The sequence below is a fragment of the Marinomonas sp. ef1 genome (assembly GCF_002806845.1).
In the GTDB taxonomy this organism is placed as follows: Bacteria; Pseudomonadota; Gammaproteobacteria; order Pseudomonadales; family Marinomonadaceae; genus Marinomonas; species Marinomonas polaris.
The window spans coordinates 57672-115342 of record NZ_NHTT01000002.1; the positions used below are offsets into that span (position 1 = coordinate 57672).

At 41.8% G+C, this 57671-nt stretch carries 48 protein-coding genes (2 of these 48 cut by a window edge); 19 read left to right on the forward strand and 29 right to left on the reverse strand.

What is annotated here, in order from left to right; translation table 11 throughout:
- The 3 genes from CCS02_RS02735 to CCS02_RS02745 form a co-directional block, all read left to right on the forward strand.
- Positions 1-425, forward strand: partial view of an NADPH-dependent FMN reductase gene (locus CCS02_RS02735; protein WP_100635661.1) — the 3' portion only. The gene continues 235 nt to the left of window position 1, outside the view; only the last 425 of its 660 coding nucleotides appear in the window; its start codon lies off the left edge, out of view; its stop codon occupies positions 423-425.
- Positions 426-547: 122 nt separating this feature from the next.
- Positions 548-1798 (forward strand): HD domain-containing phosphohydrolase, encoded by a 1251-nt coding sequence (locus CCS02_RS02740; protein ID WP_100635662.1) that lies wholly within the window; start codon positions 548-550, stop codon positions 1796-1798.
- A gap of 609 nt (positions 1799-2407) precedes the next feature.
- Positions 2408-3991 carry an L-lactate permease gene (locus CCS02_RS02745; RefSeq protein WP_100635663.1) on the forward strand — a complete coding sequence of 528 codons (1584 nt, stop codon included), beginning with the start codon at positions 2408-2410 and terminating at the stop codon, positions 3989-3991.
- A gap of 101 nt (positions 3992-4092) precedes the next feature.
- On the opposite strand, the gene CCS02_RS02750 is transcribed toward CCS02_RS02745, so the two are convergent.
- The 4 genes from CCS02_RS02750 to CCS02_RS02765 form a co-directional block, all read right to left on the reverse strand.
- Positions 4093-5367, reverse strand: coding sequence for a dicarboxylate/amino acid:cation symporter (locus CCS02_RS02750; protein WP_100635664.1), 1275 nt, complete (start codon positions 5365-5367; stop codon positions 4093-4095).
- Positions 5368-5402: 35 nt separating this feature from the next.
- The gene (locus CCS02_RS02755; RefSeq protein ID WP_072840895.1) at positions 5403-6830 is read right to left on the reverse strand and encodes an aspartate ammonia-lyase; all 1428 of its coding nucleotides are present in this window, start codon (positions 6828-6830) and stop codon (positions 5403-5405) included.
- A 266-nt stretch (positions 6831-7096) separates the two neighbouring features.
- Positions 7097-8515 (reverse strand): sigma-54-dependent transcriptional regulator, encoded by a 1419-nt coding sequence (locus CCS02_RS02760; protein ID WP_100635665.1) that lies wholly within the window; start codon positions 8513-8515, stop codon positions 7097-7099.
- Between the two features lie 45 nt (positions 8516-8560).
- A complete protein-coding gene (locus CCS02_RS02765; protein WP_100635667.1) occupies positions 8561-10231 on the reverse strand; it encodes a transporter substrate-binding domain-containing protein in 1671 nt (556 codons plus the stop codon).
- Between the two features lie 149 nt (positions 10232-10380).
- On the opposite strand from CCS02_RS02765, the gene CCS02_RS02770 reads away from it, so the two are divergent.
- A complete protein-coding gene (locus CCS02_RS02770) occupies positions 10381-10758 on the forward strand; it encodes a DsrE family protein (RefSeq protein WP_100635669.1) in 378 nt (125 codons plus the stop codon).
- Positions 10759-10856: 98 nt separating this feature from the next.
- Here CCS02_RS02770 and CCS02_RS02775 read toward each other — a convergent pair whose 3' ends face one another.
- The 4 genes from CCS02_RS02775 to CCS02_RS02790 all read right to left on the reverse strand — a co-directional run bounded on the left by CCS02_RS02775 (position 10857) and on the right by CCS02_RS02790 (position 16830).
- Positions 10857-12374, reverse strand: a complete 1518-nt coding sequence (locus tag CCS02_RS02775; RefSeq protein ID WP_072840898.1) for an alanine/glycine:cation symporter family protein — start codon at positions 12372-12374, stop codon at positions 10857-10859.
- A gap of 268 nt (positions 12375-12642) precedes the next feature.
- Positions 12643-14601: a tripartite tricarboxylate transporter permease gene (locus CCS02_RS02780; RefSeq protein ID WP_100635671.1), complete on the reverse strand. Its 1959-nt coding sequence runs from the start codon at positions 14599-14601 to the stop codon at positions 12643-12645.
- Positions 14602-14624: 23 nt separating this feature from the next.
- A complete protein-coding gene (locus tag CCS02_RS02785) occupies positions 14625-15707 on the reverse strand; it encodes a Bug family tripartite tricarboxylate transporter substrate binding protein (RefSeq protein ID WP_072840900.1) in 1083 nt (360 codons plus the stop codon).
- 61 nt (positions 15708-15768) lie between these two features.
- Positions 15769-16830: a 4-oxalomesaconate tautomerase gene (locus tag CCS02_RS02790; protein WP_100187769.1), complete on the reverse strand. Its 1062-nt coding sequence runs from the start codon at positions 16828-16830 to the stop codon at positions 15769-15771.
- A 117-nt stretch (positions 16831-16947) separates the two neighbouring features.
- Between CCS02_RS02790 and CCS02_RS02795 the strand changes: the two genes are divergently transcribed.
- The gene (locus tag CCS02_RS02795; protein ID WP_072840902.1) at positions 16948-17844 is read left to right on the forward strand and encodes a LysR family transcriptional regulator; all 897 of its coding nucleotides are present in this window, start codon (positions 16948-16950) and stop codon (positions 17842-17844) included.
- A gap of 129 nt (positions 17845-17973) precedes the next feature.
- On the forward strand, positions 17974-18639 hold the full coding sequence (locus CCS02_RS02800) for a class I SAM-dependent methyltransferase (protein WP_100635673.1): 666 nt from the start codon (positions 17974-17976) through the stop codon (positions 18637-18639).
- An 87-nt stretch (positions 18640-18726) separates the two neighbouring features.
- Here CCS02_RS02800 and CCS02_RS02805 read toward each other — a convergent pair whose 3' ends face one another.
- The 12 genes from CCS02_RS02805 to CCS02_RS02855 all read right to left on the reverse strand — a co-directional run bounded on the left by CCS02_RS02805 (position 18727) and on the right by CCS02_RS02855 (position 32441).
- Positions 18727-20691 carry an LTA synthase family protein gene (locus tag CCS02_RS02805; protein ID WP_100635674.1) on the reverse strand — a complete coding sequence of 655 codons (1965 nt, stop codon included), beginning with the start codon at positions 20689-20691 and terminating at the stop codon, positions 18727-18729.
- A 79-nt stretch (positions 20692-20770) separates the two neighbouring features.
- Positions 20771-22423: a phosphoethanolamine transferase gene (locus tag CCS02_RS02810; RefSeq protein WP_100635676.1), complete on the reverse strand. Its 1653-nt coding sequence runs from the start codon at positions 22421-22423 to the stop codon at positions 20771-20773.
- Between the two features lie 302 nt (positions 22424-22725).
- On the reverse strand, positions 22726-22896 hold the full coding sequence (locus CCS02_RS22220) for a hypothetical protein (RefSeq protein WP_012069620.1): 171 nt from the start codon (positions 22894-22896) through the stop codon (positions 22726-22728).
- A gap of 14 nt (positions 22897-22910) precedes the next feature.
- Entirely contained in the window at positions 22911-23867 is a 957-nt protein-coding gene (locus CCS02_RS02815) for a class I SAM-dependent methyltransferase (RefSeq protein WP_100635677.1), read from the reverse strand.
- Positions 23868-24042: 175 nt separating this feature from the next.
- Positions 24043-25437 (reverse strand): PepSY-associated TM helix domain-containing protein, encoded by a 1395-nt coding sequence (locus CCS02_RS02820; protein ID WP_100635679.1) that lies wholly within the window; start codon positions 25435-25437, stop codon positions 24043-24045.
- Positions 25438-25589: 152 nt separating this feature from the next.
- Positions 25590-26012 (reverse strand): DUF2946 domain-containing protein, encoded by a 423-nt coding sequence (locus CCS02_RS02825; RefSeq protein ID WP_157807966.1) that lies wholly within the window; start codon positions 26010-26012, stop codon positions 25590-25592.
- Between the two features lie 98 nt (positions 26013-26110).
- Positions 26111-26479, reverse strand: a complete 369-nt coding sequence (locus CCS02_RS02830; protein WP_072840909.1) for a DUF2750 domain-containing protein — start codon at positions 26477-26479, stop codon at positions 26111-26113.
- 107 nt (positions 26480-26586) lie between these two features.
- Positions 26587-27594 (reverse strand): adenosine deaminase, encoded by a 1008-nt coding sequence (locus tag CCS02_RS02835; RefSeq protein WP_100187776.1) that lies wholly within the window; start codon positions 27592-27594, stop codon positions 26587-26589.
- Positions 27595-27756: 162 nt separating this feature from the next.
- Positions 27757-28824 carry a BMP family ABC transporter substrate-binding protein gene (locus CCS02_RS02840; RefSeq protein ID WP_072840911.1) on the reverse strand — a complete coding sequence of 356 codons (1068 nt, stop codon included), beginning with the start codon at positions 28822-28824 and terminating at the stop codon, positions 27757-27759.
- A 57-nt stretch (positions 28825-28881) separates the two neighbouring features.
- Positions 28882-29814: an ABC transporter permease gene (locus CCS02_RS02845; protein ID WP_012069627.1), complete on the reverse strand. Its 933-nt coding sequence runs from the start codon at positions 29812-29814 to the stop codon at positions 28882-28884.
- Between the two features lie 9 nt (positions 29815-29823).
- Positions 29824-30891, reverse strand: a complete 1068-nt coding sequence (locus CCS02_RS02850; RefSeq protein WP_100635682.1) for an ABC transporter permease — start codon at positions 30889-30891, stop codon at positions 29824-29826.
- Positions 30888-32441, reverse strand: a complete 1554-nt coding sequence (locus tag CCS02_RS02855; protein ID WP_084122509.1) for an ABC transporter ATP-binding protein — start codon at positions 32439-32441, stop codon at positions 30888-30890. Before CCS02_RS02855 ends, CCS02_RS02850 begins: the two co-directional genes overlap by 4 nt.
- 622 nt (positions 32442-33063) lie before the next feature.
- Here CCS02_RS02855 and CCS02_RS02860 point away from each other — a divergent pair.
- The 3 genes from CCS02_RS02860 (at position 33064) to rlmM (ending at position 35903) form a co-directional block, all read left to right on the forward strand.
- Positions 33064-34029, forward strand: coding sequence for a GGDEF domain-containing protein (locus CCS02_RS02860; protein WP_232728802.1), 966 nt, complete (start codon positions 33064-33066; stop codon positions 34027-34029).
- Positions 34030-34132: 103 nt separating this feature from the next.
- Positions 34133-34804 (forward strand): TIGR01621 family pseudouridine synthase, encoded by a 672-nt coding sequence (locus CCS02_RS02865; protein ID WP_100187781.1) that lies wholly within the window; start codon positions 34133-34135, stop codon positions 34802-34804.
- 46 nt (positions 34805-34850) lie between these two features.
- Complete coding sequence (rlmM, locus tag CCS02_RS02870; protein WP_100187782.1) at positions 34851-35903, forward strand: 23S rRNA (cytidine(2498)-2'-O)-methyltransferase RlmM; 1053 nt, start codon at positions 34851-34853, stop codon at positions 35901-35903.
- Between the two features lie 117 nt (positions 35904-36020).
- Here the strand turns inward: rlmM and CCS02_RS02875 are convergent, their stop codons facing one another.
- Both CCS02_RS02875 and CCS02_RS02880 read right to left on the reverse strand, forming a co-directional pair.
- Positions 36021-37691, reverse strand: coding sequence for a L,D-transpeptidase family protein (locus CCS02_RS02875; protein WP_100635686.1), 1671 nt, complete (start codon positions 37689-37691; stop codon positions 36021-36023).
- A complete protein-coding gene (locus CCS02_RS02880) occupies positions 37688-37975 on the reverse strand; it encodes a YkgJ family cysteine cluster protein (RefSeq protein ID WP_100635687.1) in 288 nt (95 codons plus the stop codon). The genes CCS02_RS02875 and CCS02_RS02880 overlap by 4 nt, the downstream gene beginning before the upstream one ends.
- Positions 37976-38158: 183 nt before the next feature.
- On the opposite strand from CCS02_RS02880, the gene CCS02_RS02885 reads away from it, so the two are divergent.
- Entirely contained in the window at positions 38159-39397 is a 1239-nt protein-coding gene (locus tag CCS02_RS02885; RefSeq protein ID WP_232728803.1) for a GGDEF domain-containing response regulator, read from the forward strand.
- A 92-nt stretch (positions 39398-39489) separates the two neighbouring features.
- Here the strand turns inward: CCS02_RS02885 and gatB are convergent, their stop codons facing one another.
- The 3 genes from gatB to gatC are packed head-to-tail and all read right to left on the reverse strand — an operon-like array spanning position 39490 to position 42697.
- Positions 39490-40935, reverse strand: a complete 1446-nt coding sequence (gene gatB / locus CCS02_RS02890; protein WP_100635688.1) for an Asp-tRNA(Asn)/Glu-tRNA(Gln) amidotransferase subunit GatB — start codon at positions 40933-40935, stop codon at positions 39490-39492.
- A 2-nt stretch (positions 40936-40937) separates the two neighbouring features.
- Positions 40938-42398, reverse strand: coding sequence for an Asp-tRNA(Asn)/Glu-tRNA(Gln) amidotransferase subunit GatA (gene gatA / locus CCS02_RS02895; protein WP_100635690.1), 1461 nt, complete (start codon positions 42396-42398; stop codon positions 40938-40940).
- 11 nt (positions 42399-42409) lie between these two features.
- Positions 42410-42697 (reverse strand): Asp-tRNA(Asn)/Glu-tRNA(Gln) amidotransferase subunit GatC, encoded by a 288-nt coding sequence (gene gatC / locus CCS02_RS02900; RefSeq protein ID WP_072840935.1) that lies wholly within the window; start codon positions 42695-42697, stop codon positions 42410-42412.
- Between the two features lie 236 nt (positions 42698-42933).
- Between gatC and CCS02_RS02905 the strand changes: the two genes are divergently transcribed.
- From CCS02_RS02905 to CCS02_RS22450, 8 genes are all read left to right on the forward strand, one after another.
- Positions 42934-43977 carry a rod shape-determining protein gene (locus tag CCS02_RS02905; protein WP_012069640.1) on the forward strand — a complete coding sequence of 348 codons (1044 nt, stop codon included), beginning with the start codon at positions 42934-42936 and terminating at the stop codon, positions 43975-43977.
- A 46-nt stretch (positions 43978-44023) separates the two neighbouring features.
- Positions 44024-44827, forward strand: a complete 804-nt coding sequence (mreC, locus tag CCS02_RS02910) for a rod shape-determining protein MreC (protein ID WP_072840921.1) — start codon at positions 44024-44026, stop codon at positions 44825-44827.
- Entirely contained in the window at positions 44827-45300 is a 474-nt protein-coding gene (gene mreD, locus CCS02_RS02915) for a rod shape-determining protein MreD (RefSeq protein WP_072840922.1), read from the forward strand. Before mreC ends, mreD begins: the two co-directional genes overlap by 1 nt.
- A gap of 20 nt (positions 45301-45320) precedes the next feature.
- Positions 45321-45929 carry a Maf family protein gene (locus tag CCS02_RS02920; protein ID WP_100635692.1) on the forward strand — a complete coding sequence of 203 codons (609 nt, stop codon included), beginning with the start codon at positions 45321-45323 and terminating at the stop codon, positions 45927-45929.
- A complete protein-coding gene (gene rng, locus CCS02_RS02925; protein ID WP_072840924.1) occupies positions 45922-47376 on the forward strand; it encodes a ribonuclease G in 1455 nt (484 codons plus the stop codon). The genes CCS02_RS02920 and rng overlap by 8 nt, the downstream gene beginning before the upstream one ends.
- A gap of 17 nt (positions 47377-47393) precedes the next feature.
- The gene (locus CCS02_RS02930; RefSeq protein WP_100635693.1) at positions 47394-51212 is read left to right on the forward strand and encodes a YhdP family protein; all 3819 of its coding nucleotides are present in this window, start codon (positions 47394-47396) and stop codon (positions 51210-51212) included.
- A complete protein-coding gene (locus CCS02_RS02935; RefSeq protein WP_100635695.1) occupies positions 51212-52045 on the forward strand; it encodes a carbon-nitrogen hydrolase family protein in 834 nt (277 codons plus the stop codon). Before CCS02_RS02930 ends, CCS02_RS02935 begins: the two co-directional genes overlap by 1 nt.
- A gap of 231 nt (positions 52046-52276) precedes the next feature.
- Positions 52277-52411, forward strand: coding sequence for a hypothetical protein (locus CCS02_RS22450; RefSeq protein WP_269800421.1), 135 nt, complete (start codon positions 52277-52279; stop codon positions 52409-52411).
- A 168-nt stretch (positions 52412-52579) separates the two neighbouring features.
- On the opposite strand, the gene CCS02_RS02945 is transcribed toward CCS02_RS22450, so the two are convergent.
- The 3 genes from CCS02_RS02945 to CCS02_RS02955 form a co-directional block, all read right to left on the reverse strand.
- A complete protein-coding gene (locus tag CCS02_RS02945) occupies positions 52580-53119 on the reverse strand; it encodes a cyclophilin-like fold protein (RefSeq protein ID WP_100635698.1) in 540 nt (179 codons plus the stop codon).
- 42 nt (positions 53120-53161) lie between these two features.
- Positions 53162-54367, reverse strand: coding sequence for an MFS transporter (locus tag CCS02_RS02950; RefSeq protein WP_100635700.1), 1206 nt, complete (start codon positions 54365-54367; stop codon positions 53162-53164).
- 95 nt (positions 54368-54462) lie between these two features.
- Complete coding sequence (locus CCS02_RS02955) at positions 54463-55569, reverse strand: alpha/beta hydrolase (protein ID WP_100635702.1); 1107 nt, start codon at positions 55567-55569, stop codon at positions 54463-54465.
- 267 nt (positions 55570-55836) lie between these two features.
- On the opposite strand from CCS02_RS02955, the gene CCS02_RS02960 reads away from it, so the two are divergent.
- Complete coding sequence (locus tag CCS02_RS02960) at positions 55837-56748, forward strand: AraC family transcriptional regulator (RefSeq protein ID WP_100635703.1); 912 nt, start codon at positions 55837-55839, stop codon at positions 56746-56748.
- Between the two features lie 125 nt (positions 56749-56873).
- Here CCS02_RS02960 and CCS02_RS02965 read toward each other — a convergent pair whose 3' ends face one another.
- Positions 56874-57671 carry the 3' portion of an endonuclease I family protein gene (locus tag CCS02_RS02965; protein ID WP_012069651.1) on the reverse strand. The gene runs 60 nt beyond the window's last position, so the window shows 798 of its 858 coding nt (coding positions 61-858); the start codon falls outside the window, past its right edge; its stop codon occupies positions 56874-56876.

Below are 57671 nucleotides of genomic sequence, written 5' to 3' on the forward strand. Positions count from 1 at the left end.
CCTCCGCTGATGGTTATATAATGGTAAGTCCAGAATACAACCATTCAATGAGTCCTGCTTTGGCGAACTTACTGAATCATTTTGGTAGTTCTTTGTTTTCATACAAGCCAAGTGCCATAGTAACTTATTCAGCAGGCCAATGGGGTGGCATGCGAGCGGCAATCGGCATGCGAACCTTTTTGTCAGAGCTGGGCTGTTTGCCAGTGTCATCTATGATTCATGTTCCAAAAGCGCAAAATATCTTTTCTGAAGACGGAGGTTTGCTAGAGGGCGAAGATCAATCTGAATGGTTTGGTTACTTTGGGCGTACGTTTAACCAATTGATTTGGTGGGCTCAGGCAGCGGTGAATCACAAAACGCACATTGATCCTCAAGATATGATTCGAGCCTTCACAAGAGATCCTTCCCAAAGAAATGCGCCTTAGTTTGGCTTAAACAAAAACGTTAAGTCGTTTGGATGCAAGCAATTTGCTATTAATCCAGTCCTTAATAATTCCTTAATTAATAAGCGCTATTGTTTGGGTAATAAACATTGAGAGATCTCACCATGGATTTTGCCCAAAAAGCGTTAAAGCGAGTTGCCGTTTCAGGTTTGATCATCAGTATTGTTGCTGGTGCTGCAGGATGGAAAATCGCCAAAGAAAGCGCAGAGCAAGAAACGGTTAATTTGGCTTTAGAGGTCTCTCAAAGTATCGTTTCGCATTTTGATATAGTGAATGCTTCCATTGAGAATCTCGCGATAAGGGCGCAGCAAGCGACTGATAATCTAGTGTTAGATTGGTTTGATATCGCGGAGCTTTATGACAAAGATGGGATCAAGATTTCAGAGTCCATTACTGCAGCGGGTGAATTAATAGAAACAGCTTTACCTCATCATGAAAAGCCAAGTTATCAGCAAGCGTCTTATCAAAGTTTGACTTTAAATGACGGTAATTGGGCGTTAAGAACTTTCGTACCTATAAAAAATAATGGGCATATTTGGGGGTATTTGGAAGGTGTTCGAATGGTGCCGGAATGGCAACGTGCAGATATTCGCAACTTTTCATTGTTGCTTGCATTAATTTCCGCGGGAGCTGCATGGTTATGTGCTCTGGTAATTTATCCGCTAATTTTGATCTTGAACAAAGAAAATCAGCATTATATTGAAAAAATTAAACAATCCAATATAGACATGATGTATGCCATGGGGAAAGCCATTGCTTTACGAGATTCTGATACGGGTGCGCATAATTACCGTGTAGCGTGGATAGCATCAGAATTGGCTGAAGCTTATGGCCTAGATAATGAAGCTATGAAAGCGCTGATATTAGGAAGCTATCTCCATGATATAGGTAAAATTGCTATATCAGACAAGATTTTACTTAAACCTGGAAAACTGTCAGAAGATGAGATGGCAGTAATGAAAACCCATGTTCAAGAGGGGGTGGTAATGGTCGATGGTATTGCTTGGTTAAGTGATGCAAAAACTGTAATAGAGGCGCATCATGAAAAGTGGGACGGTAGTGGTTATCCTCATCGTTTAGTTGGTAAAGCCATTCCGATCAGCGCTCGTATATTTGCTATAGCGGATGTTTTTGACGCTTTGTGCTCTAAACGCCCATATAAAGAACCATTCAGTTACGATAAAGCCTTGTCGATTATTCAGGAGAGCCAAGGATCTCATTTTGATCCGTCTCTTGTTGCGCTGTTTGAAGGATTAGCAAAAGGATTTTATAGCACTATCTCTATTGCCGATGAAGCATCGTGTCGTACTTTAATGTCTAACAAAATCGATAAATATTTCTACAACACCAAATAAACCAAATAAACCAAATATTATTCCAATGCTTAGTAAGGCTAAGACTTTGACATCTATTTGTAATCTCACTGAGATATATATGTCTTTTTCAGTGATTCTCGCTTGAATATTATTTTTAAGGATTTTTTCCAATTGGAGTATTCGATTAGTTGGTAATCGAATCAAAGTCGCATCCTTTCATTTTTTCAGAATGTCTTAATTCTTGAAAGCTAAACTGAAACATAGAAATTCTTCGGCTATTCCTAAAGTGATTCGTCAGACAAATTATTCATGTTGTTAAAATTCAACTGTTTATGTGGATTATTTCGTCAGTTTTATAATATCTTTAGATTATAGCTATCATTATTTTAGTACAAAAGAGCGTAATCTATACTTGAAAGAGTATGCTCTAGCTGATGTTTATTACGCGTATTTAGGAGAGGTGGCTAGCTTGATTAACATTATATTAAGTAATGAAAACAATGATGCCGAATTTACATGTTTGTCTTAAGTGTGATTCATATCAATAACAGACTCTTCATAAAGTTTTAAAATAAAAAAGCAAGTTGAATTTTTTACTATAATTTTATAGGCAAGCAAGATAAGCATAACCATTAAGTAAGGAAAAGCATGAATACTATTTTGTCAGCGTTACCAATTGTATTATTGATTTGGGTGATGACAAAGCGTAATCCCGTGCCTTCGCATATTGCTTTGCCTACTGTTGCGGTTCTAGTTGCCTTTATTCAGCTGGTGTTTTTTCAGGCGGATACAGGTCTGTTAAGTGCTAATATAATCGCAGGGGCTTTGTCTGTATTGACACCTATTTCTATTGTCGCTGGTGCTATTTTATTAAATCGTGTGATGTTCTTTTCAGGCGCTGAAGCGGTGCTAAGTCAGTGGTTAAAAAGCATCAGCTCTAACAAAGTGGCTCAATTGATGATTATTGGTTGGGCTTTCGCTTTTATGATCGAAGGGGCATCTGGATTTGGTACTCCAGCAGCGATTGCTGCGCCTATATTGGTTGGTTTGGGGTTTCCTGCTATCCCCGTGGCTATTTTTGCCTTAGCGATGAACACTGTACCTGTGTCTTTTGGCGCGGTGGGAACACCAATCTGGTTTGGTTTGTCAGGGCTGTCGCTATCCGAAATGCAGCTTATGGAAATAGCTAAACAAACAGCGTTACTTAATAGTCTTGCTGCTTTAGTTGTCCCTTTTATCGCTCTGTCTTTTGTAGTGAAATGGCGCGATATTCGTCAAAATGTCTTATTTATTTTACTAAGTATCCTTTCCTGTACAGTTCCTTATGTTGTGTTTGCTCAATGGAATTATGAGTTTCCTTCATTAATAGGCGGTGCTGTTGGCTTGGGATTAAGTGTATTGTTGGCAAAACAGGGTGTTGGGTTAAATAAATCTGCAACTACAGAATTGTCCGATAAGGTCATAGAAGTAAAAACTATCATGAAGGTGTTTTTACCTTTTGCTTTGCTTATTGCCATTTTAGTTGTAACGCGCATTCCTCAATTGGGCGTGAAGGCATTACTTAATGATATGACGCCATGGTTCACTTGGCATGTCGGTGACGCTGGTTTTGAGGTGAGTCAGGCCTTGGTGTTTAGCATTAACAATATTTTGGGCATGGACGTAAATTGGCAATATAAAAGTCTCTATGTTCCAGCTGTGATTCCTTTTCTTATAGTCTCATTAATTTGTATCCCTTTGTTTGGTATGTCACGCGTGCTTGTTGTGAGATCTTTACGAGATACTGGTCGGCGTTTATTTTTGCCTATGTTGTCCCTAATTGGCGCATTGGTGATGGTTAATTTGATGATGCAAGGCGGAAGCCAAGCTCCAATGTTGTTATTAGCTCAAGCATTTTCAGGATTACTGGGCGATAGTTGGGGTTATGCGGCGGCGCTACTTGGGGCGCTCGGATCTTTTTTTTCAGGGTCGGCAACCGTGTCAAACTTAACTTTTGGTGGTATTCAATTAGGTATTGCAGAGAAGGTCGGTTTGCCTGTTAGCCTTGTACTTGCTTTGCAATCTGCTGGTGCAGCCATGGGCAATATGGTGTGCATTAATAATATTATTGCAGTATCAACAATCTTAGGTGTGAGTAATAAAGAAGGGTTTATCATTAAGCGAACTATTATTCCGCTGTTTGCCTACGCGCTGGTGGCGGCATTGTTTTCTATCGTCAGTTTGGCTTTATAAAAAATAGCCAGATGAGATTGATGTCATCTGGCTATTTTTTATGTTGTTACAAAGAAATTATTAAGGTTCAGCTTTGATAAGTATCGGCTACTAAATATCGACTACGCTTTTGCTGAGTCTGATGTTGGTTGGGCTGAATAAATATCTTGGTCCAGTTCATTTTCGCTTTTCGCAACGAGAGTTGAGACCATCAAGTCGCCACAAACGTTTACTGTTGTGCGAGCCATGTCTAGGATTCTGTCTATACCTGCAATGATGGCTAGGCCTTCGATTGGTAAACCAACAGTTGTTAGAACCAAAGACAGCATGATCATACCAGCACCTGGAACACCCGCTGTACCAATGGATGCTAATGTAGACGTAGCGATAATGACAATGTAGTCAGAAAATTCTAGGTCAACACCAAATGCCTGTGCGATAAACAAAGCGCAAACGCCCTGATAAAGCGCTGTACCATCCATGTTTATTGTTGCGCCCAAAGGTAAAACAAAACTAGAGATACCTTTTGATACGCCTAGTTCTTCTCGAGCCGCTTTAATGCTTGCTGGTAATGTACCTGAACTACTTGTGGTGGTGAACGCAACCGCGGCTGGTGTAGCAATACCTTTTAGATAAGGGATTGGGCTAAGGCGTCCTAATAGACTGACCAAGCCACTGTAAAAAATCACGACGTGTATAATGCTACCAAGATAAACCACCGCAACAACTTTAATCAGCGGTAGTAGAATCTCTAGGCCATATTTTCCCGCCACCCAAGCCATTAAACCGAATACGCCGTAAGGTGCCAGTTTCATTACTAGACCGGTTAGCGTGTACATAGCTTCCGCAAGGCTTTCAAATACTGCGATGGCAGGTTTGCCTTTCTCACCAGACAGAGTTAACGCAATTCCTAAACCTAGTGCAAAGACTATGATTTGTAGAATGTTGCCAGCAGCAAGCGCATCAACAGGGTTGGTTGGGATCATGTTTAGCAGCGTTTGCACTAATGTTGGGGCTTCTTTTGTCGCTTGAGAGACCGTAGAAGCGTCCATATTCAAACCGGCGCCAGGGCTAAAGATAGTTCCTAAACCTAGGCCGATAGTAATAGCAACAGCGGTTGTTCCTAAATACAACACTATTGATTTCAATCCCACTCGACCCATTTTTCGAGTGTCTTGCATAGAAGTAACGCCAACTACCAAGGAGCAAAACACCAAGGGAACAATGAGCATTTTAATGGCTTTAATAAATAAGGTGCCAAGCGGTTTCAGTATTTCTGCGTCTGGCCCCATGATAGAACCGGTTATTATACCAAGAACCATACCAATTAAGATTTTTTGCCAAAGTGGCATTTTGCCCCAAAAGGTTGTTTTTTTTGTTGTTTGAGTATCTGTCATCTTAATGCCTTTTTATTTGTTATTTGTCAGGGGGATTAACGCTTAATACGTCGAGCTTGAGGACGAATCATATTGGCCGGTTTAAGCACCTCGTTGATATCGTCTTCGCTCATTAGTTGCTCGTCACGAATTAAGTCTAAAACTCCACGTCCTGTGGCAAGTGCTGTCTTAGCGATACGGCTAGCATTGTCGTAGCCGATATAAGGAACAACGGCAGTAATAACGCCGATGCTTTGGTCAACCAGCTGTTGGCAGTGCTCTTTGTTTGCGGTGATACCGATGACACAGCGCGTTGTTAACATGTCCATGGCTTGTTTCAGCATGCGCATAGATTCCAGTACGTTATAGGCAATAAGTGGCTCCATTGCATTGAGCTGAAGTTGACCTGCTTCTGCGGCCATAGTGATGGCCATATCATTACCGATAACTTGATAAGCTACTTGGCTAACAGCTTCTGGAATAACAGGATTGATTTTGCCCGGCATGATAGAACTGCCAGGTTGTTGTGGTGGAAGGTTTATTTCGTTAAGCCCACAGCGAGGCCCCATGCTTAAAAGGCGTAAATCGTTTGATATTTTCGATAGCTTGATTGCAAGGCGCTTAAGCATGGAAGAGAACAAAACGAACGCGCCCATGTCAGAGCTGGCTTCAACTAAATCGAATGCAGGAATTAGTTGGAAACCGCTGATATTAGATAAGTTTTTTACTGCTATAGCAGCATATTCTGGATCTGTATTGATCCCTGTGCCTATCGCAGTGCCACCAAGGTTCACCTCTTTGAGTAGCTCTGACAGGCCGGCAATACGATCGATGTCTTCTGTCAGCGTCGAAGCAAAAGACTGAAACTCTTGACCTAAAGTCATAGGAACTGCGTCTTGTAATTGGGTTCGTCCCATCTTGATAATGTCGGCAAACTCCACAGACTTAGCTTTAAATGCATCGCGTAATGAGGCGAGGGCCGTTACTAAATCACCGTGTTTGAGCAAAATAGCCAAGCGAACGGCAGTCGGGTAAGCGTCATTGGTAGATTGTGACATGTTGACATGATTGTTCGGGTGAAGGTGTTGGTATTCGCCTTTTTCATAACCGAGTTTTTCAAGTGCAATATTAGCAATGACTTCGTTAGCATTCATGTTGGTTGATGTGCCAGCGCCGCCTTGGATCATATCGACAATAAATTGGTCGTGAAAATGTCCTTGTCTGATTTCTGCGACGGCGTCAATAATAGCGTGATAGCGATCGTCGTCTAAAAGACCTAAGCTTCGGTTTGCGCCAGCACAAGCCGATTTCACCATGCTGATGGCAACAACAAGCTCAGGGAAATGGTGAAGCGGTATGCCGCTGAGATCAAAGTTCAAACAGGCGCGTTGTGTTTGAATGCCATAGTATGCGTTAGCTGGAACATTACTTTCGCCAAGTAGATCGTGTTCGGAGCGAACGGCTTCGGTGGAGATTTGTATCATGATGCTCTCGTTTATTGTTGTTTTACATGGGGTTTTGTAATAGATAAGAGCAACCATTGTGCCAATTGGATGTGTTTCATTTAACTCATTGATTTAATTTATAAATTTATTAAACTCGTTGGGTTTCTTTAAATCTGAAGGGGTATGCCAAGGGAATCGTTAAATTGTCAAAATATGGATTAAAAATGTTTTATATCAATGTCTTAAGTGAATAATAACTGTGGTTATAACTATAACCAAAGTTATATGGGTTGCTTTTGGGAGGCTTAGCTGATTTTTTTATTTAAGCGTTTACTTAGCGCAGGTTGAGACACGCCTATGAGGCGAGATGCGAGGGATTGATTGCCCTGTGCTCGTTTCATCGCTTCTTCTACTAGTAGATCAGTAATTTCTTGCATGGATGGTAATGGTTGTTCGGCTGGAAAGAACACTCGTGCGTTACTGTTTTCTAGATTTGTTTGTAATAGTGAAGGGTTTTCTTTCGTCAACACGTGACGAAATGTCTCCATCGAGAGAACTTTAGATTGATGACGGCTTACGGCATCATAAACGAGTGCTTTTAACTCTCTTATATTGCCCGGCCACTGGTAATTGGCTAATAAAACGGGGAGCTCTTTGGGAATAGTTGGTTTGTTTTTGCCCATTTCTTCTGCTGCTTGTGTTAGGAAAAAGTCTAGCAATAAGGGTAAGTCATTGACCCGACGACGTAAGGGTGGGATCTCAACATGGTGAATTTTCAAGCGATAGTATAGGTCTTTTCGAAAAGCGCCAGATGCTTGTTTATCCGTGAGGTTTTGATGGGTTGCAGCGACTACTCTGGCGCGCAGACGTTTAGGTCGGTCACTGCCTAATGGGTAATATTCACCCTCTTGTAATAGGCGCAATAATTTGACCTGTGATGTAGGGCTTAAATCGCCAATTTCATCCAAAAACAAAGTGCCTCCCGTGGCTTGTTCAATCATGCCTGGGCGAGCGCTATCCGCTCCTGTGAAAGCGCCACGGCGGTGACCAAATAATGTGTCCGAAAAAACGTTGTCGTCTAATCCAGCGACATTGACACTCACCAAAGGCCCGGTGTTGTTACTTAAGTCATGAATGGCTTGAGCAATTTGCTCTTTGCCTACACCACTTTCGCCGGTAATCAGAACTGGCTGTTGGCTAGACGCAATTGATTCAAGGTACTGAAAGACAGCATGCATGCCTTTGTCTTGAGTAATGATACTGGCGAATACATTTGGTTGTTCTAGTGTATTGGTTAGTACATGGCGACGTAGGGCTTGATTTTCGACATGCATTTCTTGCATACGTACAGCACGTTTTATGCCTTCGATTAAGCGGCGTTCTTCGGTTGTTTTGACATAATAATCAAAGGCGCCAAGTCGAATACAGTCTAAAGCGATCTCTAGCTGGTTTAAGCCGCTAATGACAATAACATTAATGTCTGGATACTCTGTTACTATTTTCTGTAGTAGCTTATCACCTGAAATATGAGGCATGGTCATGTCTAGTAGGACGATGCCAATTGGGTGCTCCGCAATCATAGACATGGCGTTACGACTGTCTTGGCAATGGTATAAGTGGCTGAATCCCGCTTTACGTTCTAATGCAATGCTCATGCTGCGTAAGAAGGCTTCTTCGTCATCCACCAGTAAAATACCGAATTGTGGGTAAAGGTTTTTTTGCATACAAGAACTCCTAACAGAGACTTTTACAGGATGTCACGAATCAAGCTAAGCAACTGAAAAGGTCAAAATAGCTTTAGTGCCATGCTTAGGGATAGACTCATAAACCAGACTGCCACCGTGTTCTTGGACGATTTTACTGGATATAGAGAGACCAAGGCCAGTACCACCATCTTCTCGTCGAGTGGTAAAAAAAGGATCGCATAATCGATTTATATTATGCGGCTCTATACCTTTACCTTGATCCCAAACTTCTAAACACAGGTGGTTTTCGTCTTTGAGAAAAGTTCGAATATTAATGGCTTGATTAGATGATTCCAAAGCCTGACACGCATTTACTATAAGGTTAATAATAACTTGCTCAATTTTCTGAGCGCTGCCATAAAAACTCGGCAGCGGACGGGTATATTCTACATTGAATTGATCACAGCTTTGACGAATGGTTTTGTCTACTAGACGAATTGCGACTTCTAGGGTTTCATTAAGATCTATCTGTTCTTTCCAATTATCTGGTGTTTCACGGGCAAAGTCTTTGAGATCGTTAACGATACGACGAATTTTTTGTGTACCTATTAACATATCTTGCAGCATAGAAGGGATCTCATCGCGCATCCTGCTGTATTCGAGCCCAGCAATATAAAAATCGCCATGTTCTTGATAATGGGCTTCGAGGATATCTTCGGCATCATCATAAAATTCTTGTATTACTGGCAGATTTAATAAGAGTAGGCTGCTGGGATTATTTATTTCATGGGCAACCCCTGATACTAAAATGCCTAATGACGCCATTTTATCTGCTTGCATTAGCTGTTTTTGCTGTTGCTTTAACTCGTTGGTACGACGACTTACTTCACGGGTTAGCATGCGGTTCCAGATGACAATACCTCCTAAAATCACCAACAATATTCCAGAAATACTGCCGGTAATTAGTCCGATCTTTTTCCATGGGAAGCCGTCTTGCTCTAATGGGCCTAGCCATTTATCGTAAATTTCCTGCTGGCGGCCAGTATTTTTAAGAATGGCAAGACCTTCGCTAAATTGAGCGAGAAGGTCTCTATTGCCTTTCATTACGGCATAACCATATTGCTTGGCACCAAAAGGGCGGCCAACAGGAATGATGTTAGATAGCGCCAGTTCCTTACCAAGATATAGCCCGGGTAAGTTGGCGACCAGTGCATAATCGTATTTGCCTGACGAAAGTAAACGTAGTGCTGCAGAGTGGGTGTCGACCAGAATCAACTTGGCTTTGATATCGCTATGAAGAAAAAAGTCATGCATGACACCGCCGCGTTGGACAATCAGTTCTTTGCCTGTAAGTTCGTTCAGATCATTTACTTTAGCGGTCCCCTTACGAGCAAAAATAGATTGGTGGACTAACGCATGTGGCGGCGAAAAATTGTAATTGTCGGTTCGCCCTGTTGAATAGGCCATGCCTTGTAAAACATCTAGTTTGCCTTGTTCTAAGCGGCTACGAATATCATCCCAGCTGCCCAGTTGTATATCGACCTCAATCCCCATAACTTCGGCAATGGCGCGAGTTAATTCAGTGTTGTACCCATCCGGTTTACCATTTTCATTAATAAACTCATAAGGTGGGTAATTTAGATCGCCACCCACGTGAATCGGAGCGTCTGCTAGACTGATACTCGCAGTGCATAAGCCGAAAAAAAGTAGGAAAGATTGGTAAATAGATGGCATTGCGTTGATTTTAATAGACATGTCGGTAAATTGTATTTTTTAGAATATGTAAATCATAACATGCTTCGATGATAAGATAGCTGGAGTTTATTTTATTGCTATTTTGTGCGCCGGATTTGTCTTACGCTAGTCATTAATCAAAAGCATGCTAACCGTTTAATGAGGATGTTATGCAATCAGTCAAAGTGGTTTTTCATATTGATGAAGTTGAAAAGTGGTCGTTGCTGCTCGCGAATGTACGAAATCTTGTAAAGGTCGTGGATGTTGCCGCTTCCAAAATTGTTGTGTTGGTTAACTCAAAAGCTGTGACCATATTTGATGGGGAGATTGTTGATGAGCTTTCTTTTGATAGAAAAGCACAACCAAATCATACTGATGCTATCCAAGAGTTAGCCGAGCTGGGTATTGAATTTACAGTGTGCCAAAACTCGATTAATGGATTGAGTATTTCTGTTGAATCTTTGCCAGAGTCTGTAAAAGTTGTTCCGGTTGGCGTGTTGGAACTGATCGAAAAGCAAGCTGATAGTTTTGCTTATATAAAACCTTAGTTACTATCGTATATAAGACGGTAAATGGTACAGAACGAAAAAGGGTCACTTTGAAGTGACCCTTTTTTATATCAATTTTTTACTTAAAAGCTTAATGACTATTTTTTGTCGGCAGCTTTTTCAGCTTGTTGCTTGTCGTAACGTTTTTCCCAGAACTCCGCGCCTTTGATACCAAGTGCTTTAGGGTTAAAGGTGTATTCAGTTACGCCAGATGCTTTTTGGTCTTCGTAATCACGCAATGCTTTCATGGTTGGTTTTGCCATGAAGAAGATAGTGATGATACCAACGATGTTTAACCAAGCCATTAAGCCTACGCCAACGTCACCTAGGTTCCAGATGTAACCTGCAGTATTAACTGTACCGTAAGCTACCATGAACATGATAAGCAGTTTTACGAAGGTTAGTGACACGTTGATGTTCAACGCACGACGTAGGTAAGCTACGTTAGTTTCAGCGATGTAGTAATACGCCAAAATAGTCGTGAATGCGAAGAAGAACAATGCGATGCCCACAAAGACTGGACCTGAACTACCAAATACGCTTGCCAGTGCCATTTGAGTGAAGGCAGGAGACGCAATGATAGTAGAAGGATCAACGTTTTGTACGATGAATTGACCGTCAGGCAAAGAGCCTTGGACGTTGTATTGTTGTGTGATCAAAATCATCAGAGCCGTAGCTGTACAGATGAATAGTGTATCAACGTAAACAGAGAAAGCTTGAACAAGACCTTGTTGTGCAGGGTGTTGAACTTCTGCCGCAGCGGCAGCATGAGGTCCAGTACCTTGACCGGCTTCGTTAGAGTAAACTCCACGTTTTACACCCCAACCAATTGCCGCACCAAAACCTGCTTGTGCAGTAAATGCATCAGAGAAGATTAAGCCGAAAATACCTGGTACTTTATCTAGGTTTAGGAAAACAACGATCAACGCCATCACAATGTAACCAAGCGCCATGAATGGCACGATTATCTGAGTGAAGTTCGCGATACGTTTGATGCCACCAAAGATGATGAATGCCAAGACAACCAAGATAACAGCTAAGGCAACTAATTTAGTTGAACCTACGTCACCGAATGAGCTTGATACAACAACACCTTCGCCGAAGATTTGTACGACAGCGTTGCCAACAGAGTTTGCTTGAATGCCAGGCAAGAAAACACCACAAGCAAGAATAGATGACAAGGCAAATAATATGCCTAACCAACGCCAGCCAAGGCAGCGCTCGAAGTAATAAGCTGGACCACCACGGTATTGACCACCTTCGCTGACTTTATAAAGCTGACCTAAAGTGGATTCCGCATAAGCCGTGCTTGCGCCTAAGAAAGCAACGACCCACATCCAGAAAATCGCACCTGGACCACCAAAACCAATGGCCGCAGCAACACCTGCAATGTTACCTGTACCAACACGACCAGATAGCGATACCGCGAGTGCTTGGAAAGAAGAAATGCCTTTGTCTGAATCGTTAGAATTGAACAAAAGCGAGCACATTTCTTTGAAATGACGAACTTGAGCAAAACGTGTAAGTATTGAATAAAACAAGCCCGCGCCTAAACATAGATAAATTAGGGCAGGGCTCCAAATGACTCCGTTTAAGAAATCAATGAATGCTTGCATAGATAGTCCTCGATAAGATTAGCTCTGAGAGCTTTTTTAGTTGTTGTATGGATACTAGAGTGCGGCGGTTGTGGGAATTGCCGCTGCCATTATGCGGAATGTTACCGTTGGAAATGTAAATTGCGCATGAAAAGTGCACTTAAGTGGGGCGAATTTAACATGAAAAAGAAATGAGATCTATTTGTAAAAGATAGAAGGGGGATATTTCACAAAAAAAATCCCGATGCAAAGATAGTTGCATCGGGATAGGTTCTAGGCGCTGGAGTACCTAGATAAAGGTTTTGATTGCGCTTAATAGATAGGGGTCAAAGAGACCTTCAGGGAAGTCTACATTCATCACTCTACCAATAGTGACTAAAAATATGACCAAGCAAATAGCAATAGTCGTTGATTTTAGATAAGACGCTTTTGCTAAGAACTTCAAGAACAAGAGTGAAAATACAAAGGTTGTTGTAATGAAGCCAAACAAGTAATACCCATAAGCAATGAAAAAGAAGCCAGCTATATATATCAAATTCATGGTGAGATCAGACGGAATTCTTGTGTGTTTTACTCTAATGTATTTACTCACAATCATTACTACTGAAAACAAGATAATTGCTATGGCAATGATGGGAAATGCTTTTGTTAGCATGGATGAGTCCCAAACATTCACGAGAGCATAAATAGCACATACGCTCATAATTGCGATTATCCCCCAATCTGCCAAAGAAACAGTGTCTTTTTTAGTTTCTTGTGGCGTTGGTTCTGCTTTCACATCATTCTTCTGCTGCCTTTTTTTCAAAATAGGAGGTAGTACGAAACCAACAATAATGAGTGCGGCAATAGCAATTACTCCAGGACGTAAAAACCAAGAGTAACCGTAAAATTGGATGCTTTGGAAGAAGTAGTTCTCTGCTCCTGAAGATAATACAAAGCCAATTAAAAATGCCGGTCTAGGCCAATTCGCACCTTTCATCATGACGCCGAGAGCTGCCACGACACCTAATAAAATAAAGTCACCTAAGCTTCGAGTTGCTTGATAGGCAGCAAACAAGATAAGGGTCAAAATAATAGGCGTAAGTACCGAAAATTTAATGTAAGTGAGTAGCGATATTGGACGTGTAAAACAAATACAGAATAATGCGCCCAGAATATTGGCAAGAGCAAGAGACCAAATAATCGTGTATGTCAGGTCAAGGTGAGTCGTTATCATTGATACGCCCGGTTGGATACCAAGCAATAACATACCGCCTAGAAAAACCGCCGCCGCGCCAGAACCAGGTACACCGAATAAAATGGTCGGAATCATGCTTCCTGATGCGCAGGCGTTATTGGCAGATTCAGGAGCGATGACACCACGAATATCACCTTTTCCAAATTGAGACGAGTCTTTACTAGAGTTGATGGCAAAGCTGTATGTCATCCAATCTACAACTGATCCACCTAGGCCTGGAATCGCGCCAATTAAACTCCCAAAGATAGAGGATTTACCAACCAGTGGAAGGTTAGCAAAAACATCTTTGAAGCCCTGCTTTAAGCCGTGACCAAGTTTATTTGGTGAAGAGGCAATTGCGCTATTTTTCACTAATAAGCTGATGATCTCAGGTAAAGCAAAAATCCCCAAACCAACCACAACTAATGGAATCCCGTCATACAGATAGTCGATATCTAGAGTGAAGCGGAACTCTCCTGTTGCTGGAGCTCCGCCAATAGCGCCTACCAAAAGACCAAATCCACAAGCTGCCAAGCCTTTGTAGACATTACCGCCCGAAAGAGCGGCGACAACGCTTAGCCCTAACAGCGTAAGCATAAATAGCTCAGCCGAGGAGAAAGCCAAAACTACAGGTCGTGCGACGAGTATAAATACGCTTAATACAATTGCACCAACAACACCACCTATCATGGATGATAAGAAAGCGGCGGACAATGCGCGAGCCGCTTGCCCTTTTTTCGCTAAAGGAAAGCCATCCATAACCGTAGCTTGTGATGAACTTGAGCCGGGAATGCCCATCAAAACTGAGGTAAATGTATCCCCCGTTGGTATTACCGCAACGAGTCCCATCAGCATACCAAGACCAACGGAAGGTTCCATCCCATATAAAAAAGGTAAAAGTAAAGACATACCGGCGATGCCACCAAGTCCGGGAATAATGCCGACTACTAATCCAACTAAAACACCAGCAATTAGGTAGGTTAGATGGGTAACTGACATTATTTGATCCAGGGCGCTGAGGAACTCAATCATTAATAATCACTCCTAATTTAAAACTACAGCTTGTAATCAAATTTCGTTTTTAGCCAATCGGAAATCCAAGTGTACAACTCAGGAGAAACGGTAATGGCATCGCTAAGATATTGAGCGGCATCAATACCTACAATGTTTTCATAAGGCCCTACTTGTATCTCTGAATCCTTGATAAAGGCAGGATCTTGTAGCATCTGTTTAACAGCTTTTTGATATGTCTGAATAATGTCATTTGGTGTATCCGCAGGTATGAAGATCACCTTTTGAAAGGCAAATCCAGCCGCTAAGAATTTTTTATAAGCCGTATATTCCATACCAGATGGTTGTTTACCAAATTTTTTGAAATAGACCTCTTCAAATGTCGGAAGGTCTGCAAAAGCAGGATCTCTAACGATTTCGCCCTTATTATTTAGAATACCTAATGAAAATAGTGGAACTGCTTTTTTATTATCAACAAGATCAACGACAGAGCTTAAGTATGCAGAAGACGTTTGAAAATCTATTTTTGCTTCACCTCGCTCAAATGCAAGACGGCCAGCACCGCGGCTTTTCATACCAAAAACAGGCTTTATATCAAGCCCTAGCATTTCGAAAGCCAAAAAGACCGGTAACTCCAACCCTGTTGGGCTTTGAGAGCCAAAAGGTAACGTAACACCATTTAATTTAGTAATATCATTCGCTGAGGCTACTCCAAGATCTGGTTGTACGTAGACAACTCCGCCTGTAGGGCTAGCCATCAACGGAATCCATTTATCAAAGTTATAGCGAACACGTTTATCCCCTAACATGAATGGATACAGTGTTGATGCTGAAGTTCCTAGGATATCTTCGCCATTACTTTTTGCGCGTTGAAAAAATAGGTTAGTGCCTGTGATCGAGCCACCACCAGGTTGGTTCTTTATAACCACTGTTGGGTTTCCTGGTAGGCTTTTAGTTAAATGGGGTGCAACAAAGCGAGCCCAAACATCGGTGCCGCCACCGACTCCAAATGGAATCGTCCAGTTAATGGTTGACGGAAGTTCAGTATCTTGTGCTTTTGTTGGTAACGCCAATAGGCAGCCAAAAGTTAAGACAGAAACCCCTAAGAGCTTAGAAAGTTTTTTCATTGAATTCACCTTTCTTGTTTTTATGAATGTTTAATACGTTTATTATTTTTTGTATTGATGGTTAATTAAGATAAACCGTACCTGAAAGTATTTTTCTTGCGGTACGGATTACCGATACACTATTTAACGCTGATAAATTGTCTTCCTTGCGTTGAGCGCTAAGCTCGATCTTTCCTGAAGGGTGTTCAAGGGTGAAATGGGACTCGGAGTCTTTATCACCAATGAGTTTTGAGGCTACGGTTCCTGGAAGGCAACACGCAGTCACAATAGCGATACTTCCCGTAACGGCTAATGATTTATGGCATTTATGTGGGACAAAGTAGCGAGCATTGATGGTTCCATCAAAACGAGCTGGAGAAAGTAAAATAGGCTTAGGTATAACCGAGTTTGAAACATCACCCATTCCCATTAGTTCACCGGCCTGAAGGCGAATAACTTCTAAACGAGTCATAAACTCAATATCGTTATCTAGCTCTGCTGGCGTTTCATAGCCGGTTTTTCCAAGATCACTTGCTTGGATTAAAACAACCGGTGTCGCAGCATCAATACAAGTAACTTCTACCGAATCGATAAGGTTCAGAGTACTACCAGTGGGTAATAACTTACCTGTTTTTGCGCCCTCTACATTCAAAAATGTTAACTGAATTGGGGCGCCAGGCGAGTTCGTACCGCTAATAATAGTATTTCCGGTATATTCTACTTTGCCTTGAGGAGTTTGTACTGTTGAATGAATAATCTTTCCGGTGTTTAGATTGTGAATGCGCACCGTCGTCGTTCCTTCGCTAGCCGGGAATAAGCCAGTTTCTATGGCGTAAGGCGCAACACCAGCAAGCATATTTCCGCAGTTTGGCGCAAAGTCTACAGTTTTCTCTACTATGCCTACTTGTGCAAATAAATAATCAACATCCGCATCTGGGTGAGTTGAAGCGCCAACCATCGCCACTTTGCTTGTTAAGCTATTTCCTCCACCAATGCCATCAAGTTGAAGTTCATGGCCGGATCCCATAATTTTTAACAAAACATCTGCACAGGCATTTCGGTCTTGAGGAAGATCGGAGATCTGTAAATAGGGCCCTCTAGAGGTGCCGCCGCGCATGATGATGCAAGATATGGTTTGTGACATTGTGATAAACCTTTGTTGTTGTAATAGCTTGTAGCTAAAGTCTCACAATCTATATTCGTGCATCAAATGCAAAGATACGTCATAATTGATGTGTAAAACGAATCAATAGGAATGGCAATGCATCAAATAGAATTTAAAGATTTGGTTATCTTCATACGTATTGCGGAGACAGGAAATTTTCATGATGCCGCTGAATTAACCTTTTTATCTCAACCTGCTTTGAGCCGAAGAATGCAGAAATTAGAGGCTATTTTAGGTACTCAATTATTTGAACGAACGACTCGGAAAACTTGGCTAACCTCTGTGGGACGTGAGTTTTTGCCAAAAGCTCGTCGCATGGTAGAGGAATTTGAGCTGTCTGTTTTAGGCATAAAAGACATGGCTTCTCAGCAGAAAGGCAAAGTCACTATTGCCTGTATCCCTACTGCTGCATTTTATTTTTTGCCCAGTGTTATTAATGTTTTTAATGAACGTTATCCGGGGATTCGTATTCAAATTTTAGACGAAAGTGCCAATCATGGTTTGGAGTCGGTTATTCGCGGAGATGCGGATTTTGGTATAAATATGGCCATAGCTCAGCATCCAGAAGTGTCTTTTACGCCGCTTCTCGATGATCCATTTGTAGTTTGTTTGCGCAAAGATCACCCATTATGTGAGTTAGATGAAGTCTCATGGACGGATATGGAGCCGTATAAATTAATCAGTGTTGGACGTGCCAGTGGCAACCGAATTTTGTTGGATAAATCCTTAGCAAGAGATCAAGTGCAGCTGAACAGTTTTTACGAAGTTCAACATCTTTCTACGTCGCTCGGTTTAGTGGAAATGGGGCTAGGTATATCTATTGTTCCCAAATTGGCTATGCCATTAAGTAGCGCATCGGTACTGACTTCTAGGCCGCTCAAAGGCAAAAAAATTGATCGTTCAATTGGACTTGTAAAGCGAAGCTCTACATCGGTTTCTCCCGCGGCGGATCTATTTATTAATATCCTGTTGGAACGCTGGTCGGTTAATTAACTTACGATCAAAGCATGAGGCACTTTAAAAAAGCTAGAGAACTAAACTTAGGGTATTTTAAATAATACAGCTAGTATGGTGTTTCAGTTTAATAGCGTTTGCTATTTCCGTGCATCACCTAGGACTTATATGTCTCATTTTCGCGTCCGTTATCAAACTCTTGAGTTTGATAAGACCGATATCCATGTGCGAACACTGCGTGATAATCAAGAGTTTTCAGATGATGATAATATTGCGTTAAATCTTGGTATCTCATCTGCGGCATGGCCTTTGTTTGGTGTGATTTGGCCATCTGGTGAAGTGCTTGCACACCTGATGTTTGAGTATAAAATCGATGGTTTAAAAATACTAGAAGTTGGCTGTGGTATTGGGCTTGCAAGCCTTGTATTGAATCATAGATTGGCCAATATTACGGCAACGGATTATCACCCTGAAGCAGGCAATTTCCTTAAGCAAAATACGCTTTTGAATGGCGATCAGCCTATACCTTTTATCAGGGCGAGCTGGCAAGACGCTAGCACAGATTTAGGCAAATACGACTGTATTATCGGTAGTGATATTCTGTATGAACGTTTTCATGTTGATCTATTATCCGCTTTTATTGAAAAACACGCTGCGGCAAATTGTTTGGTTTTGCTGGTGGATCCGGGTCGGGGTCACCATGCTCCTTTCAGTAAAAAAATGGTTCTTTTGGGATATTCTCATCATCAACGAAAACCAGATGCTACAAATTACCTATCTTCGCCTTTTAAAGGGCAAATTTTGACGTATCAGAAGGGTATTGCAGGGATTTAAAGTCGCTTGCTTTGAGGTCTTCTCCTTTGAGGCATTCTCTAAATATAAAAAAGCCGAGTTTTCGCTCGGCATTTTTATAACCATGACTTATTTGCTTCTGCGCATGTCATATCTTTTTTCGTTGTAAAGCCAAGTACCTAGCAGTGGATGTGCAATAGCTTGGTTTATTAAATCCTCACTAACATCATCACTTGGTGTTAATGTTAAGTCTTTATAGGAAAAGGTTTTTGGCGATTTTTTCGGCTGTAGAATAACGACTTTGTTACCTTTCAAGAAGGCTTGGTTTTCATTGAATTGCATAATCGCCCGTCCCACATAATTATCACCGACTTTTGTTAAGTCTTGTCCAATCATTGGGTGTTCTGAATCTACGCCAATTAATGACAAAAGTGTTGGTGCCAAGTCTATTTGGCTGACCAATCGGCTATCACTTTTAGGTTTTATTCCATCGCCTATGATTAAAGCTGGTATGTGAAAGCTTGGAATTGGCACTAAATCTGACCGGGTTGTACGTGCGTCATGATCGGCAACCACTAAGAATACCGTATCTTTCCAATAGTCTTCTTGTTTCGCCAGTTTAAAAAAGTGACCTATTGAGTGGTCTGAGTATTTGACCGCATTCTCACGAGTCGCTTTGGGCGTATTGTAAAGCTCAATTTTGTTGTCAGGGAATTCAAATGGGTCGTGGTTTGATGAGCTAAAGACCAAGCTGAAAAAAGGTTTCCCTGTCTTTGATTTTACTACAAAGTCTTGATTGGCTTTAGTGAAAAGGTCTTCATCACTTACACCCCAAGAGCCAACAAACTCAGGATTCACAAAATCTTTTTCTTCGATGATGGAGTTGAAGCCGTTACCTAAGAAGAAGGTTTTCATGTTGTCAAAATGAGCGCCACCACCATAGATGAAGTTGGTGTCATAACCTTGTTTACCGAGCAGTTTGGCAATAGTGAAAAAATTGGTTTGTGAATTAGGGAGTTTTACCGTGCTACGCGCTGGAGTAGGAACAAAGCCTGTTATAACTGCTTCAATACCTCGTACCGAACGAGTTCCAGTCGCGTATAAATTGTTGAATGACCATGCTTCAGGCACCAATTTATCGTATTCAGGCGTTAAAGGAAGCCCGCCTAAACTGCCAACAAACTGCGCTCCCAAGCTTTCCTCAAGAATGATAACAAGATTTTTCGGGCGATCAAAACGCTGAGTAGCTTGTTGCATGTGTAGGGTAGGAAGGTCTTCAGATGTGAACTGATCTTTATCTAGCCCCATTGCTTTATGGATCTCTGCAATGACCCTGTCCTGGCTCATTTCTGGGTACAGTTCAAATGAGCTAACTTCATCGGCCATTTGGCTTACGGCGTACATAAGAGAATAAGTCGAGTTAAGGGTTAGGCTATTTACTAGTGGATCGTTAGTAAATGCCGTATAGCTTGGGTTGATTGGTCTGTGCTGCAAGCTTGAACGAGCGCCAAGAAATGCAAGACAGAAAATGATAACGACTAATACTGGACGTTCGAACCATTTAGGCTGTGGAACTTTGACTATGCTTTGTTTACGAAAAAATTGATACGCCAAAATGACAGTGATAGTGGATATTAATGACGTCAAAAGCAAAGTGAGCTTATGGCCTTCGATAAGCATAGAAAATACTTCTTTCGGATAGAGTAAGTATTCTACAAAAAGTCGATTTGGTCTTAAGCTGTATTCTTCAATAAAAGGAGGTGTAGAGGCTTCCATAAAAATCAGCAAAACAAAGGTGCATGTTAGCCAGATTCGAGTGAGGAGATCCCAAATACGATTGATATAGGGAATGCCTGAAATAAGTAAACTGATGACTGCAGGTATGCCGATTATGTATGAGATGGAAGCGATATCAATGCGTAAGCCGAAACCAAGCAATGTGATCCAATCGGCAGCACTGTCGATTCGATCATATTTCCAGATCATTAATAACAAACGACTAAGTGATAAGCAGAGTAGGGTGAGAGCTAAAAAACATAAATACGGTTTGAGAGGAGATAGAACACGTAACCATGAGTTTTTATTTTTTGGCATATCTTATCTCTATAAATTATTATATGTGCACTAGAATATAGTAGATAAAGTAAATAAAAAGTAAAAAATAATGTGTATCTTAACCTTTTTCATTGTTTTTTCGGCATTTTTTGTAAAGATCGAGTTCTTGGTCATAGGTCGATGTTTTTACATCCATGATGCCAAGTAGAGAGTGAAAGATATAATCTTGCGATATGTTGCTGTTTTGAGCTTCATTTTTTAGACAGGTTTGATCTATGTTTTTAGTTTTTTTAAAGCCGTCCGACATCCATAACATGAGAGGGACTCTTGTTTGATAAATAGGAGCAAATGCGTAGGGTAGTCCGTGTAAAAATACGCCATTTTCTCCTAATGATTCGCCGTGATCAGAAAGATATAAGAGGCTTGTATTATACTGGTCGCTGACGCCTTTGAGTTTGTCGATAAGTTTACTGATAACAAAATCAGTGTAATGAATAGTGTTATCGTAAGAGTTTATAATGCTTTCGGAAGAGCAATTTTCTACATCATTTCTCTGACAATCAGGGGTGAATTTTTTCTGATCATCTGGATAGCGTTTAAAATAATTTGGCCCATGGCTGCCCATTAAATGAATGAAAATAACCCTATCACCTTCCATGTTTTTTATATCTGAATCTAAATTATCTAAAAGAGCCATATCGTAACAACTATTACCATTACAGAACTCATTTACTACTTCACGATTTAATGTCGTTTTAGTGATGTTGTTGGCAACATCTTTGTCACCACCATCATTTTCTTTCCAAAGTAATGAAATGCCTGCTCTTTTGAGAATGTCGATAGCATTATCTTGATGTTTGGCGACAGATTCTTTGTATTCATCTCTTGATAGAGCGGAAAACATACAAGGTACCGATACCGCTGTTGCAGTTCCGCATGACGCGACATCTCTAAATGAAATTACATCTTGTTTGCTAGTATATTCATTGGTTGGTCTTGGATAGCCATTTAGCTGATAGTTTTGTGAGCGTGCTGTTTCACCAAGTACAAAGAAAAATAGAGTCGGTTTTTGTGATGGATCCTTTATAGCTTGTTTTGCATCCTCACCAATTTTTTTATAGGTGACAGGGCTGGAAAAATAAGTGTTCTTTATGTACTTATAACTGCTTGAAAGGTAGTAAGTAGGGACAATCATTTCTTTTAAGTAGCTGTTTTTTCTACCTATATAGCTCAGATCTTTGAAGTAAAAAAAGATAATGGATAAAATAACAAGGACAGAAACGAAGATGGAAAGCGATTTTTTTATCACGCTAATTTCAGGTCTGATTTTTACTAGCGCTACCATTAAAGAAGGGATGATGCCTGTGATAGCCACCCAAAATACGGAATAAAAACTTAGATAAGAGGCTGCTTCACCTGTATCGGTTTCAAATGCGTTTTGAATAATTCCGTAATCGACGGAGATTCCATAATTATATATTACGTAACTTACAATACTGGATGTTAATAGTAAAAAAATAAATAATGGCTTGGTAATATAAGGCCAACTAATCAGACTAAATAAAATATTTGTGATTAAAAAAATAAAAATTGGCATGCATAAAAAAAGACCAATATTCATAGAGTTTGAACGTTCTAAAGCGTCATATAGTTGTACATAGAAAGGAATGTTTATAACTAACGCGTAGTACAAGGCAATCAATATCGTTAATTTAAAATATGTGATTTTTATTCTGATTTTCTTTGATAATGATTCTGATTTCAAATCCATTTTAATTCTTTCGCTTTTTATTAATTTAACAGTTAGCCTAAGCTTAGTTTCTAATTTATTTATAGCAACTTTTATTTTGTGAATTAAAAAATGTTTTAAGTGTATTTTTGTTTTTTATGTTAAATTTTTTATATTTTTTTCATATATTGAGTGCGTTTTTATGGGGAAATGACAAATTACCTAGTTCTAGGTGACGAGGGGAGTAGCTTCTCTACTATCTTATTTAGAAGTGTCTAAAATAGGATAGTAGAAAGGCAGGGAAGAAGAGTGTTTTTTATACAGTTAAGAATGAAAATTCGCGCTTAGTCTTTTTTCTCTATAGTGATTTCTAGTGTCTTGCTGTTGCCCGCAAACCACTTTTGAACGTAAAGTGATCCCATAATTGGAGCCTTGCCTTCTTCTGGCACTTCTTGGTAGCGTACGCTGTTTTTGGTTTCTTTCTCGTATTCGAATGTAACGGTTGTTTTAGACATTGTGACTTCCTTAATTAGTTAATTTCTTCATCAGGTGTTTTCTGAAATATAAGCGCTTTTAAACCGCTTTCTATGTCGATATCCAAAAACTCTGGCGGATTATCAAGTCGGTATTGAAACGCTAAAGTTGGAGCTTCTTCACGCATGCCATCAATTAAAAATTGCGCAGGTATGCTTGGATCATTGACACAAGCAAGCACTAGACCATTTTCAGCTAATAACTCAGGTAAGCGTCGTAATATTTTTTGATAATCTTTAGTTAGCGCAAAGCTGCCGCGCTGAAATGTCGGCGGATCTATGATGATAAGATCATATTCGCCATATTTTTTGATTTTTCCCCACGATTTGAAAATATCATGGGCGAAGAATTTCACACAGTTTAAATCATGTTGGTTGAGTCTGTGATTTTCTCTGCCTCGGGTAAGCACGGCTTTTGCCATATCTAGATTAACCACAAAATCTGCACCACCCGTTATGGCAGCGACAGAGAAGCCACAGGTATAAGCAAATAGATTGAGTACGCGTTTGTGTTGGCTGTTTTCTTTTACCCAGCGTCGTCCGTATCGCATATCTAGAAAAAGACCAGAGTTCTGATTCTTGCCTAGATCGAGTTGAAAAAGTAGGCCTTCTTCATTAACGATCTGTTGCTCTTGGTAATTCCCCCAGAGGCATTCAGTTGGGCTTCGTTCACGGCTTCGGTGCTGAAGTAATAGCGATTGTGCTTTGCTATCACTCCATTCAGCTCTACTTGTCCAGTTGATGATTTCTTCATTCAGTTTGTCTAGTTCATCAGCAGTTGGTTCTTTGAAAAGAGAAATGAGGACTTGTCCCTCTAGCCAATCCACAGTGATCTGTTCTAGTCCAGGAAAGCAGCGACCTCGACCGTGAAATAGTCGCTGCACGCCATTTGGTGATTGAGCTAGTTTGTTAAAAACTTGTTCTGTAAGTGTTGCGAGTGACTGCGTGTCCATAAAATACGTATTCTGATGGTGATGAAATAAGAGCAGGTATTTTACTGATAACAAGCCAAGAGGCCAGAAAAAGCCAAAATAAGGCGTATTCGGAAGGGGATATTAGGCGTCGAGGTAAAAAATATTCATCGAGCCAGTGGTTGGCTCGATGAATATTGGGCTGTTAGAAATAAAGTTATTGACGCTTCCAGCGATAAACATCAATTAATAAAAAGACGAGTAAGCTAACGCCCATAACTGGCATGCTTATACCCAGTGCAATAGCGATTAGTACGGTGATTATTTTTTGTAAACCAGTCAATCTTGCCCATGCTTGCAATAATGGTTTAGAGGTTGATCCGGCCTGCGGGCGGCGAATCCACCACATTCTGTAACCCCAAATAATCATGAAGCATAGAGATAAGCCAAATGCCGTCAGTATTATTTGGTTTACAACACCAAACAAAACACCCATGTGAGCATCAATGCCCCAGCGAATCAGCTTGGCAACAATAGGGAAGGTGGCAAAATCGGCACGACTGGTGACAGTCATAGTGCTAGCATCAACTGCGACACTGTCTACTTGAGTCGGCCATGACCGATCGATCTCACTTACTCGCCATGCTTTGTCTTTTGTTGATGAAGGTCTTATTTCTAGCTTATTGGCATCAATTCCTGCGTCTCTTGCTGCCTTGAGTACACCATCAAACAGAGCATCAATATTTTCAAATTTTTCCGCCGTTTTCTTCTTTGTCTGCATGCTGTGATGACTTGAATGATTTAGATGATCAGCATGCTCATCTGACATCATCATATTGTGATCTATAGTTGTCAGGTCTTGTGAGACTGAAGGCGTTATCCAGCCAATGCTATTGCGCAAAGTACTAATGTTATCGCCAGCCCATTTTGACCAAGTTAATCCCGTAATAGAGACAAAGATCAGACCAACAAAAAGGCAAAGACCAACTTGATAATGGCGGCGGCGCTTACGCAGATGCTCTGTTTTGCTCGCAAATTCTGCTTTGTTTTTCTTGCCCCCCTTGTACCAAAGGAAAAGTCCACCCAGTGCAGCAATCCAAAGCCAAGATGCGGCAAGCTCACTGTAATAGCGACCGAATTCTCCCAAGAGCAATTGGCGATGCATAAAGTCTATGGTCGTTCTAAAGGGTAATACACCGCTTGTACCGTAAACAGGTAAGTTGCCTGTCACTTCAAGTGTGACTGGATCAATAAATATTGCTCTAGCACCAGATAGCTCAGCCTCTTTATCAAGAAACATCACGCGTGTTGTATCACCTTTTTCTGGGGCTGGGCGAACAGCGAATAGGGTCAGATCTTTTGTTAGCTGAGACTTAGCTACTGCAATTTGTTGGGACAAAGGCTGGTTTTCGCCCACGCTTTGTGTTGTTAGTACATCTTTGTAGATGGCATTTTCAATCTGCGGCGTAATCACATAGAGAGTTCCAGTAAGAGCCGCTACAAAGATAAAGGGCCCAACAAAAAGACCAATATAAAAATGCAGTCGTGTAATTAAAAGTAGCATAGCATTTGAAGCAGATTCAGATGCCTTGTTATTCGTTTTTGTCGACATAGTAATTTCTCGTCTCATAGAAAAGGGCAAAATAACGCCTCTGAGTGAAAATCTCACTTTTCTATCATCATGAAAGACGCGCACAAAAATATCTGTTCTGTGATAAATCAGAATAGGCTGCGTCGTTTTTTTGATATTAATTATGGTATTAATTAGACCGAAATTACTGGTGGTGCTCTGGGTAAGATAGAGGTGAAGGGCACATGATATTTGTGCGAAATAGTAGCTGTTACCATGTTTGGGTAGCGGCTTTGTGTCAGTGGAATAAGCTCTAAGGTTTTAGCGTCAATCCAGTTTAAATGGAAGAGCAGGGAACAATAACCGCAGGCTTCTAATAAATTAGCGCTTTCACCATGTGCGTGATGCCCGTGGTGACTAATATGTGCAGAGCTTACCTGTTTTTGCTTACTGTTCGCTTGCTCGGAAAGCATTTTTGCATGGTCGTGCCCTGACATATCCATGGCTTCCATCTCCATGCTTTCCATAGACATTGGTGCCATGGTTGGCTGGGACGAAAGTGCATTGCTTATTTGTGAGAATAGCGGACCAAAATAAATAAGAAAAACTGCAAACAAGCCAACGCACACAGCGAACTGTGTGAGTTTATTTCTATGACTCTTTAATTTAGAGCTCTTTAATTCAAAGTACATGGCGCTTGTATCAGTAATTACTACTAACTCTTGAGGTCGATTGCATGTTCTTCTGCTGAGGAAACAATGCACTCACCAGCAAGATTAGGTGCTACACCAACCGAGAAACCATCGCCTTGCATACCTGGTAGCCACTTTTCGGCCCAATCTGCTGCGTTAATTTCCAGGCTATTGAAGCCTTGATAATCCTTCTCGCCCCAAGCTGTCGCTAGGGTTTCAGCTGGCCAAATTGGTAATACTTTGTCACTACCAAGATCTATAATCAAACAGCCTTCAGTGTCAGCAAGCGTCCATACAGAAGCGCCTTTTTTTACAAGGTTCAACACGTGGTCATAGCGATCGCTGCTAGGTAAGCGGTAAAAAGTATCATCAAGAAGGATTGTGTTTGACATGCGGTTAGCTCAATTCGGTAATATAAAAAAACAGCATCTTACCACATTGACCAAAAGAGTGATTAATTCAATCTCCCTTTAATCAATGCTGCAGATAAAAAAACAGGTTATTCGAACAGGGCGTTCAAGTGTTTTAAATGCCGTTCTTTGTGATGGTCTTCCATCCAACTACCAGTGATGCCATTTTTAGCTAATTGAAATAATTCTTCTTTGCTGATACTGGTACCGTTAATTAATGAGGCATAGTTGTCGTTCATATAACCACCAAAATAGGCAGGATCATCCGAATTAACCGTCGCATTTAGGCCGAGCGTCAACATATTTTTTATTGGGTGATTTTTCATGTCATTAACGACACAAAGTTTCAAGTTAGAAAGTGGGCAAACCGTCAGAGTTAAGTTTCGTTGCTTGATTGCTTCAATAAGCTTGTCGTCTTCCAGTGCTCTGTTGCCATGATCGATTCTATCAACGCCGATTTGCTCAATGGCTTGCCAAACGTAGTCTGGTGGCCCTTCTTCGCCAGCGTGTGCAGTGACTTTTAATCCGAGGTTTTTGCATTCTTCAAAAACGCGTAAGAACTTTTCTGGAGGGTGTCCTACTTCCGAACTGTCTAACCCAATGCCGTAAATCCATTTTAGGTGAGGCTTTGCTAACTCAAGGGTTTCAAATGCGCTTTCTTCACTTAAATGCCTTAAGAAAGACATGATTAGCTTGGATGTCATCCCCCACTTTTTCTCTGCATCTTGAAGGGCCTTATAGATACCTTGGATTTGAACATCAAAGCTAACGCCACGAGATAAATGACCTTGAGGGTCAAAAAATATCTCTACATGGACGACATTTTCACTGTGGACTTTTTCTAAATACGCCATCGTAAGGTCATAAAAATCGGCTTCGTGAAGAAGCACCGACATGCCTTGGTAATAAAGGTCTAGGAAGTCTTGTAAATTGGTGAATTGATAGGCTGCTTTTAAGGCGTCTACTGTATTGTATTTCAATTCAACCTGATTGCGTTGTGCTATGGCAAACATCTGCTCTGGCTCAAAGGTACCTTCAATGTGTAAATGAAGTTCGGTCTTGGGCATTTTTTTTGATAGTTCGATTAGTGTTTCCATAGGTTTACCTTTCGTTGCTTTGCTGTGCCTTGGATTCTTAAATATAACGATAAAAACGCAGATGAAAAAGAATGGCTGGCAGTGTTTAAGAGTGGTCGTTTAAAAAGCAGGAGAATATACAGCCAGCAGGGCTGGCCGTATATAAAAATTAATGTACAAAAATTAATGCGGGATTTCGTCAGTAATGCCTTCAACATACCAGTTAACTTGAGCAAGCTCTTGATCTGTTAACGAATGATTAGCAGGAACTGCAACATTGCCTTTGTTATCCTTGATTGGACCTGTGAATGGTTTGAATTCACCAGACTTAATTGCTGCATAAGTAGCATCAATTTTAGCGCGAACATCTTTAGGAAGGTTCGGGTTAATTGATGCTAGTGTTAGCATGTCATCATGGAATCCACCCCAGAAATCTTGAGATTTCCAAGTGCCATCCATAACAGCTTGAACTTCTTTGATGTAGTAAGGTGTCCAGTTGTCACGAACAGAAAAAATGTGCGCATTAGGCGCAAACTTGCTTTGATCGGAGGCTTGGCCGATTGCGCGTAAACCACGTTTTTCAGCCGCAATAAGCGGAGCAGGACTGTCTGTGTGCTGTAGCATGACATCTACGCCTTGGTCCATTAGCGCATTTGCAGCATCAGTTTCTTTACCTGGATCGTACCAAGTATTTGCCCATACAATTTTCATTTTTACATCAGGGTTAACGCTTTTTGCGCCCATGTAAGCTGCGTTGATGTCACGAATAACTTCTGGGATTGGGAAGGAGCCGATATAACCAATGGTGTTGGTTTTTGTCATCATACCTGCAGTGACGCCGGAGATGTATCGACCTTCATAAGTACGAAGAACATAAGTACCTAAGTTTTTATCAAGCTTGTAACCTGTAGCATGTTCAAACTTTACTTTAGGAAAGCGTTTTGCAACTTTCACCGTTGGGTTCATAAAACCAAAAGATGTGGTGAAGATTAGGTCATTACCTGCTTTTGCTAGTTGAGTAATAACTCGCTCAGCATCCGCACCTTCTGGAACGTTCTCAACGTAAGTGGTTTTTACTTTGTCGCCAAAATATTCTTCTAAGCCTTTTCTACCCATATCATGTTCGTAACTCCAGCCTAAATCACCCACGGGTCCAACGTAGACAAAACCCACTTTCAATGGCTCTTCTGCTTGAGCAATACTTGCTCCGGCTAAAAGCCCTAGACTAACCAGTAAACTTTTAAGTTTCATTGCTTGCTCCTTTGTGCCCGAGGGCGTTTTATTTAATGTTTAAATTTTTATTTAAAATCAGGCCATTTGTCTTGGATCAAAAGGTTTTCCTAGCGCTCTAGGAGCCAGTAATTTCTCTTTAAACTTGTCAGCGCTGATAATAACCATAACAACCACCGTTGCAACATACGGCAACATAGCGAGTAAGTTTGGTGAAATAGACCAGCCCAAACCTTGAAGAACTAAATGCATAATACTGGCCAAACCGAAGAGGTAAGCACCTAACATAATTCGACCAACACGCCATGAAGCGAAAACGACCAGAGCAAGTGCGATCCAGCCTCGTCCCGCCGTCATGTTTTCTACCCACATTGGTGTATACACCAAGGACATATAAGCACCAGAAATACCTGCCATTACACCACCAAACATAACGGCTAAGTAGCGAACCCTTAGCACTTTTATGCCAATGGCGTTGGCTGCATGAGGGTTTTCACCAACTGCTTTAAGTGTTAGTCCAATTCGGGTTTTGTTGACCACAAACATAAGTGCAAAGGTCATTGCAAAAGAGGAATACACCAATATGTCATGACTAAACAAAATCTTGCCAATAAACGGGATGTCAGACAGCAATGGAATGGCGATAGGTTGGAAGCCTTGAATGGTTTGACCAACCACACCTGAGCCAATAAAAGCGCTTAACCCTGTGCCAAATATCGTTAAAGCAAGCCCTGTGGCCACCTGATTTGCACCTAGATGCAGAACGAGCACGGCAAAAATCAAGCTCATTACGCAACCCATTAACATGGCAGCCAGAACACCTAAGCCTGCGCTGCCTGTACCATAAGCGGCTAAAAAACCGACCACAGCGCCCATTAGCATCATGCCTTCTTGGCCTAGGTTTAACACGCCTGATTTTTCGCAAATCACCTCGCCTAAGGCGATGAAAAGTAGTGGAGTACCGGTTTTTACAGCGGCAAACAATATTTGTACGATTAGATCTGAGTCCAAAATAATCTCCTAGTTTGTCGCTTGGTTAGAAAAGGCAAGGCGATTGTTAATGAAAAAATCACAAGCCAAAAGAAAGAATAATAAAACGCCTTGAAACATACTGACCACTGCAACGGGAATGCCCATTTCAATTTGAGCTAAGTCTCCGCCCATATAAAGTACCGCCATAAAAACTGCCGCTAGGATAGCGCCAAGAGGATGTAGCCTTCCCAAGTAGGCTACAATAATCGCTGAGTAACCGTACCCTGGTGACACATTGGGTACTAATTGTCCTATTGGCCCTGTTGTTTCACTGACACCGGCTAGCCCAGCTAATGCACCTGCAAATAACATAACAAACCAACTTAATTTTTTACTACTAAACCCTGCGTATCTCGCTGCTGGCTCATCGGAACCAAAGACTCTAATTTGAAAACCAAGATGGGATTTGCTCAAAATGAACCAAGCAATAAAAGCAGACACAATAGAGAAAGCAACACCAAGATGAATTCGACTGCTCTCAAATAGGGTTGGTAATAATGTTGAGTCTGCAAACATCGCAGACTCAGGGAAACCAAAGCCTTGAGGGTCTCTTAAAGGTCCGTGTACAGCCCAAATAAGCAGATACAATGCAATGTAGTTAAACATGATGGTGGTTAAAATTAAGTTTGAGTTAAAACGTAACTTTAAAAAAGTGGGAATGGCTGCCCAAATCATGCCAGAAGCTACGCCAGCTAATAGTGTGATGGGTAGGGCGAAAGCGGATTCTGAATCGATAAAGTAAAGCGCCATTGCAGAGCCACCCAATGCGCCAGCAAGTAATTGCCCTTCCGCACCGATATTCCACATGTTGGCCCGATAACATAGAGATAAACCAACGGCACAAAGTAGTAATGGCCCCATTTTGACGAACATTTCACCAATGTTATAACTGTCCGCTAATGGCGCAATCAGCAACACATGTAAGGCTTGTGAAGGTGATTTACCAATGGCCGAAAAAAGAATGCAGCCGAAAATTAACGTTAATGCGATAGCAAGAAGTGGCGAGGCTACTTTCATTAATGAGCTTGGCTCGGTACGAGCTTGAATGCGGATCATGCCTTGGCCTCTTGAGTGTGAAGCGATGAGTTATTAATAAAAGTTCCCGCCATCCATTGTCCGATTTGGTCTATGTTGGTTGCTTCCGTTCTTACCACTGGAGATAAGTGGCCATCGCAAACTGCAGCCATACGATCTGCTAGTAAAAACAATTCGTCTATATCTTCAGAAATGAGCAAAATGGCAGCACCTTGATCACGAAGCTCCAGTAAGGCTTGGTGAATGGCGAGTGCCGCACCAACGTCTACACCCCAGGTCGGATGCGCACAGATAAGCACTTTAGGGTTTTGTCCTATTTCTCGTCCCATAATGAATTTTTGTAAGTTGCCACCACTTAAGCTTTTGGCTTCTGAGAACTCGCCATGGCATTTGACTTTGTATTTAGCGATGAGTGCTGAGGTGTATTCTTTGATGCTTTGCCATTCCACTAGGCCGTTTTTTACAAAGCCATCGCTGTGAGTTAATAAGGTGTTTTCTGTCAGACTCATATCTGGAACAGCTCCTCGACCTAATCGTTCCTCAGGGACGTAGGCCATGCCAAGCTTACGACGTTCTCCGGCATGTAAATGACCAATGTCTAAGCTGTCGAGTGATAAGCTGTTTTTTACATTACGTTCATCTTCACCGCTGATAATCGCCATTAACTCGTCTTGACCATTACCAGCAACACCAGCAATGCCGAGAATTTCGCCAGACTTTAATTCAAAATTGATGTTCTTTAGAGATGTACCAAAAGGTTGCTTGGCTGGGAGAGATAAATTTTCAACATTAAAAGCGCGTTCAGTGCCTTCTTTTTTTGCGTAACCTGCATCTTGCTCAGCAAGATCGCCAACCATCATTTTGGCGATAGAGGCTGGCGTTTCCTCGTTTGGCACGCAAGTGTCGACTACTTTCCCACCACGCAATATGGTTGCTTTGTGGCAAATTTCCGTCACTTCATGAAGTTTGTGGCTAATAAATAGAATGCTGCAACCTTCTTCTGACAGAGTGCGCAAGACGCCAAACAATCCAGAGACTTCTTGTGGTGTGAGAACGGAGGTAGGTTCATCCAATATAAGCAGTTTTACCGATTGAACTAGGCAGCGCATGATTTCAACACGCTGTCTTTCGCCAATGGACAGTGAATGCACGTATCGGCTTGGATTAACGTTTAAACCATATTCTTCAGAAAGTTGAGTAATTCTTGCTGCTAAATCCCCAATTTTATTTAACTGAGTTTTACTTAAACACAATTCTATATTCTGACTAACTGTCAACGTTTCAAATAAAGAAAAGTGCTGAAACACCATGCCAATACCTAAATCACGGGCAATGGATGGAGATTTAATATTCACTTCTTTACCATCCCAAATGATATCGCCCTTATCTGGGGCGACAACACCATAAATGGTTTTTACCAAGGTGCTTTTTCCAGCGCCATTTTCTCCTAACAGGGCATGAATTTCACCTGGCATCAGCGTTATGCTGATGTTGTCGTTGGCAAGGCAGCCAGGATACTGTTTGGTAATGTTTACAAGCTCAAGGCGTGATACCAAATTGTGTTTTTTCAATGTTCCAGCACCTTATTTCTAGAGGTTGAGTGAGTGGAATTGCTCATTTTCTAATTTTTTATCTTTGGTTTTTTATGTTAGTTCAAAAAAATAAAACAAAACGCTCTTTTTTGGTGCGGTATTTGCACTTTTTTTGGGCGATAATCATGTCTTTTTTTATAAATTTGACCGACTAGTTAATAAAATCGATTGCCTTGTTGATATATTGGTTTATCTAATCAATATTCATGCCAACGAAGTGCACATTTGTAATGGCTTACAATACGTAAAATTAAAGTGCGTGTCTTTATTTAGAAGGATTTTCTAGGTGGGGTTTGATGTGTTTAATATTTGTGCTTCAAGGGGCTTTTCCTTGTTTGAATTGTAGGAAAAGTGATTGATATTCTGTAGAATATTGCGTTTAACTTCAGCTTTATAGAAGCCATGTTTTATGGAAAATATAGCGATTCAAGCTTAATTGCTTTTAATGTGACAATAAGTGTAGGGTACTGTGTTTTCATCGATAAAAAAAATCATAGGTAAACTATTAAATATCGGCTTTGAGGATGAGTTTGGAAATGACCTCAATCAGAAACATGTAGTGAATTTTTCCTACATGATGTTCTGTATAAGCTGTTTGTTCATGCTTATTGTGTTCTCGCTGCGTCAAATGTCCTCGGTTGCTATTTTTTCTTTGGTTGGTTTATTAATCGGTTTGGTTGGTTTACGTTACAGCTATATTGGGCATTTTTCTCGTGCTCAATTATTAATCCCCATTCTTAAAATTTCTCAAATATCCATTCTTAGCTTGTTTTACTTCGGCACTAACAGTGGTTTTCATTGGTTTTTTGTCAGTGTCATTGCTTATTCCTTTGTTGTCTTCAGGGCAGATCAGAACTTTGCTAAGTACTGGATAGTTAGCATTTCTATTGTTTTATTTCTGATGTGTGAGCTTTTGAATACGCGAGGGATTTACCTCACTTCGTTTGATCAAAGTGTTGTTGTTATTTTTGTATTTCTTGCACTCTCGTTCAATTTCGCCATGGTCATTAATCTTGTAATAAACCGACTGAAGTCGGTTAATAGTCACTTGCGAACCTTAGCTGAAATGGATGAGCTTACTGGTCTTTCAAATCGAAGAAAGGTCTTGGCGGATGCTGTTAATATTTTTGCAGATTCTGTTATCAATAGAGAGTCATGTGTCTTTGCTATTGTTGATTTAGACCACTTTAAAAAGATCAATGATACTTTTGGGCACGAAGCAGGCGATTTGGTTCTGGCAAAAGTATCAGCCATGATGGCGTCTGTTATAAGGCCTCAAGATGAAATAGGTCGTTATGGTGGCGAAGAATTTATTGTCATCATGTCAGACACTTCTTTAAAAGACGCAGAGGTTGTTATGGAGCGGATGAGGCAATCGGTCGAAAATATGCTGATAGAAACCGAGCATGGTATTGTTATTCCGGTTACTGTCAGTATTGGTGTCGCTGCTATTGCACCAAGTGTTTCGCGCTATGAAGAAATATTGGCGCAAGCGGATAAAGGTTTGTATGCGGCTAAGCGTAACGGCCGAAATCGAGTTTCTGTACAATCAGACTATCAAAGTTAGAATATATTTACTTATCTGTATTGACATATGAGTTGTCCACTTTCTCTGTGGATAAACTTGTTGGCTAATCTATTTTTCCTTTATTTTTCGTGATGAGGCTCATTTGCTCCAGATACTATTTCGCTCTGTTGATTATTGGATTGTTGAAAAACCTGCAGGTATGAGTTTTCATGCTGAGTCGGAAGAGCTGGGGGTAATGCAAACCCTGGCGATTTCTTATCCAGATCAAAGTTTTTACCCTGTTCATCGTTTGGATAAAATGACATCGGGTCTTCTGATAGTGGCTTGCCATGCAGTAGCTGCTGCAGAATTTGGAAAGATGTTTGAAAACCATGAGATGGAAAAACGCTATTTGGCCTTGTCTGTAAAAAAGCCAAAAAAGAAACAAGGAACGATCTCGGGTGGTATGGCGCCGAGCCGAAGAGGTCAGTGGAAGCTTACACAAGATAATGAAAATTTAGCTGTTACACAGTTTTTTTCTTCAGCATTTCAAGGGCTTAGGGTTTTTATTGTTAGGCCTTTAACAGGTAAAACGCACCAAATTCGTGTGGCATTAAAGAGTTTAGGGTCGCCTATTTTAGGAGATCTTAGGTACAGCGGAGAAGGAGCTGACAGAGGGTATTTACATGCCTACTCTTTGCAGTTTAATTGGCGGGGTGAGATGAAAAGTTATCTCAGCCTTCCTATATCAGGGGAGCATTTTTCGTCTGAGTTGTCTGATTTTGTCACGACTCAATTTGATGAATCTTTATTAAAATGGCCCGGTAAAAAGTAATTAATATAACTCAGCAGAGTTTTGCTTTGGCTGAGAAGGAATTTGAATGAAAAATGTTTTGGTTTACTGTCGTCAAGGCTTCGAAAAAGATTGTGCGGCGGAATTGTCAGAAGTGGCTAGTAGCAAAGGTTTTTATGGCTACGCTAAGGTTGTTCCTGATGCGGGTTACATTGTGTATAACTTTGATCAGGCGGACGCTGGTGAAACATTGATCCAGCAATTAAATTTTAATCGTCTGATTTTTGCTCGCCAGATTATTGCTGTTAATGATGTGATTGAATTAGAGCAAGGTGGTCGAGTTGAATCCTTGCTTGAAGCGGCTCGTGAGTTGCCATTAGCGGAAGAAATTTGGATCGAAACAGCCGATACAAATGACGCTAAAGCCCTGTCTGGTTTAATAAAGAAACTGGAAAAACCTTTGCGTGAAGGTTGGAAAAGGTCAGGCGTTTTGCGTAACAAGGCGGTAGGTGTTCGCCACCATGTATTTATGCTGGATGGTGAGGCTGCTTATTTGGGTGTGTCTTATGCTGCCTGTCGTAGTGAATTTCCTATGGGTATTCGTCGTTTACGTTTTCCAGCAGCAGGTCCGAGTCGTTCAACGCTTAAGCTGGAAGAGGCTTTTCTTCAATTTGTGCCAGAGCAAACGCTAGAAGCGGATTTGACTGAAGGCATGACGGCAGTTGATCTTGGCGCGGCGCCTGGTGGTTGGACTTATCAATTTGTTAAAAAGGGCATTCATGTTATCGCAATCGATAATGGTCCTATGCAAAAAGAATTGATGTCTACTGGGCTGGTTGAGCATGAAAAGGCCGATGGCTTTAAATACGAGCCGCCTTACACAGTGGACTGGTTAGTTTGTGATATGGTCGAGCGCCCAATAAAGGTCGCAGAATTGATGGCTAAATGGCTGGCGAGCGGTTGGACTAGAAGGGCTATTTTTAACCTGAAGCTACCAATGAAAAAGCGTTATCAAGAAGTAACTTTATGCTTGCAGACCATGGAGGGCTTGCTGAGAAAAGCTGGGGTAAGCTATCAGTATCAAGTTAAGCATCTTTATCATGATAGAGAAGAAGTGACTGTTTGCATTATGGTTAAATAATTTTAAGTTAAATCTGATTTTGAATCACTAAAAAGCCCCATATACAAATTTTGTATATGGGGCTTTTTAGTGATTTGGAGAAACTTAAAACAACAATTAAAGAAGTGATGCTTTCTATTAAATGGAGTCTCTGGAGCCGAAAGCAGAATATCCCATTGCTTCTTCCATAAGAGCATCTCTTTCGTAAATGTCGTTACGGAATTCCAGCATGCCATTAGCATTCGGAACAACGGTGAAATAGACCAAATAAACAGGAATGTAGGTTGGTAAGGTGATAACGGTATTACTTCCTGTTTTTAAGGAGTTATTCATATCATTGAACTGTTTGCTGCCTTTGGTTATTTCTTTGGCAAACTCTGTTGGGTTTTCTAGGCGAACGCAACCAGAACTAAAGGCTCTATCTTCTTCACGAAATAGATGTTTTGCAGGTGTGTCATGCAAATAAATCTCGTTTTTATTAGGGAACATAAACTTGAATTGGCCAAGTGCGTTGCCTTCATCTGGTTCTTGTTCGAAACGAAAAGCCAGCTTGTCTTCACTAATCGCTTTCCAATTGATTTTGGTTGAATCCAGTTCTTTTGCGCCAATGCTCCAACTTGAATACACCTTGTAGCCGTGCTTAACCAGATAATTTGGATCAGCTTGTAGCTTAGGCAATAGGTTCTCTCTGGCTATGCGATGTGGCACGCGCCATGTAGGGTTGGTTACCATGTAAGTCATCAAGCCTTTGAATACAGGTGTTTTTCTATCGGGCTTGCCGATGACGGCTTTCATTGAGGTAAGCTCACCGTTTAGGTACATGTCTACCGTGTAATTTGTTAGGTCAACCCAGACGCGGTTAGCTTCTAGTTCGCTTGGCAACCAGCGCCATCTTTCTAGGTTGTAAACTATTTGTTTTGCGCGTGTTTTTAGTGGCACATTGAGCATTTCAATGGTTTTAGAGCCTGCAGCGCCATCGGCTGTAATGTGATGGCGTTGTTGGAAGCGAATGAGGGCTTCTTTTAGGGGGGCATCGAATTGCTCTTCATTCACCTTACGAGTTGAAAAACGAATATCCCCAAGCTGAACTAGTCTTGCTCTAAGTTGTGCAACTCGTGGACCTTCATCGCCTGCTGATAAGGGGACGCCAGCGTTAACAAAAATATCTTTTTCTTTCGCTGCGAGGTCTTGGTAATACACTAACCATTTTTGCAGGACTTGATATTGTGGGCTGCGAGGAGCTAGTAGTGGTAGGGAGTTTACCATGTCTGTTGCTGAATCAAGATACAGTAAGTCTTTCCAATTATTATTGGGTGCATCCAGCTGCCAATTTGGGTCAATTAGCTGCGGCTCGTAGCGACCGTTGCTTAGGTCATGGGCGTAACTGGTTAAAGCGATTGTGCTAATAACGTCCATTTCAGCCAGTTGTTGTGGTGTTGGTTGTTTAAGGGCTAAATATTCTTTAATAGTGCCAGTATGGTAGTGAATTGGATTCAGACCATGAGTATAAGACTGCTCAAGTATGTCGACCAACTTGTATATAGACATGTTTATTTTTTTGTCTTTTATCCAAATTGGGTCGTAACCGCGGTTTTCGTAAGCCTCAAGTACAGTGTGATTAGGCAGGGCCTGGCCAGCTACCGGAGTGAATGCGTTTAGTGTTAATGACACCTGATCTTTCACGCTATTTTCTATTTGAGATTCACTGGGCGGAACGACAACAAACTGTTTGTTTGAGCCAGATGATGAGCAAGCGCTAAGCAACAAGCTGACGCAGAGTAGAGAGAGTAGTTGTTTCGCGGATGTCATTGATATTTCCTTTTTAATGAACTGGTATTTTGGGGGCTAGTTGCATCTTCTAATTGGGATAATATGTTGATGGCTTCTTCTCTACTGTTGCCACAGGCATATTCTTCAGCAGAGAAATCTGCGCATACTTTTGGTCTTGAGGGATCTCCAAATATAGCGCAGCGATAGTCGTCTAAAAGTTGCACGCAAGTTTCCCCGGCCGCTTTCCCATTAGGCATACCGGGAATGGGTGAGGTGATCGAGGGCGCCGTGCAGCATGCGCCGCAACTTGGCCGACATTGCATATTTAATACCTTATGTAGTGTTGATTTTAGTCACAATTCTTCGTGTTTGCTTTGCACAATGTTTACAAAACAACACTTTGATTAACTATTTTAGAGTATCGCAATCTTGGGTCATAGAGGATAATAAAAAAATATACATGAAAGCGTATGGATATTGTTTTTTTTGAAGGTAGGGTTTTGCAGATGATGGCAGAAAAAAAAATACTGGTAGTCGAAGACAGTCCTATGGTGTCGAAAATATTGCATCATTTGTTGTCTCAAAATCCTCTTTTTACTCCAGTGTTATGCGCTTGTTATAAAGAAGCGCAGGAAAAATTTACGGGGGCTGAGGATACGTATTTTGCGGCCATCGTTGATCTTAATTTGCCAGATGCTCAAAACGGGGAAATTGTTGACCTTGTTTTAGCGAGCAAAGTGCCTTGTATCGTGCTAACGGGGACTTTTGATGATAATTTGCGTCTGCGGTTGCTCAATAAAGGGGTGTTGGATTACGTCACCAAGGACAGTCGTTACTCTTTTGGTCATGTTATCAAGGTTGTAGAGCGGCTCAGTAAAAATCAGGGTATTAAGGTCTTGGTGGCTGACGATTCTTCTACGAGTCGACGTTTTATCAACATTCTTCTGCAGCAATATCGTTTTAATGTTATTGAAGTTGAAAATGGTCAAGAGGCGCTCGCTAAATTAGAAGAAGATCCGAGTATCCGGATGTTGATTACCGATTATAATATGCCATTGGTGAATGGTTATGATTTGGTTCGCATGCTGAGGTATAACTCTCGTTTTCAAGACTTGGTTATCATTGGTTTATCTGCAGAAGGCGATAACGCATTGTCCGCTAAATTCATTAAAGCTGGAGCCAATGATTTCCTCAAAAAACCTTTCTTTCATGAAGAGTTTCACTGTCGTATTGTGCGCAGTTTGGAAGCGCAAGAAATGCTAGAAACCATCCGTAATCTGGCGAATGTTGATCCATTAACGCAACTTAAAAACCGGCGTTATTTGTTTGAGCAGGGAGAGCAGCTTATTCGAAGCGCCTCAAGCCCTGTTTCGTTGGTCATGATGGACATAGACCACTTTAAGTCCGTTAATGATACATACGGACATATCGTTGGTGATGACCTACTGAAATTTATCGGGCTTGAAATTGCGAGTGCTTTTCCAGATATGTTGGCCTGTCGTTTCGGTGGTGAAGAGTTTTGTTTGATGACCGAAATTGATGGGGGTGAGTTACTATCTAGATTGCATCGCTTTTTAGAGGGCCTTCGGTCCAAGGAGTTTACGGAGGCGAAAATCGCACTGACTTGCAGTGTTGGGGTTTGTGTACGAGGCTCAGGCTTTTTGGAGGAGTATGTTCGGGTGGCGGACGCGAATCTTTATGAAGCTAAAAGGCAAGGTCGAGACAGAATTATTTCTGATTTATAGCGTCTGCGTGTTACGACTCGATAAAAAAACAACCCTCAGTTATTGAATGATACAATCACTGAGAGTTGTTATGTTACAAGCGGCTTAAAGGGTTATCCTTTCAGCATTTTGGCAAGGATAGGGTTCACTAGACCTGGATTCGCTTTGCCTTGAGATGCCTTCATAACTTGTCCAACAAAGAAGCCAATCATCTTTTTCTGCTTGTCTTCGTCAGCGGCTCGATATTGCTCAACTTGAGCAGCATTGGCGTCTAAAATGGTTTGGATCATGGCCTCAATGGCGCTTGTGTCTGTTACTTGTTTTAGGCCTTTCGCTTCGATAATCTCATCCGCCGACCCTTCACCGTTCCACATCGCTTGGAAAACGTCTTTTGCGGTTTTGCCGTTGATGGTGTCATCCTTGATTCGAACCAATAATTCGCCAAATGCTTGAGCGTTGACTGGAGAGTTTTCGATGTCTAGCTGTTCTTGGTTAAGTAGCTTGCTCAGCTCACCCATGACCCAGTTAGTTGTCAATTTAGCGTCTTTCACTACATCGTTGGCATTTTCAAAGAATTCTGCCATGGCGCGAGAGGATGATAGAACGCTTGCATCGTACTCGCTGAGTGCATATTCGCTTTGAAAGCGTGCTGCCTTCTGGCTTGGTAGTTCGGGTAAGCTGGTTTTGATGTCGTCAACGTATTCTTGTGTTAATACCACGGGCAGTAAATCTGGGCATGGGAAGTAACGGTAGTCGTTAGCGTCTTCTTTGGAGCGCATACTACGAGTTTCATTTTTCTCTGGATCGTACAGACGAGTTTCCTGAATGATGCGACCGCCGTCTTCTAGAATATCGGCTTGACGCTCAATTTCAGTGTAAATGGCTTTTTCGATAAATCGGAAAGAGTTAACGTTTTTGATTTCGGTACGGGTGCCGTATTCTTTTTGGCCTTTTGGGCGTAGCGATAGGTTGATGTCACAGCGCATTGAGCCTTCCGCCATGTTGCCATCGCAAATACCAAGATAAGTGACGATAGAGTGAATCATCTTGACGTAAGCTACCGCTTCTTTTGCTGAGCGAATGTCTGGCTCAGACACAATTTCTAGCAATGGTGTGCTGGAGCGGTTTAAATCTATGCCTGTCATGCCTTGGAAATCTTCATGCAAAGATTTGCCTGCGTCTTCTTCAAGGTGGGCGCGAGTGATGCCAACACGAGAAGTGGTGCCGTCTTCTAGCATTACGTCTAGGTAGCCTTTACCAACAATGGGGTGATCCATTTGGCTGGTTTGGTAGCCCTTTGGAAGGTCTGGATAGAAATAGTTTTTACGGGCAAACACCGATGTCATGCCAATTTCAGCGTTGATGGCATGGCCGAACATAACCGCCATGCGCAAAGCCTCTTTGTTAAAAACGGGTAGTGCGCCAGGCATGCCTAAATCGACAAGTGTTGTTTGTGTATTTGGTTCTGCGCCAAAACCAACGGCTGCGCCAGAAAATAGTTTTGATTTTGTAGAGAGCTGAGTATGAATCTCAAGGCCAATAACAACTTCCCAGTTCATGCTTATGCTCCTTTTGCCATAGTTGGTGTTTGTAGATGCCAATCAGTGTGTTGCTGATACTGATGCGCTACGTTTAATAGCTTGGCTTCGGCAAAGTAGTTACCCATTACTTGAAGTCCAACTGGCATGCCATTAGCAAAGCCTGCTGGAACAGACATCGCTGGAATGCCTGCAAGGTTAACGGATAGCGTATAGATGTCTTCTAGGTACATAGCAACAGGATCGCTGGTTTTGCTACCAAGACCAAATGCGGTGGTTGGTGCAACAGGACCCATGATGACGTCAACTTCTTCAAGGGCTTTAACAAAGTCTTCTTTTATGAGTCGGCGAATCTTTTGTGCTTTCAAATAGTAGGCATCGTAGTAGCCTTCTGATAATGCGTAAGTACCAACCATGATGCGTTTTTGTACTTCTGTACCGAAGCCCTCAGCGCGAGAACGCGTGTACATATCGAGTAAATCTTTTGGGTCGTCACAACGGTGGCCAAATCGAACGCCGTCAAAGCGGGATAAGTTTGAAGAGGCTTCAGAAGGCGCAATGACATAGTAAGATGGAATGCTAAGTTGCAAGTTAGGTAGTGAAATCTCTTTTACTGTTGCCCCTTGTTTTTCAAACTCTTTCACAGCGGCCATAATAACGTCAGCGACTTGTGAATCTAGGCCTTCACCAAAGTATTCTTTTGGTAAGCCAATTTTTAAGCCACTTAGTGGTGCATTTAGATTTGCTAAATAGTCGTCTGCTGGTTTGTCTGCAGAAGTGGAGTCTTTTTCGTCAAATCCTGCCATGGCTTGCATCAAATGTGCGCAATCTTCTGCGCTTTTCGCCATTGGGCCGCCTTGGTCGAGGCTTGATGCGTACGCAATCATACCAAAACGAGAAACACGACCGTAAGTCGGTTTAAGGCCTGTGATACCACAGAAAGAAGCTGGTTGGCGAATTGATCCGCCAGTGTCGGTACCTGTTGCGGCAACAGCCAATCCCGCGGCAATAGCTGCAGCTGAGCCGCCAGATGACCCACCAGGAACCATGTCTAAGTTCCAAGGGTTTTTCACCGCACCGTAAAAGCTGTTTTCGTTAGAAGAGCCCATAGCGAACTCATCCATGTTGGTTTTACCCAACATGACGGCGCCAGCTTGTTGAATGCGGCTGGTGACAGTGGATTCATAAGGTGGAATGAAGTTATGCAGCATCTTGGAGCCGCAAGTTGTTAACGTGCCTTCCGTACAGAATAGATCTTTATGGGCAACAGGGATGCCTGTCAAACTGGTGCCTTTTCCGCTTTGAAGAAGTATGTCGGCCGCTGCTGCTTGTTCTAAGGCGCGTTGTTCGCTGACGGTGATGAAACTATTTAGTTGTGGGTCAAGTTTGGCTATACGCGCTAAGAAAAGGCGGGTTAGCTCAACACTGGAAATATCTTTGTTGCGTAATTTTTGTGCTAATGTCGAGATGCTTTGTTCGAACATGCTTGTCTCTCTTAATCGATCACTTTTGGTACAAGGAAAAGGCCGGCTTCAGTCTGCGGTGCGTTCGCTAGGAATGCGTCACGGCGGTTTTCTTCGGTGACTATGTCCTCTCTCAATCTTTGGGTCATTTCAAGCGGATTGGAAAGTGGTTCAACGCCATCGGTATTAACAGATTGCATTTGTTCAACAAGTGATAAAACGCTAGAAAGCGATTGCTGGTATTGATCGGCATCAGCCTCAGTAAGAGCGAGGCGTGCCAAGTGTGCAATTTTTTGCACGTCTTGTTTGTCTATGGACATGTTCCACCTGATATTTTGATTATCGTAAATGGCCGCCATTGTATCTCTTAGTTGTATTGCTATAAAGCGAAGAGGGGGAAAAACAGGGCTTATTTTTTATTTATTAAATTTTTTTTAGTAAACAATGAAATACATAGGAACTTTTTTAAGTTTTACACTGAATCAACTTGCCCATTGGCCCCGTGGTTGTTACATTTTGACGCTGTTCGTATCGTATTATCAGGGTGTAAGAATTCATGTTTAAGAAAATCAGGGGAATGTTTTCAAGCGATTTGTCCATTGACTTAGGAACGGCAAATACCCTTATTTACGTTCGTGGCCGTGGGATTGTGCTTGATGAGCCATCAGTAGTTGCCATTCGTCATAATGGAAATCAGAAAACAGTAGCATCAGTTGGTACCGATGCGAAGCGTATGCTAGGCCGTACTCCAGGTAACATTACGGCTATTCGCCCGATGAAAGATGGCGTTATCGCTGATTTTCATGTCACAGAAAAAATGTTGCAGTATTTTATTTCCAAAGTTCACGAAAATAGTTTTTTGAAACCAAGCCCGCGTGTTTTGGTTTGTGTACCTTGCAAATCTACACAGGTTGAGCGTCGAGCCATCAAAGAATCTGCGTTGGGCGCAGGCGCTCGTGAAGTTTATATTATTGAAGAACCAATGGCTGCGGCGATTGGTGCTGGCCTTCCTGTTGCGGAAGCATCAGGTTCTATGGTGATTGATATCGGTGGTGGTACTACTGAAATCGCTATTATTTCCTTGAATGGCATCGTGACATCTGAATCCATTCGTGTTGGTGGTGATCGCTTTGATGAAGCAATTACAACTTATGTTCGTCGTCAATATGGCAGTTTGATTGGTGATGCAACTGCAGAACGAATCAAGACTGAAATCGGTATGGCTTACCACACTGGTGAAGAGTTACAGATCGATGTTCGTGGTCGTAACTTGGCCGAAGGGATTCCACGCTCTTTTGTTTTGAGCAGTACTGAAATTCTAGAAGCACTACAAGAACCTTTGGCGCAAATTGTTCAGGCTATTAAAGGTGTTCTTGAGCAGTCTCCACCAGAATTGGCTGCAGATATCGGTGAAACTGGTTTGGTGTTAACTGGCGGTGGTGCGTTGTTACGTGAAATCGACCGTTTAATCAGCGAAGAAACTGGCTTGCCAGTTATTATTGCTGATGATCCACTAACTTGTGTTGCTCGTGGTGGCGGTATGGCCCTAGAGTTAATGGATAAGCACGCATCTGAGCTTTTTACTGCAGACAATGAGTAAAAGTTAGGAGCGCACCATTAAAAATTCGCTTCAGTATAGTGGCAAGGTGTCTAGCACTCGTTTTGTTGTGCTGGTTATTTTGTCTATGGCGATGATCATTGCAGATGTTCGTTACTCTGTTTTCTCACAAGCAAGGCCTTATTTGACCTTGCTTGTGACTCCTATCCAGGTTGTGGTGAATACGCCTCAGAAAATGCTTAATTGGGCTGGTGAGCATCTTGCAAGTAGAGAAGGATTGGTAAAAGAGAATCAATCCCTGCAATCAGAAATTTTGTTACTGCGCAGTCGCCAGCAGCGTCTCGATTCCCTCCAAGCAGAAAACGTTCGTTTGCGCGAGTTGCTAGATGCTTCTCAACGTGTAGATGAAAAGATTGTTATGGCGGAAGTTATTGGTTTTGATCAGAATGCGTACAGCCATAAATTAATGATAGATAAAGGCTTTTCCTCTGGTGCCTACGTTGGTCAGCCTGTTTTAGACGCAACTGGTGTATTGGGACAGGTTGTAGAAACAGCGGCATACAGTAGTCGAGTATTATTGATTGCCGATGCGAGCCATTTTGTTCCTGTACAGCTTACTAGAACAGGGTTTAGAGGCATTTTGAGAGGCACAGGAAGCTTGAAACGTTTAGAGCTAATGAGTGTTCCTCGATCTGTTGATATAAAGAAGGGCGATATTTTAACCACTTCAGGGTTAGATAAACGTTTTCCGAGTGGCTACCCTGTAGGTGTGGTTAGAAGTGTTAAGTACACGCAAGGTAAGGCTTATGCAGATGTTGACGTCGTTCCTTTAGCTCAGTTGGGACGTAGCCGTCATGTCATGCTCATTGAAAAGCCGAAGGCAGGGCGATAATGAAACCGATTTTTGTTTTTTGTATTACTCTGTTGACGGCTTTAATGCTTGAAGCTATGCCTTTTCCTGAAGAGCTTGTTTGGTTCCGCCCTGAATGGGCATTGCTGGTTATTCTTTATTGGGTTATTGCTTTGCCATTCCGCGTAGGTGTTGGCTTGGCTTGGTTTCTGGGTTTAATGGTCGATTTATTGCAGGGCGGCATAATAGGTCAACACTCGTTGACGTATGTCATTATTGCCTATACATGCGCTGTGTTTTACAAGCGATTGCGAATGTATCATCGTTGGCAACAGGGCTTTTTTATCTGCTTGCTAGTCAGTATTAATCAGCTTGTTGATTTCTGGATCGATCACTATCTTGGTCATGCTGAGCCGACCTTAATGATCTTTATGCCTGCGGTTATTACTGGGCTATTGTGGCCTTGGTCATTTATTATTTTGCGTAGCGTACGGCGCATTTATGCTATCCGTTAGGCCGTTTTTAGGGAAAGTTTATGCTTGTTTTGGCTTCAGCTTCGCCAAGAAGAAAAGAGCTACTTAGCCTCTTGGTGAAAGAGTTTGAGGTTTTGCCTGCCGATATAGATGAAACTCCAAATCATCAAGAAAAGGCTGAAGAATATGTTGTGCGTATGGCGATTGAAAAAGCGAAAGCGGCATCATTGAAATATCAGCAGCAAGCAGACGTTAACACGTCAGCTATTTTTATAGCCTCAGACACAAGTGTTGTGGTTGATGGTTGTATCTTAGGTAAACCCGCGTCTCTTGAAGACTCCAGATCGATGTTAAGGCTGCTTTCCGGCCGCTCTCACCAAGTTATTACCTCTCTTTGTCTTTGTAATTTAGAACATGAGCATGTCGCAACAAAATGTGTTACCAGCGACGTGCTTTTTCGTGAAATCTCAGATGTTGAAATAGATCAATATTGGAAAACTAACGAACCTAAAGATAAAGCTGGCTCTTATGGCATCCAAGGGCTAGGGTCAGTGTTTGTTCGCTCTATTTCAGGATCTTACTCGGCAGTCGTTGGGCTACCACTTTATGAAACGGCGCAATTATTAACCCAATTTGGAATTCATTCACTAGAGGAAATGTCTCATGAGTGAAGATGTACTCATTAATGTTACTCCTATGGAGATTCGGGTTGCTCTAGTTGAAAACGGTGTATTGCAAGAAGTTTACATTGAGCGCTCAAGTCGTAAAGGAATTGTTGGTAATATTTATCAAGGTAAGGTGGTTCGTGTCTTGCCTGGTATGCAGGCAGCTTTTGTAGACATTGGTCTTGAAAGAGCGGCGTTTATACATGTATCAGAAGTCGTAAATCGTGATGCTGTTAACCCAAGTGATCAGATAGGTGATTATTTGCGTGAAGGGCAATCGCTTGTGGTTCAAGTGACGAAAGACCCTATTAGTTCTAAGGGGGCGCGTTTAACCACTCATCTGTCTATCCCTTCTCGTTACCTAGTTTATATGCCAGATCAAGCGCATGTCGGTGTAAGCCAAAGAATAGAAGACGAAGTTGAGCGCGAACGTCTTAAGTCATTAGTATCAGAAGCTCTAACGGATGCTGATGAAAACAGTGGCTATATATTACGAACCGCTGCCGAACGAGCCGGCGAAGAAGAGATTCTTGCTGATATCAAATTTCTAACACGATTATGGCAGTCTGTTAAGCGCCGTATGCAAAATGCCAAAGCACCTTCTATTATTTATGAAGATCTACCTCTGCATTTGCGTACTATGCGAGATTTGGTGGGATTAACAACGGAAAAAATCCGCATAGATTCTAAAGAAAACTACGCCAAGCTTCGGGCATTTGCCGAAGACTTTATACCTGAGTTGAGAGATCGTATTGAATACTACCCGGGTGAGCGTCCAATTTTTGACCTATACAGTGTTGAAGATGAGATTCACAAAGCATTAGACCGTAAAGTGCAGTTGAAATCTGGTGGTTATTTGTTGGTTGAGCAAACCGAATCAATGACCACTATAGATGTGAATACCGGTGCTTTTGTGGGTAGTCGTAATCTTGAAGAGACTATCTACAAAACCAATCTTGAAGCTGCGACAGCAATAGGGCGACAGCTCAGATTAAGAAACCTTGGTGGCATTATCATCATCGACTTTATTGATATGGAAGATGAAGAACATAAACGTCAAGTGTTGCGGATGCTCGAAAAAATATTAGACGCGGATCATGCCAAAACCAAAATCACTGGTGTCTCGGAACTTGGTTTAGTAGAAATGACAAGGAAAAGAACTCGCGAGAGTCTTGGTCAGACTTTGTGTGAGCCTTGTCGGTCTTGTCGTGGCAGTGGTTTGGTAAAAACGCCTGAAACCGTTTGTTATGAAGTATTTCGTGAAATTTTAAGAGCAGATCGTGCTTATAATTCGCAAACCTATACCGTTTTGGCGGCAAGCACAGTAGTAGAACGTTTCCTTGATGAGGAAAGTGCTGCCGTTGCTGAATTGGAAGCTTTTATTGGTAAGACGATTCGTTTTCAAGTGGACTCTGTCTACACGCAAGATCAATATGATGTTGTTTTGCGCTAGCAAAAAAAGGCCTTAAGATGCGTTGGTTGTTGCGTAAACTGATCCTTTTTATTTTTTGGGGAGCAATTGCTTTCTCGGCATTGCTTGCTATTTTTGCTGTAAGTGTTGGGCAGTTGCTGCCTTATCTAGACCATTATCGTCCTCAAATAGAGCATAATCTTCAACAAATTATGGGCTATCCCGTTACGCTAGAAGAAATTGGTGGTCGCCTTGAAGGTGTTGATCCAACAGTATCTATTAGTGGATTTCATTTGCAAGCAAATGGCCAATCTGCGATCACTGTTAATGAAATGCGAGTGCGATTAGATACGGTTAAGTCACTTCTTACTTTGAGCCCTCAGTTCACCTACATTCGATTTGTACGGCCTAAAGTTGGTTTGCAGGAAAGCGATGGTCAGTGGCGACTAAATGGCGCGACACCTTCGCGTAATGTCGGCAATGAAGTGGGTGTTGAACGTGTTTTAGATTATTTATCCGCACAAAGAAATTTTTCTATTTATGACGCTGAATTGGAAATTGACAGTGATCAATTTGGTCAGCATTCAGTACGCATTCCGCATGTATATATATTTCAAAAGTCGTTTGAATCGTTATTAACGTCAGAGCTCTATTTAGACGACTATCAATCCCCTTTTCATTTAGACGCTCGCATTGATCAGACTCGTAGTTTACTGGGTAATTATCGAGTTAAAGCATCGATTAAAGCACCATTATTTTCCATTCCTTTAAATGATATGTTACCAGATAATCCTTATTCGCTATCTTCTATAGAGTTTGGTGGTGATATTTGGTTGGATGCGTTAGTTGGCAAGGAACTAGAAGTAAGAACTGAGGCAACGCAGTTAAATGTGGCGTTTGATGATGGCCAGAAATATGAGGTGACATCCTCTATTAAGCTTCGATATTCTCAAAAGCATCCGAGTGTACGGATGGATGTTCACGACATGCTCGTCAAAGATAAAGATGGCTTAAATTATCCGACAACGGATCTATTATTTGACTGGTCGTCGGTGACTAATCGCTCGAATATCAGCTTTGCGCGAGCGGATTTAGGTTTAGCATATAAAATCGCGGCTCATTTTTTGCCTGAAGATACAAATGCATCAAAAATTTTGAACGGACTTGAACCAAGTGGAATGGCCAAAAATGGTTCTGTTAGCTTATGGCGTGAAAATGATGAATTGTCTTTTCAATTTTTAAGTAATCTACAGTCCGCTTCTATCAAAGGTTATAACGGTATTCCCAAGGCAAGTAATATTAATGCTGTGCTTAGCCTTTCTGATGAAAGCGGCTATGTCGATTTTCGCGGCAGAGACAGTGAAATAGCTTTCGACACTATATATGACGAGTCTTGGCGTACCAGCTTTTTGTCAGGTTATGTTAGCTGGCAGCAACAGCAAGATGTTTTCTTGGTCGAAGGTCGTGATTTAGTCGTCCAACGTAATGGCGCGAATGTAAGTGGTGGTTTTCGATTAGAAGTGCGTGACACTGAACCTGATTGGATTGCATTGGATTTACATGGCAGTAATCTCTCGGTTACGGATCGTTTAACGTATCTTCCTCCAAAAGCTCTTAGTGATGATGTCATGTCATGGATAAAAGGGGCATTTGCAGATACAGGTAAAGTAGACAATGTTGATGTCTTAGTTCAAAGCGAATTATCTGATGATGCTGAACCACATGTTCGTGTACAGTTAGATGTAAGTAATGCAGATGTGACGTTTGATGAAAATTGGCCTACAGCAACTAACGTAAATGGCTTTTTTGAATTTGATGAAGTTGGTGTTTCGGTTCAGGTCAAATCAGGTAATTTACTTGATTTACCTGTCAACAATTTATTATTAACGGTTCCTATTTCGAATGGCTCTGCTGATTGGTTAAACCTTAAAGGGAAGGTTAGTAATAACGCGCCGCTTATATTAGCAACCTTGAGGGCAACTCCACTGGCAGACTCAGTTTTACAGCCATTTGCCAATTGGCAATTGGACGGTAAAGTCAAAGGTAGTTTTGATGTTGCCGTTCCCTTTAAAGAAGGCGCTGAACCAAAAGTGCAATTGGATCTTGATTTCAAAGACAACCTTTTAGCGATCAATGATATTGACCTTTCTACCCACGTTACAAATGGGCACTTAAGCTATAGTTCAGAGCAAGGTATAACCAATTCAGAATTTGATTCTCAGGTCTTGGGCGGCTCATCACATCTTATACTATCGTCGGCTGTAGCATCTAACGGTGGGCTTGCTGTCTTCGGCGATTTTTCAGGTGACGTTGATGTAAAGCAGGTAGCAGCTTGGCAGAAATTACCAGAAGCAGCACTCAAAAAAGTATCTGGTAAGGCAGCTTATACTGGGCGCTTATCGGTTAATCAGTCGCAAGATGGTCAAGTTGATTTAGTGATTGATAGTGATTTGCTTGGTGCAAACATTAACTTGCCTGAGCCTGTTGGTAAAAATGCAGTAGAAGCCAAAGCATTGCATATAAAAGTGATGCAGCACGAAAAAGATATTGTTATTGATGCGGATTATGCGACCTTATCCAAGGCAAGAATTTTGCTGCAAGATAGTAAATTTGCGGGTGGAGAGGTGATTTTAAATGGCGGAAAAGACCAAACTTTAAATGCCAAAATTCCGAAAGGATTGGTTCTAATCGGTGACTTTGATCGATTCTATGTTCAAGATTGGCAATCCGCTTTTACTGATTTATCCAGTGATGTATCAACGTCTTCGGAGGGCGCTGAGGTTCCAGATGTCCCTGAATGGCTAAGTAAAGTAGACCTAATTGTTGATGAAGTAATCGTTAATCCTAGTAACACTTGGCACAACTTTAAAGTAGCTTATAACTCGGCGACAAATAAGTCGTTATTTGTTAGTTCTGATGAAATGAACTTTTCTTTACTTAATAAAGATGGAACTCCAGATCTGCATTTTGGATTTTTAAGTTGGAACACTTCACCAGCTGACCCTTCTGAGCCTGAATCTAAGTCATCGCCGATTTCAGCAAAACAAATACCTAATATGACCTTGTCAGTTGATCAGCTATATTTTAATGAAAATCCTTATGGTGATTGGCAATTAGCTATTTTCAGAGAGGGCGATGTTGTTCGCATAGATCCTATTTCGTCTAAATTACAAACAGGTAGTCTTAAAGGTAGTTTATTTTGGCAAGACAAAGGAGACAATTCCAGTGTCGAGCTAGCAATGGCGGCAAGTGGTGCTGATCTAGCAGAATTGACGAAAAAGTTTTCGAATGATGCATTTGTATCCTCTAAAAAATACAAATTTGATGTCGGTTTGAGCTGGAAAGGGCATCCGTTCTACTTTGATCGTGAGTCTGTTTCGGGCCGTATTAGCTTCTCGGCTGAAGATGGTAATTTTAGTAAAGTAGATGAGTTACCGGCATTCTTAAAAGCATTAGGTATCTTTAATATTGGCGCGCTTAGTCGACGTTTATTATTAGACTTCTCTGATGTGTACGAACCAGGTTTAACTTATGACAAATTTAGTGGCGCACTTTCTCTTGATAAGGGAATTTTAAAAACCACATCACCTATTTCAATTATTGCTCCTTCAGCTGAGTTGGTTGTTACTGGGGAAGCTAATATTGTGACTGAAACATTAAATGAAAAGCTGACCGCAACTTTTCCTTTAACAGGAACTCTTCCATTGGCTGGATTGTTATGGGGCACACCACAATTAGCTGGATTACTATTTATTACTGACAAATTAATCGGTGATCAGTTGTCAAAAGTAACCAGTGTGCAATACAAAGTAGAAGGCTCATTTAATGACCCTGTTATGACGCCGATCCGCTATCAACCATTAGAGAAAACGAAATAATGAGTACTTTATGTGTTGCTGCTATTCAATTAACTAGCACGATAAGTTGGCAAGACAACTTACATGAAGTGAAGCATATTGTTGCTTCTGCAGCAAGAGACGGTGCTCGATTGGTTGTATTACCAGAAAACGTATTTTTGTTTCATGGTAAAGGAATGCGAAGCCTAGCTGAATCTGATGATCAGAGCGTCATATTCAAAGAAATATCAGCACTTGCTCAAGAACACTCAATCTATCTTGTGGTTGGATCGCATCCTTCGCTATTAAGACCCAGCGGCGATCTGGTTGCAGATGAACGAGTAAGACAAACATGTTGGGTTATTGGGCCTGACGGTCTCTTACATGAGCGCTATGATAAAATTCATTTGTTTGATGTAACCGTTGATGATAAAGCTACGTCTTACAAAGAGTCCGGAGTTATTGAACCGGGAGAGTTGGCTTTAAAAGTAATTGACGTAGATGGTTTTAAAGTAGGTCTGAGCATTTGTTACGACCTGCGCTTTCCGGAGCTCTACCGAGAATTGACTAAGTTAGGCGCTGAAGTATTGTTAGTACCAGCAGCATTTACTTATGTAACTGGAAAAGCACACTGGGATATTCTTTTGGCCGCACGAGCGATCGAGAATCAGTGTTACGTTCTTGGCGTTGGTCAATGTGGTTGGCATAATGAAACTAGACAAACCTATGGTCACAGTGTTCTGTACTCTCCATTCGGCGAACGTCTAGCCTCTTTAGAAGAAGAGCCTGGGTATTTCGTTTTTAATATGGCAAAGACGGCATTAAGTAATTGTAGACAAAAAATGCCTTGTCTTTCACACCGTAGACTCCCATAACAAGCCTTCCCCCAAGCCTTCTTAAGACCTTTGAGAGGGCATCAATTTTAAAATAATCACTATAGATTATAGAAATATTAATTCAGATTATTTGCTTTTACCAAATCAGATATTCCCTGCTAAGCTTAGTATTCCTGCTTGATTAGCCTGAGAATGGAGGGCTGTCTGATGTATCTACAAACTACACAAATCATAACACTACCAAGTACTATTTTTATCTCGGAGTCAGCCATGGCTAGCCATTATTCTCTTAGTGATGAATACAGCGAATATGATGAATATGACGACGAAGGGGATGATGAACCATATTATGGTGATCCAAGTGATAGCGATGATGACTTCTGGGATGACTCAAACGACGATTGACTATTAGAGAACTGTCGATAAGCATTTTTAGTTCTTACAGGGTATTGTTGTTGCGCAACTTATTATACTAAGAGCCTCTGATGAGGCTCTTTTTTTACCTTTTTAGCCGTTTTTTCGTTGATCGATAAGCGTAGATTTATTGGAGTAACATCTAATAATCGTTAGACGTTACTCTTTGGAAAATGTTATCTGTACATCTCTCCGCCCCAATTCTTGTGTTAGATCGGCAGCGTCTTCTATATGCCCAATACGTGTGTATGAGTATGAAGTATTAAACGTTTTATAGAAGACAACCATAGTGCGCGATCCCCATAACATTAGATCCCCGTTATTAATTGTGCCAGGTCGATAGGTATCAGTTGACAGTGCTTTTGGTAAATCGGCTTCCTTCTCGTTACTGTTCAGATCATCCATGTCTAGGGTTAGCGGTAACATAGCCGCAAATTCACGTGCCGCATCAGTGTCGGCTAAGGTCGCTGCGAAACGATGTTCTCCAATGGTTATCCATATGCGTGATTCCTCCGAGTTTATGGATGCTGGTTGAGCAGCGACAGGTTTTGTTGTTGACTGCGCTGTATAGCCTTTACCGATCGTCAGTAAAAGCAGCAATGAAAGGCCAACTCGCTTCAGAATTCTTACATGCTGACGGCCCGTAATTAAGATTGAAATGTTTGCTTTATCCGAATAGGTTTGAAATGATTTATTCATAATAGGGCCCTCGTTATTTTATTTTGTATATAGATAGGTACGTTACTGTATTGGCATGCGAGACGCTTGAAACGTCAGAAAGGCGCTAATGAGTAAGACAGCAGCACTTGCAATAAAGGTGCTTTGGTAGCCGTCTGCGTCGAAGAGGATGCCGCCTATTGTCGAACCCAATGCAATGGATAATTGAACCACTGCAACCATCAGACCGCCGCCAGCTTCTGCGTTATGTGGCATTGCTTTCGCCAGCCAAGTCCACCAAGCGACAGGTGCAGCAGTTGCGAATAGCCCCCACATTGCCAGTAATAAAGCGACAGGTGCAACATCGCTTCCAGCCGGAATCAGCATTACAGCAATTGCTGCCATAAAAACGGGAATGCCAATAAGCAGACCATATAAAGTACGTTTTAGTATTGAGCTGATGATTAACGTACCGATAAACCCTGAAAATCCAATAGTAAGTAATAGAAGCGATAGTGTTGATACGCTGGTTTGTGTGACGGTTTCAAGGAAAGGGCGTAGATAAGTGAAGAGGGCAAACTGACCCATAAAGAAGGCGCCACATCCAGCCATACCATAGGCAACCGCGCGGCTTTTTAGTGCCTTGAGAATATTGCCGGAACCTGGTTCGCGTGCCTTTCCCTTCATAGAGGGTAATGCGATCCACTGCCAAATTAAAGTGATTAGTGCGATGGGAATGATAGCTAAAAATGCGCCTCGCCATCCTACGATAGAGCCCAAATAACTCCCCAATGGTGCGGCAATTACTGTTGCCAGTGCATTGCCACCATTAAAAATGGCCAGAGCTTTAGGTACTTTATTAGATGGAACTAATCGAATCGCCATGGCGGCGGACATCGACCAAAATCCACCGATGACTACGCCGATGAGCGCACGACCAAGCATATAGGTCGGATAATTTGGCGCTAGCGCGACAATGCTTCCAGAGATCCCCATCAAGACTGTTAGCATCAGCATTAACTTTTTGCGGTCCATAGTGCCAATTAGCATAGGCAGTAAAAGGCTGGTTAGTACGGCAAAGGCGCCAGAAATCGCAATACCTTGGCCAGCCATTCCTTCCGTAATTTGTAAGTCGCTGGCAATGGGTGTTAGCAGACTAACAGGCATAAATTCGGACGCTATCAGCGTGAATACGCATAGCGACATGGCAAAAACGCCACTCCAATGAGCCGTGTTATCAGTCTTGTCTGTTGATGTTCCATCATGAATATCAGATGTGGTGAGTGCCATAGTTTTGTGTTACGCCTTGTTTTCTAGAAAAAAAGCACCACGCGAGCTCAAAGAGCCGCATGGTGCAGAAGTTACTTCAACTATTTTGATGCCGATTAGGCTAGGTGTTGCTTAAAGAAGCTTGTTAGCTTGTCGAATGGGATGACATCTACTTGATCATATAAATCAACATGGCTTGCCTCAGGAATGATCATCATCTCTTTTGGTTCCGCCGCATTTTCATAGGCTGTTTTGCCCATATAAAGCGAGTGCGCCTTTTCGCCATGGATGAACAAAACCGGGCGAGGAGAAATCTCAGATATATAGGTTAGTAACGGCATATTCATAAAGGATAATGGCGTCGTCTGTGACCAAGCGTTACCAGAATTCACCGCACGTGGGTGATAGCCACGAGGTGTCATGTAGTAATCATGATAGTCGACCATGAATTGCGGCTCGCCACCTTTTAATACGTTGTAGGGTGCTTGGTAAGCTGGAGCTGCTTTACCTGCATCTTCCCAACGTTGTTGGCTTAATTGTTTCAGTCCTTGGGTACGCTGTTCTACGGTAACACTGTCGTTATAGCCTTTTGACATAACACGAGTCATGTCATACATAGTGCTGGCGACTACTGCTTTGACACGTTTATCGACAGCAACCGCATTCAATGCCATACCACCCCAACCACAGATGCCGATTATTCCGATACGTTCACGATCCACATTGGCTTGCATCCCAATACAATCAACTGCCGCGCTAAAGTCTTCTGTATTGATGTCTGGCGAAGCAATGTTACGAGGCTCACCACCACTTTCACCTGTATAAGATGGATCAAAAGCAAGAGTGACGAAGCCACGCTCTGCCATTATTTGAGCATAAAGACCAGAAGATTGTTCTTTCACCGCACCGAAAGGGCCACCAACGACAATGGCTGGTAATTTGCCAGACGCATTTTTTGGTTGGTAAAGATCAGCGGCAAGGGTAATACCATAGCGGTTCTTGAACGTTATTTTTTTATGATTAACCTTGTCACTTTTGGCGAATTTTTTATCCCATTCATCGCTTAGTTTTATTGATGACTGAGCAAAGGTTTTGCCAGTAGTTAGAGAAGCAACGCCTAGTGCAACCATACCTGCGCCAGTTAGTTTCATCATATTGCGACGTCCCTCATCAGGAACATCCTTTTCAGTTAAAACATTTGTAATTTCAGTATGTTTATCCATGGTCATTCTCCAGATAAGTAAGTTAGGCAAAACGGTTGTCGATCACAAAGAGGCATTGAACATCGTTTTTCTGAAAGCATTCATTAGCATCTAGTTTTACAGCTCTGGGTATTTGGGGGTTAGCAGGATCCTGCCTGATTCTTGCCTGATACTCCTGAATGGCAGAATTTCACGTGACCTAGGGTAGTGCACTAATTATTATGGAAAGATCATATTTTGATGATATTCAATGCGACTCAACGCACTCAAAAGACTAGAAGTAAATACATGAATAGAGATATCAGCAGCATACAAAAAGACTTGGCTAAGGCTATCGAAGAAAAAACAATAGGGCAGGAAGATTGCGCTACGTTAATCGAAAATCTATCTTTTTTTCGCCGAGAAGTAATAACGGAACCTTGTCCTTGCACGATTGAAGCAAGTGTTCTTTTTGTCGTTCAAGGCACTAAGCAGTTGTTGGTCGGGGAGCAAAACTTCATTTATGACACTCAGCATTTTTTATTGAACTCACTCGATTTGCCTGCAAGTTCACAAGTGCTCGATGCCAGTTCAGATCTTCCTTGCTTAGGGCTAATGCTCAAGCTAGATATGCTACTTATGGCAGATATTATTGCGCAAAATGGCATGCCTCCTCCTTATGAAAGTTCTATTAGTGGAAGCTCGGCAATAGGAACGGTTACTTCATCGTTATTGGAGCCTTTTACTCGTTTATTGGCTTTACTTGATGAGCCTGATGCCATAGCCACGTTATCTCCTCTCATTGTGAGAGAGATTCATTATCGACTGTTGAATAGTGATCTAGCGGGTCGGCTTTGGCAGATTGCCTCGACAGGTAGTCAGGCCCACAGAATTTCACGAGCCGTCACTTGGCTTAGAACACATTATGCAAAATCCTTTCAGATTGAAGAGTTGGCTGCTTATGTTCAAATGAGTAGCACCACTTTGTACCATCATTTTCGTGAACACACAGCGATGAGTCCTTTGCAGTATCAGAAATGGTTACGCCTGAACGAAGCGAAGCGCTTGATGCTAAATGACAGTCTTGATGCTTCAAGTGCAGCATTCAAAGTAGGTTACGAAAGTCCTTCTCATTTCAGCCGCGAATATGCTCGCCTCTTTGGGCAATCGCCAAAGCGACATATCGAAGCATTACGAAAAGGGGCTGAGTCTAATATTTGACGAATCGCCACGAATGTAAACAAATTTCGTCTGTTTTACCTGATCTTTGTCTAGAACGTCGGTTGGGCTTTTTCTATGAGCGCCGGTGAAACTCTGATTTAGCCCTTCGTTTTATTTGTACAAAGCTATTTCGTTGAGCACTCTTTCCCCCATATTCCATCCACAAACTCTGGATGATCGATAAACGGATTTCGATTTCCTTGTAGTTGTTGTACTCGGTCGTTACGGCGTTTTTCAAAGGCGGTGACGGGGAATTTGTCGTTCCACGCTACGAGTGTACAAAGGTCGCCGATGCTGGGTTGGCCGCTTTGTTTGTCATTGCCTTTGGTTATGATTAAGTCGGGCATGTTTTCTGGTGATGCGTCGTCGCCAGCTTCGTATCGAGCAGCCATGTAAAAGACCATACGGGCGATTTGGCCCTTGGCGTGGTCGGTTGGTTCGAAGGATTCTTTGTTTTTATCTAGGTAGGCGCCAGACAATACTTTGCTGCCGTTAGCTAGCTCATCGTAAATCGCTTCGCCGCCCATGCCATAGCCATAGTTGCTGTGCGCGCCGTTTAGGTTGCGGTCAGCAGGGCGCAGGTGATGAAGGTCTGTGTAGCCGTCTTGGCTTTGTTTAGCAAAGCCGCGGGATTTTGGCCAAACGTGTTCTCTGTCCCACGCATCGTCTTTGCTTTTGCCTCGGTTTGCTTGGTTGATGTTTCTCACGTCATCTAGGTAAAGCATTTGCACTAGGCCGCATTTTGGTTTGTCATCTGGGCAGGCGGAATCGGTGTAAACCAGTGCTTCCCACACGTCGATATTCTTACCGTCGTACCAATCGGTATTTCCACTTTGTGTGTACTTCAGAGGTTTTTGACCATCAATGATGCTGTGCAGTTTTGCTTTGAGCGCATCGCCTGTTAACTCTTCTGTACCATCGTA

Bases quoted from the DNA above. Each gene is read 5' to 3' on its own strand.
- CCS02_RS02740 (WP_100635662.1), top strand. From the start codon at position 548: ATGGATTTTGCCCAAAAAGCGTTAAAGCGAGTTGCCGTTTCAGGTTTG.
- CCS02_RS02745 (WP_100635663.1), top strand. From the start codon at position 2,408: ATGAATACTATTTTGTCAGCGTTACCAATTGTATTATTGATTTGGGTG.
- CCS02_RS02750 (WP_100635664.1), bottom strand. From the start codon at position 5,367: ATGACAGATACTCAAACAACAAAAAAAACAACCTTTTGGGGCAAAATG.
- CCS02_RS02755 (WP_072840895.1), bottom strand. From the start codon at position 6,830: ATGATACAAATCTCCACCGAAGCCGTTCGCTCCGAACACGATCTACTT.
- CCS02_RS02760 (WP_100635665.1), bottom strand. From the start codon at position 8,515: ATGCAAAAAAACCTTTACCCACAATTCGGTATTTTACTGGTGGATGAC.
- CCS02_RS02765 (WP_100635667.1), bottom strand. From the start codon at position 10,231: ATGTCTATTAAAATCAACGCAATGCCATCTATTTACCAATCTTTCCTA.
- CCS02_RS02770 (WP_100635669.1), top strand. From the start codon at position 10,381: ATGCAATCAGTCAAAGTGGTTTTTCATATTGATGAAGTTGAAAAGTGG.
- CCS02_RS02775 (WP_072840898.1), bottom strand. From the start codon at position 12,374: ATGCAAGCATTCATTGATTTCTTAAACGGAGTCATTTGGAGCCCTGCC.
- CCS02_RS02780 (WP_100635671.1), bottom strand. From the start codon at position 14,601: ATGATTGAGTTCCTCAGCGCCCTGGATCAAATAATGTCAGTTACCCAT.
- CCS02_RS02785 (WP_072840900.1), bottom strand. From the start codon at position 15,707: ATGAAAAAACTTTCTAAGCTCTTAGGGGTTTCTGTCTTAACTTTTGGC.
- CCS02_RS02790 (WP_100187769.1), bottom strand. From the start codon at position 16,830: ATGTCACAAACCATATCTTGCATCATCATGCGCGGCGGCACCTCTAGA.
- CCS02_RS02795 (WP_072840902.1), top strand. From the start codon at position 16,948: ATGCATCAAATAGAATTTAAAGATTTGGTTATCTTCATACGTATTGCG.
- CCS02_RS02800 (WP_100635673.1), top strand. From the start codon at position 17,974: ATGTCTCATTTTCGCGTCCGTTATCAAACTCTTGAGTTTGATAAGACC.
- CCS02_RS02805 (WP_100635674.1), bottom strand. From the start codon at position 20,691: ATGCCAAAAAATAAAAACTCATGGTTACGTGTTCTATCTCCTCTCAAA.
- CCS02_RS02810 (WP_100635676.1), bottom strand. From the start codon at position 22,423: ATGGATTTGAAATCAGAATCATTATCAAAGAAAATCAGAATAAAAATC.
- CCS02_RS22220 (WP_012069620.1), bottom strand. From the start codon at position 22,896: ATGTCTAAAACAACCGTTACATTCGAATACGAGAAAGAAACCAAAAAC.
- CCS02_RS02815 (WP_100635677.1), bottom strand. From the start codon at position 23,867: ATGGACACGCAGTCACTCGCAACACTTACAGAACAAGTTTTTAACAAA.
- CCS02_RS02820 (WP_100635679.1), bottom strand. From the start codon at position 25,437: ATGTCGACAAAAACGAATAACAAGGCATCTGAATCTGCTTCAAATGCT.
- CCS02_RS02830 (WP_072840909.1), bottom strand. From the start codon at position 26,479: ATGTCAAACACAATCCTTCTTGATGATACTTTTTACCGCTTACCTAGC.
- CCS02_RS02835 (WP_100187776.1), bottom strand. From the start codon at position 27,594: ATGGAAACACTAATCGAACTATCAAAAAAAATGCCCAAGACCGAACTT.
- CCS02_RS02840 (WP_072840911.1), bottom strand. From the start codon at position 28,824: ATGAAACTTAAAAGTTTACTGGTTAGTCTAGGGCTTTTAGCCGGAGCA.
- CCS02_RS02850 (WP_100635682.1), bottom strand. From the start codon at position 30,891: ATGATCCGCATTCAAGCTCGTACCGAGCCAAGCTCATTAATGAAAGTA.
- CCS02_RS02860 (WP_232728802.1), top strand. From the start codon at position 33,064: ATGCTTATTGTGTTCTCGCTGCGTCAAATGTCCTCGGTTGCTATTTTT.
- rlmM (WP_100187782.1), top strand. From the start codon at position 34,851: ATGAAAAATGTTTTGGTTTACTGTCGTCAAGGCTTCGAAAAAGATTGT.
- CCS02_RS02875 (WP_100635686.1), bottom strand. From the start codon at position 37,691: ATGACATCCGCGAAACAACTACTCTCTCTACTCTGCGTCAGCTTGTTG.
- CCS02_RS02880 (WP_100635687.1), bottom strand. From the start codon at position 37,975: ATGCAATGTCGGCCAAGTTGCGGCGCATGCTGCACGGCGCCCTCGATC.
- CCS02_RS02885 (WP_232728803.1), top strand. From the start codon at position 38,159: ATGATGGCAGAAAAAAAAATACTGGTAGTCGAAGACAGTCCTATGGTG.
- gatB (WP_100635688.1), bottom strand. From the start codon at position 40,935: ATGAACTGGGAAGTTGTTATTGGCCTTGAGATTCATACTCAGCTCTCT.
- gatA (WP_100635690.1), bottom strand. From the start codon at position 42,398: ATGTTCGAACAAAGCATCTCGACATTAGCACAAAAATTACGCAACAAA.
- gatC (WP_072840935.1), bottom strand. From the start codon at position 42,697: ATGTCCATAGACAAACAAGACGTGCAAAAAATTGCACACTTGGCACGC.
- CCS02_RS02905 (WP_012069640.1), top strand. From the start codon at position 42,934: ATGTTTAAGAAAATCAGGGGAATGTTTTCAAGCGATTTGTCCATTGAC.
- mreD (WP_072840922.1), top strand. From the start codon at position 44,827: ATGAAACCGATTTTTGTTTTTTGTATTACTCTGTTGACGGCTTTAATG.
- CCS02_RS02920 (WP_100635692.1), top strand. From the start codon at position 45,321: ATGCTTGTTTTGGCTTCAGCTTCGCCAAGAAGAAAAGAGCTACTTAGC.
- rng (WP_072840924.1), top strand. From the start codon at position 45,922: ATGAGTGAAGATGTACTCATTAATGTTACTCCTATGGAGATTCGGGTT.
- CCS02_RS02930 (WP_100635693.1), top strand. From the start codon at position 47,394: ATGCGTTGGTTGTTGCGTAAACTGATCCTTTTTATTTTTTGGGGAGCA.
- CCS02_RS02935 (WP_100635695.1), top strand. From the start codon at position 51,212: ATGAGTACTTTATGTGTTGCTGCTATTCAATTAACTAGCACGATAAGT.
- CCS02_RS22450 (WP_269800421.1), top strand. From the start codon at position 52,277: ATGGCTAGCCATTATTCTCTTAGTGATGAATACAGCGAATATGATGAA.
- CCS02_RS02945 (WP_100635698.1), bottom strand. From the start codon at position 53,119: ATGAATAAATCATTTCAAACCTATTCGGATAAAGCAAACATTTCAATC.
- CCS02_RS02950 (WP_100635700.1), bottom strand. From the start codon at position 54,367: ATGGCACTCACCACATCTGATATTCATGATGGAACATCAACAGACAAG.
- CCS02_RS02955 (WP_100635702.1), bottom strand. From the start codon at position 55,569: ATGGATAAACATACTGAAATTACAAATGTTTTAACTGAAAAGGATGTT.
- CCS02_RS02960 (WP_100635703.1), top strand. From the start codon at position 55,837: ATGAATAGAGATATCAGCAGCATACAAAAAGACTTGGCTAAGGCTATC.